At 73.4% G+C, this 51354-nt stretch carries 50 protein-coding genes (1 of these 50 running past the window's edge); 26 read left to right on the top strand and 24 right to left on the bottom strand.

What is annotated here, in order from left to right:
* Positions 1 to 57 precede the first annotated feature (57 nt).
* Both mmpB and ABD335_RS20350 read left to right on the top strand, forming a co-directional pair.
* Positions 58 to 177, top strand: coding sequence for a morphogenic membrane protein MmpB (gene mmpB, locus ABD335_RS30870; protein WP_425583691.1), 120 nt, complete (start codon positions 58 to 60; stop codon positions 175 to 177).
* A gap of 45 nt (positions 178 to 222) precedes the next feature.
* Positions 223 to 909: a Maf family protein gene (locus tag ABD335_RS20350; protein WP_344325423.1), complete on the top strand. Its 687-nt coding sequence runs from the start codon at positions 223 to 225 to the stop codon at positions 907 to 909.
* Here the strand turns inward: ABD335_RS20350 and ABD335_RS20345 are convergent.
* Positions 890 to 1336, bottom strand: a complete 447-nt coding sequence (locus ABD335_RS20345) for a hypothetical protein (protein WP_344325420.1) — start codon at positions 1334 to 1336, stop codon at positions 890 to 892. The genes ABD335_RS20350 and ABD335_RS20345 overlap by 20 nt on opposite strands.
* A gap of 366 nt (positions 1337 to 1702) precedes the next feature.
* Here ABD335_RS20345 and ABD335_RS20340 point away from each other — a divergent pair, with 366 nt between their 5' ends.
* Positions 1703 to 3481 carry an acetyl/propionyl/methylcrotonyl-CoA carboxylase subunit alpha gene (locus ABD335_RS20340; protein WP_344325417.1) on the top strand — a complete coding sequence of 593 codons (1779 nt, stop codon included), beginning with the start codon at positions 1703 to 1705 and terminating at the stop codon, positions 3479 to 3481.
* A gap of 138 nt (positions 3482 to 3619) precedes the next feature.
* Here the strand turns inward: ABD335_RS20340 and ABD335_RS20335 are convergent, their stop codons facing one another.
* Together ABD335_RS20335 and ABD335_RS20330 are read right to left on the bottom strand one after the other, a co-directional pair.
* Complete coding sequence (locus ABD335_RS20335; RefSeq protein ID WP_425583684.1) at positions 3620 to 4630, bottom strand: DeoR/GlpR family DNA-binding transcription regulator; 1011 nt, start codon at positions 4628 to 4630, stop codon at positions 3620 to 3622.
* A 122-nt stretch (positions 4631 to 4752) separates the two neighbouring features.
* Positions 4753 to 6201 (bottom strand): NAD(P)H-quinone dehydrogenase, encoded by a 1449-nt coding sequence (locus tag ABD335_RS20330; RefSeq protein WP_344325706.1) that lies wholly within the window; start codon positions 6199 to 6201, stop codon positions 4753 to 4755.
* Positions 6202 to 6297: 96 nt separating this feature from the next.
* Between ABD335_RS20330 and ABD335_RS20325 the strand changes: the two genes are divergently transcribed.
* The 3 genes from ABD335_RS20325 to ABD335_RS20315 all read left to right on the top strand — a co-directional run bounded on the left by ABD335_RS20325 (position 6298) and on the right by ABD335_RS20315 (position 9560).
* Entirely contained in the window at positions 6298 to 6735 is a 438-nt protein-coding gene (locus ABD335_RS20325; protein WP_344325411.1) for a gamma-glutamylcyclotransferase family protein, read from the top strand.
* Between the two features lie 136 nt (positions 6736 to 6871).
* Positions 6872 to 7693, top strand: a complete 822-nt coding sequence (locus ABD335_RS20320; protein WP_344325408.1) for a purine-nucleoside phosphorylase — start codon at positions 6872 to 6874, stop codon at positions 7691 to 7693.
* 184 nt (positions 7694 to 7877) lie between these two features.
* Positions 7878 to 9560 (top strand): phospho-sugar mutase, encoded by a 1683-nt coding sequence (locus tag ABD335_RS20315; RefSeq protein ID WP_344325405.1) that lies wholly within the window; start codon positions 7878 to 7880, stop codon positions 9558 to 9560.
* Between the two features lie 22 nt (positions 9561 to 9582).
* Here ABD335_RS20315 and ABD335_RS20310 read toward each other — a convergent pair whose 3' ends face one another.
* Positions 9583 to 10206, bottom strand: a complete 624-nt coding sequence (locus ABD335_RS20310; protein ID WP_344325402.1) for a PH domain-containing protein — start codon at positions 10204 to 10206, stop codon at positions 9583 to 9585.
* Between the two features lie 131 nt (positions 10207 to 10337).
* On the opposite strand from ABD335_RS20310, the gene deoC reads away from it, so the two are divergent.
* From deoC to ABD335_RS20295, 3 genes are read left to right on the top strand one after another with little or no spacing between them, the layout of a single operon-like run.
* Positions 10338 to 11345, top strand: a complete 1008-nt coding sequence (deoC, locus tag ABD335_RS20305) for a deoxyribose-phosphate aldolase (RefSeq protein WP_344325399.1) — start codon at positions 10338 to 10340, stop codon at positions 11343 to 11345.
* 5 nt (positions 11346 to 11350) lie between these two features.
* The gene (locus ABD335_RS20300; RefSeq protein ID WP_344325396.1) at positions 11351 to 12787 is read left to right on the top strand and encodes an aldehyde dehydrogenase family protein; all 1437 of its coding nucleotides are present in this window, start codon (positions 11351 to 11353) and stop codon (positions 12785 to 12787) included.
* On the top strand, positions 12780 to 13661 hold the full coding sequence (locus ABD335_RS20295) for an aldehyde dehydrogenase family protein (protein WP_344325394.1): 882 nt from the start codon (positions 12780 to 12782) through the stop codon (positions 13659 to 13661). The genes ABD335_RS20300 and ABD335_RS20295 overlap by 8 nt, the downstream gene beginning before the upstream one ends.
* Before the next feature lie 92 nt (positions 13662 to 13753).
* On the opposite strand, the gene ABD335_RS20290 is transcribed toward ABD335_RS20295, so the two are convergent.
* Positions 13754 to 14227 (bottom strand): hypothetical protein, encoded by a 474-nt coding sequence (locus ABD335_RS20290; RefSeq protein ID WP_344325391.1) that lies wholly within the window; start codon positions 14225 to 14227, stop codon positions 13754 to 13756.
* Positions 14228 to 14377: 150 nt separating this feature from the next.
* Here ABD335_RS20290 and ABD335_RS20285 point away from each other — a divergent pair, with 150 nt between their 5' ends.
* Positions 14378 to 15049 (top strand): ATP-binding protein, encoded by a 672-nt coding sequence (locus ABD335_RS20285; protein WP_344325703.1) that lies wholly within the window; start codon positions 14378 to 14380, stop codon positions 15047 to 15049.
* A 129-nt stretch (positions 15050 to 15178) separates the two neighbouring features.
* Here the strand turns inward: ABD335_RS20285 and ABD335_RS20280 are convergent, their stop codons facing one another.
* Entirely contained in the window at positions 15179 to 15988 is an 810-nt protein-coding gene (locus ABD335_RS20280; protein WP_344325388.1) for a SigE family RNA polymerase sigma factor, read from the bottom strand.
* Positions 15989 to 16181: 193 nt separating this feature from the next.
* On the opposite strand from ABD335_RS20280, the gene afsQ1 reads away from it, so the two are divergent.
* From afsQ1 to ABD335_RS20255, 5 genes are all read left to right on the top strand, one after another.
* Positions 16182 to 16859 carry a two-component system response regulator AfsQ1 gene (afsQ1, locus tag ABD335_RS20275; protein ID WP_344325385.1) on the top strand — a complete coding sequence of 226 codons (678 nt, stop codon included), beginning with the start codon at positions 16182 to 16184 and terminating at the stop codon, positions 16857 to 16859.
* A gap of 175 nt (positions 16860 to 17034) precedes the next feature.
* Complete coding sequence (locus ABD335_RS20270) at positions 17035 to 18552, top strand: ATP-binding protein (RefSeq protein WP_344325700.1); 1518 nt, start codon at positions 17035 to 17037, stop codon at positions 18550 to 18552.
* Positions 18549 to 19181 carry a hypothetical protein gene (locus ABD335_RS20265; protein WP_344325382.1) on the top strand — a complete coding sequence of 211 codons (633 nt, stop codon included), beginning with the start codon at positions 18549 to 18551 and terminating at the stop codon, positions 19179 to 19181. The genes ABD335_RS20270 and ABD335_RS20265 overlap by 4 nt, the downstream gene beginning before the upstream one ends.
* 67 nt (positions 19182 to 19248) lie before the next feature.
* A complete protein-coding gene (locus tag ABD335_RS20260; protein ID WP_344325379.1) occupies positions 19249 to 19800 on the top strand; it encodes a VanZ family protein in 552 nt (183 codons plus the stop codon).
* Between the two features lie 86 nt (positions 19801 to 19886).
* Complete coding sequence (locus ABD335_RS20255) at positions 19887 to 20093, top strand: PspC domain-containing protein (RefSeq protein ID WP_344325376.1); 207 nt, start codon at positions 19887 to 19889, stop codon at positions 20091 to 20093.
* Between the two features lie 141 nt (positions 20094 to 20234).
* Here ABD335_RS20255 and ABD335_RS20250 read toward each other — a convergent pair whose 3' ends face one another.
* On the bottom strand, positions 20235 to 20606 hold the full coding sequence (locus ABD335_RS20250; protein ID WP_344325373.1) for an ATP-binding protein: 372 nt from the start codon (positions 20604 to 20606) through the stop codon (positions 20235 to 20237).
* 167 nt (positions 20607 to 20773) lie between these two features.
* Positions 20774 to 21913, bottom strand: a complete 1140-nt coding sequence (locus ABD335_RS20245) for an adenosine deaminase (RefSeq protein ID WP_344325370.1) — start codon at positions 21911 to 21913, stop codon at positions 20774 to 20776.
* Positions 21914 to 22065: 152 nt separating this feature from the next.
* Here ABD335_RS20245 and ABD335_RS20240 point away from each other — a divergent pair, with 152 nt between their 5' ends.
* A complete protein-coding gene (locus tag ABD335_RS20240; RefSeq protein WP_344325367.1) occupies positions 22066 to 22821 on the top strand; it encodes an alpha/beta hydrolase in 756 nt (251 codons plus the stop codon).
* 19 nt (positions 22822 to 22840) lie between these two features.
* Here ABD335_RS20240 and ABD335_RS20235 read toward each other — a convergent pair whose 3' ends face one another.
* Positions 22841 to 23836: a LysR family transcriptional regulator gene (locus ABD335_RS20235; protein WP_344325364.1), complete on the bottom strand. Its 996-nt coding sequence runs from the start codon at positions 23834 to 23836 to the stop codon at positions 22841 to 22843.
* 93 nt (positions 23837 to 23929) lie between these two features.
* On the opposite strand from ABD335_RS20235, the gene ABD335_RS20230 reads away from it, so the two are divergent.
* Positions 23930 to 25177, top strand: coding sequence for an MFS transporter (locus tag ABD335_RS20230; protein WP_344325361.1), 1248 nt, complete (start codon positions 23930 to 23932; stop codon positions 25175 to 25177).
* 280 nt (positions 25178 to 25457) lie between these two features.
* On the opposite strand, the gene ABD335_RS20225 is transcribed toward ABD335_RS20230, so the two are convergent.
* The gene (locus ABD335_RS20225) at positions 25458 to 25802 is read right to left on the bottom strand and encodes a hypothetical protein (protein WP_344325358.1); all 345 of its coding nucleotides are present in this window, start codon (positions 25800 to 25802) and stop codon (positions 25458 to 25460) included.
* 199 nt (positions 25803 to 26001) lie between these two features.
* Between ABD335_RS20225 and ABD335_RS20220 the strand changes: the two genes are divergently transcribed.
* On the top strand, positions 26002 to 26862 hold the full coding sequence (locus tag ABD335_RS20220) for a helix-turn-helix domain-containing protein (RefSeq protein WP_344325355.1): 861 nt from the start codon (positions 26002 to 26004) through the stop codon (positions 26860 to 26862).
* Between the two features lie 142 nt (positions 26863 to 27004).
* Here ABD335_RS20220 and ABD335_RS20215 read toward each other — a convergent pair whose 3' ends face one another.
* On the bottom strand, positions 27005 to 27931 hold the full coding sequence (locus ABD335_RS20215; RefSeq protein WP_344325352.1) for a hypothetical protein: 927 nt from the start codon (positions 27929 to 27931) through the stop codon (positions 27005 to 27007).
* A 658-nt stretch (positions 27932 to 28589) separates the two neighbouring features.
* Between ABD335_RS20215 and ABD335_RS20210 the strand changes: the two genes are divergently transcribed.
* Positions 28590 to 28958 (top strand): hypothetical protein, encoded by a 369-nt coding sequence (locus ABD335_RS20210; RefSeq protein ID WP_344325349.1) that lies wholly within the window; start codon positions 28590 to 28592, stop codon positions 28956 to 28958.
* Between the two features lie 78 nt (positions 28959 to 29036).
* On the opposite strand, the gene ABD335_RS20205 is transcribed toward ABD335_RS20210, so the two are convergent.
* Positions 29037 to 31598, bottom strand: a complete 2562-nt coding sequence (locus ABD335_RS20205) for an alpha-L-arabinofuranosidase C-terminal domain-containing protein (RefSeq protein ID WP_344325346.1) — start codon at positions 31596 to 31598, stop codon at positions 29037 to 29039.
* A 222-nt stretch (positions 31599 to 31820) separates the two neighbouring features.
* Here ABD335_RS20205 and ABD335_RS20200 point away from each other — a divergent pair, with 222 nt between their 5' ends.
* Entirely contained in the window at positions 31821 to 32654 is an 834-nt protein-coding gene (locus ABD335_RS20200; protein WP_344325343.1) for a S1 RNA-binding domain-containing protein, read from the top strand.
* Positions 32655 to 32865: 211 nt separating this feature from the next.
* Here the strand turns inward: ABD335_RS20200 and ABD335_RS20195 are convergent, their stop codons facing one another.
* From ABD335_RS20195 to ABD335_RS20170, 6 genes are all read right to left on the bottom strand, one after another.
* Entirely contained in the window at positions 32866 to 34143 is a 1278-nt protein-coding gene (locus ABD335_RS20195; protein ID WP_344325340.1) for a thymidine phosphorylase, read from the bottom strand.
* Positions 34144 to 34175: 32 nt separating this feature from the next.
* The gene (locus ABD335_RS20190) at positions 34176 to 34589 is read right to left on the bottom strand and encodes a cytidine deaminase (protein WP_344325337.1); all 414 of its coding nucleotides are present in this window, start codon (positions 34587 to 34589) and stop codon (positions 34176 to 34178) included.
* The gene (locus tag ABD335_RS20185) at positions 34586 to 35848 is read right to left on the bottom strand and encodes an ABC transporter permease (protein ID WP_344325334.1); all 1263 of its coding nucleotides are present in this window, start codon (positions 35846 to 35848) and stop codon (positions 34586 to 34588) included. The genes ABD335_RS20190 and ABD335_RS20185 overlap by 4 nt, the downstream gene beginning before the upstream one ends.
* Positions 35845 to 36972: an ABC transporter permease gene (locus ABD335_RS20180; protein WP_344325331.1), complete on the bottom strand. Its 1128-nt coding sequence runs from the start codon at positions 36970 to 36972 to the stop codon at positions 35845 to 35847. Before ABD335_RS20180 ends, ABD335_RS20185 begins: the two co-directional genes overlap by 4 nt.
* Positions 36969 to 38534 carry an ABC transporter ATP-binding protein gene (locus tag ABD335_RS20175; RefSeq protein ID WP_344325697.1) on the bottom strand — a complete coding sequence of 522 codons (1566 nt, stop codon included), beginning with the start codon at positions 38532 to 38534 and terminating at the stop codon, positions 36969 to 36971. Before ABD335_RS20175 ends, ABD335_RS20180 begins: the two co-directional genes overlap by 4 nt.
* 339 nt (positions 38535 to 38873) lie before the next feature.
* The gene (locus tag ABD335_RS20170; RefSeq protein ID WP_344325328.1) at positions 38874 to 39935 is read right to left on the bottom strand and encodes a BMP family lipoprotein; all 1062 of its coding nucleotides are present in this window, start codon (positions 39933 to 39935) and stop codon (positions 38874 to 38876) included.
* Positions 39936 to 40259: 324 nt separating this feature from the next.
* Here ABD335_RS20170 and rpmG point away from each other — a divergent pair, with 324 nt between their 5' ends.
* The 3 genes from rpmG (at position 40260) to rpsR (ending at position 41165) form a co-directional block, all read left to right on the top strand.
* The gene (gene rpmG, locus ABD335_RS20165; RefSeq protein WP_344325325.1) at positions 40260 to 40424 is read left to right on the top strand and encodes a 50S ribosomal protein L33; all 165 of its coding nucleotides are present in this window, start codon (positions 40260 to 40262) and stop codon (positions 40422 to 40424) included.
* Positions 40425 to 40492: 68 nt separating this feature from the next.
* A complete protein-coding gene (locus ABD335_RS20160) occupies positions 40493 to 40747 on the top strand; it encodes a type B 50S ribosomal protein L31 (protein WP_344325322.1) in 255 nt (84 codons plus the stop codon).
* A gap of 181 nt (positions 40748 to 40928) precedes the next feature.
* Positions 40929 to 41165: a 30S ribosomal protein S18 gene (gene rpsR / locus ABD335_RS20155; protein ID WP_344325319.1), complete on the top strand. Its 237-nt coding sequence runs from the start codon at positions 40929 to 40931 to the stop codon at positions 41163 to 41165.
* 101 nt (positions 41166 to 41266) lie between these two features.
* On the opposite strand, the gene ABD335_RS20150 is transcribed toward rpsR, so the two are convergent.
* The 5 genes from ABD335_RS20150 to ABD335_RS20130 form a co-directional block, all read right to left on the bottom strand.
* Positions 41267 to 42514 (bottom strand): M20 family metallopeptidase, encoded by a 1248-nt coding sequence (locus ABD335_RS20150; RefSeq protein ID WP_344325316.1) that lies wholly within the window; start codon positions 42512 to 42514, stop codon positions 41267 to 41269.
* Between the two features lie 158 nt (positions 42515 to 42672).
* Positions 42673 to 43755: a hypothetical protein gene (locus ABD335_RS20145; RefSeq protein WP_344325313.1), complete on the bottom strand. Its 1083-nt coding sequence runs from the start codon at positions 43753 to 43755 to the stop codon at positions 42673 to 42675.
* Positions 43756 to 43891: 136 nt separating this feature from the next.
* Entirely contained in the window at positions 43892 to 44824 is a 933-nt protein-coding gene (locus tag ABD335_RS20140; RefSeq protein ID WP_344325310.1) for an N-acetylneuraminate synthase family protein, read from the bottom strand.
* A 2-nt stretch (positions 44825 to 44826) separates the two neighbouring features.
* Positions 44827 to 46020, bottom strand: coding sequence for a cytidylyltransferase domain-containing protein (locus ABD335_RS20135; RefSeq protein WP_344325307.1), 1194 nt, complete (start codon positions 46018 to 46020; stop codon positions 44827 to 44829).
* Positions 46021 to 46076: 56 nt separating this feature from the next.
* Entirely contained in the window at positions 46077 to 47360 is a 1284-nt protein-coding gene (locus ABD335_RS20130) for a DUF6716 putative glycosyltransferase (RefSeq protein WP_344325304.1), read from the bottom strand.
* Positions 47361 to 47598: 238 nt separating this feature from the next.
* On the opposite strand from ABD335_RS20130, the gene ABD335_RS20125 reads away from it, so the two are divergent.
* The 3 genes from ABD335_RS20125 to ABD335_RS20115 all read left to right on the top strand — a co-directional run bounded on the left by ABD335_RS20125 (position 47599) and on the right by ABD335_RS20115 (position 50459).
* Complete coding sequence (locus tag ABD335_RS20125) at positions 47599 to 48654, top strand: glycosyltransferase family 2 protein (RefSeq protein WP_344325299.1); 1056 nt, start codon at positions 47599 to 47601, stop codon at positions 48652 to 48654.
* Positions 48651 to 50030, top strand: a complete 1380-nt coding sequence (locus ABD335_RS20120) for a hypothetical protein (protein ID WP_344325296.1) — start codon at positions 48651 to 48653, stop codon at positions 50028 to 50030. The genes ABD335_RS20125 and ABD335_RS20120 overlap by 4 nt, the downstream gene beginning before the upstream one ends.
* Before the next feature lie 276 nt (positions 50031 to 50306).
* Positions 50307 to 50459 (top strand): SCO1431 family membrane protein, encoded by a 153-nt coding sequence (locus ABD335_RS20115; RefSeq protein ID WP_344325293.1) that lies wholly within the window; start codon positions 50307 to 50309, stop codon positions 50457 to 50459.
* A gap of 133 nt (positions 50460 to 50592) precedes the next feature.
* Here ABD335_RS20115 and ABD335_RS20110 read toward each other — a convergent pair whose 3' ends face one another.
* Positions 50593 to 51354: the 3' portion of an acyl-CoA mutase large subunit family protein gene (locus tag ABD335_RS20110; RefSeq protein WP_344325290.1), read on the bottom strand. 846 nt of this gene lie beyond the right edge of the window; the window shows 762 of its 1608 coding nt (coding positions 847-1608); its start codon lies off the right edge, out of view — the gene reads right to left on this strand; it ends in the stop codon at positions 50593 to 50595.

Genomic DNA, 51354 nt, shown 5'->3' with positions numbered 1-51354 from the left:
GCGGATGAGTACGGCTACTCAGGCGCCCGGGCCGTCCGCTGCCGCAGGATCGGTTCCATGCTCTGGTCCGACCCAGCCGACGAACCCCCCGAGGAGCTGCGCTCCGCCCAGGCCGGGCTCCGCCGCGCCGGTTGGCTGCTCGCCGTCGCGATGATCGCGGTCTTCCTGCTGCTGTGACCGCCGCCGTGAAACGCCGTCGGCGTTCTTCCTAGGATGGGCCGCATGGCCCACGACACCGCTCCCGGTATCCCCTCCGACCGCCCCGTCCCCGGGCGCCGGCTGGTCCTCGCGTCCCAGTCCCCCGCCCGGCTCGGGCTGCTGCGCCAGGCCGGACTCGCCCCCGAGGTGATCGTCAGCGGGGTGGACGAGGACGCGATCAGCGCCCCGACCCCATCGGAGCTGGCCCTGCGGCTGGCCGAGGCGAAGGCCGCGGCCGTGGCGGAACGCGTACGGGCCTCCCGGCGGGAGTCGGGAGAAGCCGGAGAGACCGGGGAGGCCGACGCGGGCGCGCTCGTCGTCGGCTGCGACTCGGTGCTGGAGCTGGACGGCCGGCCGCTGGGCAAGCCCGCGGACGCCGAGGAGGCCATCGCCCGCTGGAAGGCCATGCGCGGACGGGCGGGCGTCCTGGTCACCGGGCACTGCGTGATCGACACGGCCACGGGCCGCCGCGTCTCCGCGACCGCCGCCACGACCGTCCGCTTCGGCGAGCCGAGCGACGAGGAGATCGCCGCCTATGTCGCCAGCGGGGAGCCGCTGCACGTCGCGGGCGCCTTCACCCTCGACGGCCGGTCGGCGCCCTTCGTCGACGGCATCGACGGCGACCCCGGCAACGTCATCGGGCTCTCGCTGCCGCTGCTGCGCCGACTGCTGGCCGAACTGGGCGTGGGAATCACGGAGTTGTGGGCTTGAGCGGCGGTTCGGCACCGGCGGGGGCGTGCGGACGGTCCGGGGCGTAGGAGACCAGGGCCAGCACGATGAGCCCCAACACGACCATCAGAGTGGCGAACGCCGCCCAACTCACCAGGGCGGCGGCGACCGCGCCGAGCACGCCGTGCACGACGGCCGCGCTGATCAGCAGGATGCGGGCGAGGCGGCGCGGCGGCCGGTCGGTCAGGGCCGCGCGGAGCAGCAGGAACCCGCACAGCAGCAGGTAGGCGCCGAAGACCGCGCCGCCGATCCACGTCGAGACGGCCATGAGGTGCGGGTCGAGCCCGTCCAGGGACATCTTCTGACGGTCCACCATGACGCCGAGGACCCAGTGCAACACTCCGACGCCGACGGCCTCCAGACCGAGCACCACGGCCGTCGTCAGGGCCACCGGTCGTCTGCGCACCATGGCGTCCCGCCCCCTCGTCATCCGTGGACGGCGTGCTCGTAACGGCACGTCGCTTGCGACAGCGCGCACGCTACTAACGGGTAATGCAGGGGGACACCCCCGCGCCCGAGCAAAGAATCACCCCATCGTTCGTAGGGACTCCACAAAGGAATCACGCCCCTCGCCGAAGCCTCGGACAGTAACCTTGGCCACATCGGAGATCCCCCGACGGACGGGGAAACCCGGCGTAACGTGTACTCGCAAGGAACCGAGCCCCGGTCGAGCGCCGGGGATCACGTTCCGTGTGGGCAAGCTCACCCCCCAGGGCGACTCGGCGTGCGATGTCGCCGATACCTAAACTCACCTTGTTTCAAGGAGGGAGTCATCGTGCGCAAGGTGCTCATCGCCAATCGCGGTGAAATCGCTGTCCGCGTCGCCCGTGCCTGTCGGGACGCCGGGATCGCGAGTGTCGCCGTCTATGCCGATCCGGACCGAGACGCGCTGCACGTGAGGGTGGCGGACGAGGCTTTCGCCCTGGGCGGTGACACTCCCGCCACCAGCTACCTGGACATCGCCAAGGTCCTCAAGGCCGCCGCCGACTCCGGCGCGGACGCCGTCCACCCGGGTTACGGCTTCCTGTCGGAGAACGCCGAATTCGCCCAGGCCGTCATCGACGCCGGGCTGATCTGGATCGGCCCGCCGCCGCAGGCGATCCGCGACCTGGGCGACAAGGTGGCCGCCCGGCACATCGCCCAGCGCGCCGGCGCCCCGCTGGTGGCCGGCACCCCGGACCCGGTCTCCGGGGCCGACGAGGTCGTGGCCTTCGCGAAGGAGCACGGCCTGCCCATCGCCATCAAGGCCGCCTTCGGCGGTGGCGGACGCGGCCTGAAGGTCGCCCGCACCCTGGAGGAGATCCCCGAACTGTACGAGTCGGCCGTCCGCGAGGCGGTGGCCGCCTTCGGCCGCGGCGAGTGCTTCGTCGAGCGGTACCTGGACCGGCCCCGGCACGTGGAGACCCAGTGCCTGGCCGACAAGCACGGCAACGTCGTGGTGGTCTCCACCCGCGACTGCTCCCTCCAGCGGCGTCACCAGAAGCTGGTGGAGGAGGCCCCCGCGCCGTTCCTGACGGAGGAGCAGAACGCCGAGTTGTACCGCGCGTCCAAGGCCATCCTGAAGGAGGCCGGCTACGTGGGCGCCGGCACCTGCGAGTTCCTGGTCGGCCAGGACGGCACGATCTCCTTCCTGGAGGTCAACACCCGCCTCCAGGTGGAGCACCCGGTGACCGAGGAGGTCTCCGGCATCGACCTGGTGCGCGAGATGTTCCGCATCGCCGACGGCGAGGAGCTGGGCTACGACGACCCGCCGCTGCGCGGTCACTCCTTCGAGTTCCGCATCAACGGCGAGGACCCGGGCCGCAACTTCCTCCCGGCTCCGGGCACGGTGACGACGTTCGCCCCGCCGGCGGGTCCGGGCGTGCGCCTGGACGCGGGCGTGGAGTCCGGCTCCGTGATCGGCCCCGCCTGGGACTCGCTGCTGGCCAAGCTGATCGTCACCGGCGCCACCCGGCAGCAGGCCCTCCAGCGCGCCGCCCGCGCCCTGGACGAGTTCACCGTCGAGGGCATGGCCACCGCCCTGCCCTTCCACCGCAAGGTGGTCCGCGACCCGGCCTTCGCCCCGGAGGTCAACGGCCGGCCCGAGGAGCCGTTCAACGTCCACACCCGGTGGATCGAGACCGAGTTCGTCAACGACATCACGCCGTTCGCGGGTCCCGCCGGCACGGAGACCGAGGAGGACGAGCCCGGCCGGGAGACCGTGGTGGTCGAGGTCGGCGGCAAGCGGCTGGAGGTCTCCCTGCCCGCCTCGCTGGGCATGACCCTGGCCCGCACCGCCGCGGCCGGCGGCGCCCGCCCCAAGCGGCGCGCGGCCAAGAAGTCCGGTCCGGCCGTCACCGGCGACACCCTGGCCTCCCCGATGCAGGGCACCATCGTCAAGGTGGCCGTCGAGGAGGGGCAGGAGGTCAAGGAGGGCGATCTGATCGTCGTCCTGGAGGCGATGAAGATGGAGCAGCCCATCAACGCCCACCGCTCCGGCACCGTCAAGGGCCTGACCGCCGAGATCGGCGCGTCCATCAGCTCCGGCGCCCCGATCTGCGAGATCAAGGACTGACACCCCGGCGGGAGAACGCCTCGGGGCGGGACGGCCGAGTGCCGTCCCGCCCCTTCTCCGTCTTCTCCCCCCGCTCCCTCGTCCGCCGCCTCCCCGCCCCTCCGCCTCTCCGCGGCCGTCCGCGCCCGCGCGGCGCGGTCAGTGGCGTCTGGGGGCCAGGTCCGCGATCCGGCCCGGCGGCTGGCCCTCGCCCGGCGCGCTCAGGGGGGCCGCGCGCAACTGCGCGCCGCTCCCGCCGCCCTGCGGGTGCCGTCCGCGCTGTCCCGGCAGCGGCACCTCCCGACGGGGCTGCCGCACCGGAGCGCCCGGACCCGCCGACGGGGCGCTCTCGCTCTCCGGGCCGCCCGGACCGGGTGGCGTGCCGTGCCCCGTGCCCGCCACCGTGACCTGGACGCCCTGGTCCGCCAGGGCCTGGAGTTCGGCCGCCGCCCGCTCCTCCTGTGCCGGCGGCTCGTCGGTCACCAGACGGGTGATGAGGTCCGGGGGCACCGTCTGGAACATCGTGTCGACGCCCAGCTTGGTGTGGTCCGCGAGGACGACGACCTCCGCCGCCGCCTGGACCAGCGCACGGTCCACGCTCGCCGAGAGCATGTTGGAGGTGGACAGCCCCCGCTCGGCCGTCAGCCCGCTGCCGGACAGGAAGGCGCGCGAGACCCGCAGCCCCTGGAGGGACTGCTCGGCGCCGCTGCCCACCAACGCGTAGTTGGAGCCGCGCAGCGTGCCGCCGGTCATCACCACCTCGACGCGGTTGGCGTGCGCCAGCGCCTGCGCCACCAGCAGGGAGTTGGTGACCACCGTCAGGCCGGGGACGCGCGCGAGGCGCCGCGCCAGCTCCTGGGTGGTCGTCCCGGCGCCGACGACGATGGCCTCGCCCTCCTCGACGAGACCGGCGGCCACGTCGGCGATGGCCGTCTTCTCCGCGGTCGCCAGGTGGGCCTTCTGGGGGAAGCCGGACTCCCGCGTGAAGCCACCGGGCAGCACCGCACCTCCGTGACGGCGGTCGAGCAGTCCTTCGGCCTCCAGCGCCCGGACATCGCGCCGTACGGTCACTTCGGAGGTCTGGACGACGCGTGCCAGTTCCCGGAGCGAGACGGCTCCGTTGGCGCGCACCATTTCGAGGATCAGTTGGCGACGTTCTGCAGCGAACACGAAACCGACAGTAACGCGGACGACCATCTGCTTTCAGCTGTTTCCGCTGAATAACGGAAGTTGTTCGTACGCACGTCCCCGTCGTGGTATATGCGACCGCTCCGGCGGAACCGGACCGCCGGTCAGCTCCCCTCGGCGCTCTTCCGCGTCTGGAGCTGCCGCGCCACCTCGGCGATCGAACCCGACAGGGACGGATAGACGGTGAAGGTGTTCGCGATCTGTTCGACCGTCAGGTTGTTGTCGACCGCTATCGCGATCGGGTGAATCAGCTCGCTGGCGCGCGGCGCCACGACCACGCCGCCGACCACGATGCCCGTGCCGGGGCGGCAGAACAGCTTCACGAAACCGTCCCGGATGCCCTGCATCTTGGCGCGCGCGTTGCGCAGCAGCGGCAGCTTGACGGCCCGGGCGTCGATCCGGCCGCCGTCCACGTCGGCCTGCGAGTAGCCGACGGTGGCGATCTCCGGGTCGGTGAAGACGTTCGCCGAGACCGTCTTGAGGTTCAGCGGCGCCACCGTCTCGCCCAGGAAGTGGTACATCGCGATCCGGCCCTGCATGGCCGCGACCGAGGCGAGCGCGAAGACTCCCGTGCAGTCTCCGGCCGCGTAGATGCCCGGAGCGGTCGTACGGGAGACCCGGTCGGTCCAGATGTGACCGGACTCCTTCAGTTTGACGCCGGCCTCCTCCAGGCCGATGCCCGCGGTGTTGGGCACCGCCCCGACGGCCATCAGGCAGTGGCTGCCGGTGATGACCCGGCCGTCCGAGAGGGTGACCTCCACCCGGTCCCCCACGCGCTTGGCCGAGGCGGCCCGGGAGCGGGACATCACGTTCATGCCGCGGCGGCGGAAGACGTCCTCCAGCACGGCCGCCGCGTCCGGGTCCTCGCCCGGCAGCACGCGGTCGCGGGAGGAGACGAGCGTCACACGGGAGCCGAGCGCCTGGTAGGCGCCCGCGAACTCGGCGCCGGTGACGCCGGAGCCGACCACGATCAGCTCCTCGGGCTGCTCCTCCAGGTCGTACACCTGGGTCCAGTTCAGGATGCGCTCGCCGTCCGGCCTGGCGTCGGGGAGTTCGCGCGGGTGGCCGCCGGTGGCGATGAGCACGGCGTCGGCGGTCAGCCTTTCCTCGCCGCCGTCCGCCTTCTCCACCACGACGTGGCGCGAGCCGTCCGGCTCCTGCTGCGGCTCCAGCCGGCCGCGACCGCGCAGCACGCGGGCGCCGGCGCGGGTGACGGCGGCGGTGATGTCGTGCGACTGGGCGAGCGCCAGGCGCTTGACGCGCCGGTTGACCTTGCCCAGGTCCACGCCGACGACCCGGGCGGGCCGATCCGGATCGGGGGTGCCGTCCTCGACGATGATGCCGAGCTCCTCGTAGGAGGAGTCGAAGTTCGTCATCACCTCGGCCGTGGCGATGAGCGTCTTGGAGGGCACGCAGTCGGTCAGCACCGAGGCCCCGCCCAGACCGTCCCGGTCGACGACGGTCACGTCCGCACCGAGCTGAGCGGCCACCAGCGCCGCCTCGTATCCGCCCGGTCCACCACCGATGATCACGATCCGAGTCACGTCCTCCAGTCTCGCACGGGCCGTCCGTCCATCGGACACCACCCGCCGGACCGGTTCGGCCGCCTTCCCCGGGAGCCGGCCGCGGCCGGCGCTACCCTTCGTCCCATGTCGCTCTACGCCGCCTACGCCGGAAACCTCGACGCCCGGCTGATGTCCCGCCGCGCCCCGCACTCCCCGCTGCGCGGCACCGGATGGCTCAGCGGGTGGCGGCTCACCTTCGGCGGCGAGCAGATGGGCTGGGACGGGGCGCTGGCGACCCTGGTGGAGGACCCGGTCTCGACGGTCTTCGTCGCGCTGTACGACATCGCGCCCATGGACGAGGACTCCCTGGACCGCTGGGAGGGCGTCGGCATGGGCGTCTACCGCCGCGTCCGGGTGCGGGTGCACACCCTGGACGGCGACGAGGCGGCGTGGTGCTACGTGCTGAACGGGTACGAGGGCGGGCTGCCCTCGGCCCGCTACCTGGGGGAGATCGCCGACGCGGCGGAGTCCGCGGGCGCCCCCCACGACTACGTGATGGAGCTGCGCAAGCGCCCCTGCTGACCGGGGACCGGCCGGACCGCCGGCCGGCCGCGCCCGCCGGTTCCGCCATCCGGAAAACAGTTCCGGCCGTCCGGAAAGAAGCGCTCCCACGCCACCCGTCTACGCGCGTAGGCAATTACCGGTTACCCTCATCCGCGTGAACGCATCTGCCACCACGGACTACTCAGGCGACCCGTACGCCGCCGCCGACGCCGCAGCGGCCCGCCTGCGCGAACTGACCGGCGCGCAGAGCCACGACGTCGCCCTGGTCATGGGGTCGGGCTGGGTGCCGGCCGCCGACGCGCTCGGCGAGCCGGAGCACGAGTTCCCGGTCACCGACCTGCCCGGCTTCCCGCCCCCGGCCGTCGAGGGGCACGCGGGGAGGATCCGCTCGCACCGCCTGGGCGACAAGCGGGCGCTGGTCTTCCTCGGCCGTACGCACCTGTACGAGGGCCGTGGTGTCGCCCCCGTCGTCCACGGGGTCCGCTCCGCCGTCGCCGCGGGCTGCAAGACCATCGTGCTCACCAACGGCTGCGGCGGCCTGCGCCCGGGGATGCGCCCCGGCCAGCCGGTGCTCATCCGCGACCACATCAACCTGACCGGCGTCTCGCCGATCGTCGGCGCCAACTTCGTCGACCTGACCGACCTGTACTCGCCGCGGCTGCGCGCGCTGTGCCAGGAGGTGGACGCCACCCTGGAGGAGGGCGTCTACGTCCAGTTCCCCGGCCCCCACTACGAGACGCCCGCCGAGATCGGCATGGTCCGGGCGATCGGCGGGGACCTGGTCGGCATGTCCACGGTCCTGGAGGCCATCGCCGCCCGCGAGGCGGGCGCGGAGGTGCTGGGCATCTCCCTGGTCACCAACCTGGCCGCGGGCATGACGGGCGAACCGCTGAACCACGAGGAGGTCCTCCGGGCGGGCCGCGACTCGGCCGTCCGGATGGGCGCGCTCCTGGCGAAGGTCCTCGGGCGCATCTGACCCGGCGCGCGCCCCGGAGGCCCGGCCCCGCCACGGACGACGGACCGCCGGGCGGCATTCGGAGGCGTCCCCGGGTACTCGTGGGTGACAGATCCCCGCGCCCGCCCGGCGCGGGGAGCGGCAGCGAAGCACGGGCAGGCGTCCGCCGCCGCCCGTGAGGCGACACGTAGGAGCGGAGAGAACCGTGGCAACCGTGCACGAGGAACTGACCGCCCGGGCGCGGTCCTGGCTGGCCGAGGACCCGGACCCGGAGACCCGGGAGGAACTGGCCGGGCTGGTCGACTCCGGCGACCTGGACGAACTGGCCGCCCGCTTCGCCGGCACCCTCCGGTTCGGCACCGCCGGGCTCCGCGGGGAACTGGGCGCGGGGCCGATGCGGATGAACCGCGTCGTCGTCATCCGGGCCGCCGCCGGGCTCGCGGCCCACCTCCGCAAGCACGGACACGGCGGCGGCCTGGTCGTCATCGGGTACGACGCCCGCCACAAGAGCGCCGACTTCGCGCGCGACACCGCCGCGGTGATGGTCGGCGCCGGGCTCCGGGCGGCCCTGCTGCCCCGGCCCCTGCCCACCCCCGTGCTGGCCTTCGCCATCCGTCGGCTGGGCGCCGTCGCGGGCGTCACCGTCACCGCGAGCCACAACCCGCCCCGCGACAACGGCTACAAGGTCTACCTGGGCGGGGGCTCCCAGATCGTGCCGCCCGCCGACGCCGAGATCGCCGACGAGATCGCCTCCGTCGGCTCGCTCGCCGACGTCCCGCGCGCCGAGTCGGGCTGGGACGTCCTGGGCGAGGAGATCGTCGAGGACTACCTGGACCGGGCGGTCACGGTGCTCACCCCGCGCTCCCCCCGGAACGTGCGGATCGTCCACACCGCCCTGCACGGGGTCGGCGGCGCCACGCTGGCCGCCGCCTTCGAACGCGCGGGCTTCCCCGCCCCCGTGCCCGTGGCCGAGCAGGCCGAGCCCGACCCCGACTTCCCGACCGTGGCCTTCCCCAACCCCGAGGAGCCCGGGGCGATGGACCTGGCCTTCGCCACCGCCCGCGCCCACCAGGCGGAGGGCGTCGACCTGATCATCGCCAACGACCCCGACGCCGACCGCTGCGCGGTGGCGGTGCCCGACCCCGGCACCGACACGGGCTGGCGGATGCTGCGCGGCGACGAGGTGGGGGCGCTGCTCGCCACCCATCTGGTGCACAAGCGGGCGCGGGGCGCCTTCGCCACCACGATCGTCTCCTCCTCGCTGCTGTCGAAGATCGCGGCCGAGGCGGGCCTGCCGTACGCCGAGACGCTGACCGGCTTCAAGTGGCTGGCCGGCGTGGACGGCCTGCGCTACGCCTACGAGGAGGCGCTGGGCTACTGCGTCGACCCCGAGGGCGTCCGGGACAAGGACGGCATCACGGCCGCGCTGCTCGTCGCCGAGCTGGCCGCGGAGCTGAAGGAGTCCGGCCGCACCCTGACCGAGCTGCTGGACGACATCGCGGCCCGCTACGGGCTGCACGCCACCGACCAGCTCTCGGTGCGGGTGGCGGACCTGTCGCTGATCGAGGCGGCGATGCGCCGGCTGCGCGCGACGCCGCCGGTCGTGCTGGCCGGTCTGACCGTGACCTCCGCCGAGGACCTGAGCCGGGGCAGCGGCGCCCTCCCGCCGACCGACGCGCTCCGCTACCACCTGGCCGGCGACCCCCGGCGGGGGATCTCCGGGGCCCGGGTCGTCGTCCGCCCCAGCGGCACGGAGCCGAAGCTGAAGTGCTACCTGGAGGTGGTCGTCCCCGTCGCGGACGCCTCGGACCTCTCCACGGCCCGCACCACGGCGGACTGGCTCCTGGGCGCGCTCAGGGCGGACCTCGCCGCCGCGGCGGGCATCTGACCGCCGCGGCCGGGCCCGGACCTCAGGCCAGGAACAGCAGGTAGAGCAGGGCGATCCCGCCGACCGCCAGGGGCGCCAGGACCTCGTAGGCCCAGCGGACGGTCGGGGCGCCCTGCGCCGCCTCCTCGGCGGCGTGGCGTTCGGCCAGGGTGCGGATCTCCTCGACCGCCTGGTCGGCCTGGGCCTGGTGGGCCCCGCCCGCGGCGCCCGCGGTGAACGCGGCGCCGGGCGCGGCCAGGTTCGGCGAGGCCACCGGGCCGCCGCCCTTCCGCAGGGCCTTCTTGCGCTGGCGCAGCGAGACCGGGATCGCCCACATCTGGTACTTCCTGCCGCCGGCGAAGACCTCGCTGGAGTACGCGGCCCGCACCTCCTCCACCGACGCCCACGGCAGCGTGATCGTGCGGAACGGGTTGCGCACCCGCAGCCGCTCGCGCCCCGCGAAGACCGCGGGCCGCAGGGAGAAGGCGAAGACCAGCGGCACGAGGAACACCAGCCAGGCCAGCGAGAGCCACCGGATGCGGCCCTCGCCGTTGAGGATTCCCTCGCCGGTCAGCCCCAGGATCAGCAACAGCAGCAGGGAGCCTCCCAGCATCCCCGAGCCGGAGCGGTAGGTGTGGTCGGCGTACCTGGGCTGCTCGCGCGTCATGCCCCCGATTCTGCCCGATGCCCTCAGAAACGCGTTCGACCGGCCGCGGCCCGCAGGGGGCCGGGGCCCCGGCCGGGGCGAGGAGGGGGGTGACATGTCGCTACGCGCGTAGATATGCTCCTCTGGTGACCATGCCTGCCACGTCTCCCACCACGACCGACGCATCGCCCCCCGCGTCGCTCTCCGCGCTCGCGGACGCCACCGCGTCCGACACCGCGCTGCGCCGCTTCCTCCACGGCCTGCCCGGGGTCGACGCGGTCGGCCTCGAAGCCCGCGCCGCCGCGCTCGGCACCCGTTCGATCAAGACCACGGCGAAGGCGTTCGCCATCGACCTCGCCATCTCCATGGTCGACCTGACGACCCTGGAGGGCGCCGACACCCCGGGCAAGGTGCGGGCCCTGTGCGCCAAGGGCGTCGTCCCCGACCCCACCGACCGCACCGCCCCGAGGGTCGCGGCGATCTGCGTCTACCCGGACATGGTGGCCACCGCCAAGGAGACGCTGTCCGCCCTCGGCGGCCGGGACGTCCACGTCGCCTCCGTCGCCACCGCCTTCCCCGCCGGCCGCGCCGCCCTGTCGGTCAAGCTCGCCGACACCCGCGAGGCGGTGGCCGCCGGAGCCGACGAGATCGACATGGTGATCGACCGCGGCGCCTTCCTCTCCGGCCGCTACATGCAGGTCTTCGAGGAGATCAGGGCCGTGAAGGAGGCGTGCGCCCGCCCGGGCGGCGACGCCGCGCACCTGAAGGTGATCTTCGAGAACGGCGAGCTGGCCACGTACGACAACGTCCGCCGCGCCTCCTGGCTGGCGATGCTCGCCGGGGCGGACTTCATCAAGACCTCCACCGGCAAGGTGGCGGTCAACGCCACGCCGGCGAACACGCTGGTGATGCTGGAGGCCGTGCGCGACTTCCGCGCCGCCGGCGGCCCCCGGGTCGGCGTCAAGCCCGCGGGCGGCATCCGCACCACCAAGGACGCGATCAAGTACCTGGTGATGGTGAACGAGACCCTCGGCGACGACTGGCTGCACCCCGACCTGTTCCGCTTCGGTGCCTCCAGCCTCCTCAACGACCTGCTGATGCAGCGCCAGAAGCTGACCACCGGGCGCTACTCCGGCCCCGACTACGTGACGGTGGACTGAATCCGATGAGCCCCATCTTCGAGTACGCACCCGCGCCCGAGTCCCGCGCCGTGGTGGACATCGCGCCCTCCTACGGCCTGTTCGTCGACGGCGAGTTCCGCGAGGCCGCCGACGGCCGGGTCTTCAAGACGGTCTCGCCGTCCACCGAGGAGGTCCTGTCGGAGGTCGCCCACGCGGGCGCCGAGGACGTGGACGCGGCCGTGGCCGCCGCCCGTCGCGCCTTCGGTCCCTGGTCGGCGCTGCCCGGCGCCGAGCGCGCCAAGTACCTGTTCCGGATCGCCCGGATCATCCAGGAGCGCTCGCGCGAGCTGGCCGTGCTGGAGACCCTGGACAACGGCAAGCCGATCCGCGAGACCCGGGACGTCGACCTGCCGCTGGTCGCCGCGCACTTCTTCTACTACGCGGGCTGGGCCGACAAGCTCTCCCACGCCGGCTTCGGCCCCGACCCGCGTCCGCTGGGCGTGGCGGGCCAGGTCATCCCGTGGAACTTCCCGCTGCTGATGCTGGCCTGGAAGGTCGCCCCGGCGCTGGCCTGCGGCAACACCGTCGTCCTCAAGCCCGCCGAGACCACCCCGCTGTCCGCCCTGTTCTTCGCGGACGTCTGCCGCCAGGCCGGGCTGCCCAAGGGCGTGGTCAACATCCTCACCGGCGACGGCTCCACCGGCGCCGCGCTGGTGGCGCACGAGGGCGTCGACAAGGTCGCCTTCACCGGCTCCACCGCCGTCGGCCGGCAGATCGCCCGCACGGTCGCGGGCACCCGCAAGAAGCTCACCCTGGAGCTGGGCGGCAAGGGCGCCAACATCGTCTTCGACGACGCGCCGATCGACCAGGCCGTCGAGGGCATCGTCAACGGCATCTACTTCAACCAGGGGCAGGTCTGCTGCGCGGGCTCCCGGCTGCTGGTCCAGGAGTCGATCCACGACGAGCTGCTGGAGGCGCTCAAGCGCCGGCTGGCGACCCTGCGGGTCGGCGACCCGCTGGACAAGAACACCGACATCGGCGCGATCAACTCCGCCGAGCAGCTCGCCCGCATCACCGAACTCGCCGACAGCGGCGAGTCCGAGGGCGCCGTCCGCTGGTCGCCGGCGTGCGAACTGCCCGAGCGCGGCTGGTGGTTCGCGCCGACGGTCTTCACGAACGTCACCCAGGCCCACCGGATCGCCCGCGAGGAGATCTTCGGCCCCGTGCTGTCGGTGCTGACCTTCCGCACCCCGGACGAGGCCGTGGCCAAGGCCAACAACTCGCAGTACGGCCTGTCCGCGGGCGTGTGGACGGAGAAGGGCTCGCGCATCCTGGCGATGGCCGACAGGCTCCGGGCCGGCGTCGTGTGGGCCAACACGTTCAACAAGTTCGACCCGACCTCGCCCTTCGGCGGCTACAAGGAGTCGGGCTTCGGTCGCGAGGGCGGCCGTCACGGTCTGGAGGCGTACCTCGATGTCTGACAGCACCGCCGGAACGCGGCTGAGCGTTCTCAAGACCTACAAGCTGTTCGTCGGGGGGAAGTTCCCCCGGTCCGAGAGCGGACGGGTGTACGAGGTGACCGACACGCGCGGCAACCGGTTGGCGAACGCCCCGCTGGCCTCCCGCAAGGACGCCCGGGACGCGGTGGTCGCGGCCCGCAAGGCGTTCGGCGGCTGGTCCGGGGCGACGGCCTACAACCGCGGCCAGATCCTCTACCGGATCGCCGAGATGCTGGAGGGCCGACGCGACCAGTTCACCGCCGAGGTCGCCGCCGCCGAGGGGCTGTCGAAGGCGAAGGCCGCCGCCCAGGTGGACGCCGCCGTGGACCGCTGGGTGTGGTACGCGGGCTGGTCGGACAAGGTGGCGCAGGTGGTGGGCGGCGCCAATCCGGTCGCGGGCCCGTACTTCAACCTCTCCACCCCCGAACCCACCGGTGTGGTCGCCGTCCTGGCCCCGCGGGAGTCGTCCCTCCTGGGCCTGGTCTCGGTGCTCGCCCCGGTGATCGTCACCGGCAACACCGCCGTGGTGGTGGCGAGCGAGCGGGCGCCCCTCCCCGCGCTCTCCCTGGCCGAGGTGCTGGCCACCTCCGACCTGCCGGGCGGTGTGGTCAACATCCTCTCCGGGCGGACGGCCGAGATCGCCGCGCCGCTCGCCGCCCACCAGGACGTCAACGCGATCGACCTGACGGGCGCGGACGCGGAGACCGCCAAGGAGCTGGAGATCGCCGCCGCGGAGAACCTCAAGCGGGTGCTGCGTCCGGCGGCCGACGGCGCCGACTGGTCCGCCGACCCCGGCACGAAGCGGATGCTGGCGTTCCTGGAGACCAAGACCGTCTGGCACCCCATCGGCGTCTGACGGTCCACGAGGAGCCCCGAGGAGACCGTCGCGCCGCGCCGCGGCGCCCCGCCGGCCCGACGGCCGAGGGGCGCCGCGGCGCGACCCGTCCGTCAGCCGGGCAGCAGGGCCGCCACCGTGCCCACCGCGGGCAGGGTGCGCAGCGTGCCGCCGTCGGCGAACGGCTCCGTGATCGGCTCGGTGGACACGCCCTTGAAGTCGGCGACCTGGGCGACCACCGTGTTGCTCAGCGGGTCCACCGGGGTGCCGGCCAGCGGGTGGATGCGCTGGTCCTTGGCCGGACGCAGCGCGCCGGCCGTCGCGATCCCCGCCGCGCCCGTCGCGTGCGCCGCTCCCTCCAGCGCCTTGCCGGGCTCCAACGCCCCGCCCGTCACCGAGAGGTCGGAGGTGGGAGCGGACGACGGGGCGGACGGTGCCGGGGCCGCGACCGCCCCCGCCGCCCCGGAGATCATCGCGGCCCCCGCCGCGGAGACGGCCAGCCCGGCCCGCAACAGGGCGCGGGGGATGCCGTTCCCGGCCGTACGCGCCTGCCTCGTCCGTGCGTGACGGCGGTGCTGAGCGGTCATGGGACACCTACCAGAAGAGTCGATGTGCGTGATCGTACGGTGACGCAGCGTATATGAAGCCGCCGTCACATGCACATGCGCACGACTCCCTCCGGGGATCGCCGACAATGGTGTCCCGTGACCTCCGCCGACACCGCCCGCGTGATCCTGCTGACCGGTCCCTCCGGTTCCGGCAAGTCCTCGCTCGCAGCCCGCACGGGGCTGCCCGTCCTGCGCCTGGACGACTTCTACAAGGAGGCCGGCGACCCGTCGCTGCCCCTCTTCCCCGGCGGCGACCTGGTGGACTGGGACGACCCGGCCTCCTGGAACGCCGAGGCCGCGGTGGCGGCGATCGTCGCCCTGTGCGAGCACGGCCGTACGACCGTGCCGGTGTACGACATCTCCACCAGCGCGCGCGTCGGCGAGGAGGCGCTCGACCTGCGCGGCGCGCGCCTGTTCATCGCCGAGGGGGTCTTCGCCGCCGAAATCGCCCGGCGCTGCCGCGAGTTGGGACTGCTGGCCGACGCGCTGTGCCTGCGCGGGCGCCCCACCACCACCTTCCGGCGGCGGCTGCTCCGCGACGTGCGCGAGGGACGCAAGTCGCTGCCCGTCCTGGTGCGCCGCGGCTGGACCCTGATGCGCCGGGAGGGCGCGATCGTCGCGCACCACGTCTCCCTGGGCGCCCACGCCTGCGGCCGTGACGAGGCCCTGGCCCGGATCGCGGCGCTCGGCGCGGCCCCGTCGGCACGCGTGCCGGCCCCGCGCGGGGGCTCGGCGGCGCGTGGGGGCTCGGCCCCGCGCGAGAACTCGGCGGCGCGCGGGAAGTCGGCCGCGCGCGCGTGAAGGAGCGGGCCCGGCCGGACCCCCCGGCCGACCGGACCCGCTCCCGTCTCCCCCGTGTCCCCCCGTTCTCTCCCCCGTGTCTCCCCCCGTTCCCCCGTTCTCTCCCCCGCCCTCGGGCCCGGTCGCCCGTCAGGCGACCAGTTCCCCGAAGCTCTCCTCCAGGTCGCGGCCGAGGCTGAGCGCCTCGTCCTCGCGCAGCCGGCGCAGGGAGCGCCAGATGCTGCTCTTGACCGTGCCGACGCTGATGTCGAGGATGTCGGCGATCTCCGGGTCGGTACGGCCCTCGTAGTAGCGCAAGACCAGCATGGTGCGCTGGAGTTCGGGCAGCCGGGCCAGCGCCTGCCACAGGACCGCACGCAGTTCGGTGCCGCGCATCGCGTCGCTCTCGCCCGCCGACTCGGGCAGCTCCTCGGTCGGGTACTCGTTGAGCTTGCGGCGGCGCCAGGCGCTGATGTGCAGGTTGGTCATGGTGCGGCGGAGGTATCCGCCGACGGCCGCCTTGTCGCTGATCCTGTCCCAGGCGCGGTAGGTGGAGAACAGCGCGCTCTGGAGCAGGTCCTCGGCCTCGTGACGGTCGCCCGTCAGGTGGTAGGCGGTGGCGTACAGGGAGGCGCGGCGCTCACGCACGTAGGCGGTGAACTCCGCCTCCGACACCCCCCGGCGCCGCTCCCCCGGCGCCTCCCCGTACCCGTTCTCCCCCCGCCGGTCTCCCCCCTCGGCCGGCTCCTCCACGGCGGCGATGTGCGCCGGCCGCTGACGTCCGGTGCCCCGGTGGCATCCCCCTCGCTTCTCTCCCGAACCCCGTCCGGAAGGGGCCACCAGGGGTGTCCCCGGCACCCCCGCGGCACCGGACTTCTCCACACCCCGGTCGGGAACCACGGGGGTGTGCAGGCGCGTGTGGATAACTGCGCTGGTGATGTTGCGGTGCAGTGTGTTCATCTCGCGCCCCCCTCGTGGAGCCAACCCGTGCGTTTGCTCGTGCCGAATACATTGCCGCGGCAGTTTCATGACGGGGTCCGCCGTCTGTCACAGGGGTGTCACAGGGGTCCGGGTGACCGTGACCCGACCCGTAAACGACTTTCGTGTACATGCCCGTCGAAGTCCGGTCAGGTGATACGCCAGAATGGCGCACGTGCCTTTCCTGTTGCTGATCGAGGACGACGAAGCCGTCCGTACGGCCCTGGAGATGGGTCTGACCCGGCAGGGTCACCGCGTGGTGACCGCGGCCTCGGGTGAGGACGGCCTCAAGCTGCTGCGCGAACAACGGCCGGACCTGATCGTGCTGGACGTCATGCTGCCCGGCATCGACGGCTTCGAGGTGTGCCGTCGCATCCGGCGCACGGACCAGCTCCCGATCATCCTGCTGACCGCGCGCAGCGACGACATCGACGTCGTGGTCGGCCTGGAGTCGGGCGCGGACGACTACGTCGTCAAGCCCGTGCAGGTGCGGGTGCTGGACGCCCGCATCCGCGCGGTGATGCGGCGCGGCGAGCGCGAGGCGAACGACTCGGCGACCTTCGGGTCGCTGGTCATCGACCGCTCGGCGATGACCGTGACCAAGAACGGCAAGGACCTCCAGCTCACCCCCACCGAGCTGCGGCTGCTGCTGGAGCTCAGCCGCCGCCCCGGACAGGCCCTGTCGCGGCAGCAGTTGCTGCGGCTGGTGTGGGAGCACGACTACCTCGGCGACTCCCGCCTGGTCGACGCGTGCGTCCAGCGGCTGCGCGCGAAGGTCGAGGACGTCCCCTCCTCCCCGACGCTGATCCGCACGGTGCGGGGGGTCGGCTACCGGCTGGACCCACCGGCGTGAGGGACACCCGCGAGGCCGCCGCGCACCCGGCACGGGCGTCCGCGGCGCCGGCGACATCCGTGACATCGGCGATATCCGCGCCCACGCCGGGCAAACGGCGAGGCTCACCAGGAGAGGCACCGTGAGCGCGTTCCCCGGACGGGTCGTGGAGGCCCTGCGGCTGACGAGCCTGCGGATGCGGCTCGTGGTGGTCTTCGCGCTGGTCGCGCTGATCGCCGCGGCGGCCGCATCGGGCATCGCCTACTGGATCAACCGCGACGCCGTCCTCACCCGGGCGCAGAACGCCGCGCTCAACGACTTCCGCGAGTCGCTGGGCGACCACGCCGGCTCCCTGCCCCACCGGCCGACGTGCGACGCGCTGCGGGACGCGGCCGGCACCATGGCCAACAGCACCCAGCGCTACGAGGTGGTCCTGACCGACCGGCAGGGCGACGGCAGGGCGTGCGAGGCGGCGTCCGACCCGGACTTCACCCTGGCGGACGTGCCCGCGGAGCTGCGCACGGCGGTGCACGAGAAGCGTCCGGTCGACGCCTCCAACCCGGCCCCGTACCACCTGTACTGGCAGCGGATCACGCTGTTCGGCGAGCCGTACCTGGTGGGCGGCGCGACCGTGATCGGCGACGGGCCGACGGGCTACATGTTCAAGTCGCTGGCGCCCGAGCGCGACGACCTCAACTCCCTGGCCTGGTCGCTGGGGATCGCCACCGCGCTGGCCCTGGTCGGCTCCGCCCTGCTGGCGCAGGCCGCCGCCACGACGGTGCTGCGGCCCGTCCAGCGGCTGGGGGACGCGGCGCGGCGGCTGGGCGAGGGGAGGCTGGACACCCGGTTGCAGGTGTCGGGGACCGACGAACTGGCCGAACTCTCCCGGACGTTCAACGGCGCCGCCGAGGCGCTGGAGAAGCGGGTGGCGGAGCTGAGCGCCCGCGAGGAGTCCAGCCGCCGTTTCGTGGCGGACATGTCGCACGAGCTGCGGACGCCGCTGACCGCGATCACCGCGGTGACGGAGGTGCTGGAGGACGAGGTCGACTCGCTCGATCCCATGATCGCGCCCGCGGTCAGGCTGGTGGTCAGCGAGACCCGGCGACTGAACGACCTGGTGGAGAACCTGATGGAGGTGACCCGCTTCGACGCGGGCACGGCCAAGCTGGTGCTCGACGACGTCGACGTCGCCGACCAGGTGACGGCCTGCATCGACGCCCGCGCGTGGCTGGACGCGGTCGAACTCGACGCGGACCGCGGCATCATGGCCCGGCTCGACCCGCGGCGCCTGGACGTGATCCTGGCCAACCTGATCGGCAACGCGCTCAAGCACGGCGGCTCCCCGGTGCGGGTGTCGGTGCGCACCCGGAAGTCGACGACGGGCGCCGCGGGCGAGGACGAGCTGGTGATCCGGGTCGCCGACCACGGCCCGGGCATCCCCGAGGAGGTGCTGCCGCACGTCTTCGACCGCTTCTACAAGGCGAGCGCGTCCCGGCCCCGCTCGGAGGGCAGCGGGCTCGGACTGTCGATCGCCCTGGAGAACGCGCACATCCACGGGGGCGGGATCACCGCCGAGAACGCGCCCGAGGGCGGCGCGGTCTTCACCCTGCGGCTGCCGCGGGACGCCAGCCGGGTCGCGCCGGACCGGGACGGGGACGGCGGCGGGGCCGGCGTCGACGCGGACACCGGGACCGACGAGGAGAACGAACGATGATCACCGCGCGCCGTACCGCCCGTACGGTCGCCACCGCCCTCGCCGCCCTCGCCGCGCTCGCGCTCGGCGGGTGCGGCATCCGGTCGACGCCCGTGCCGGTGGACGCCGGTCCGGCGCCGTCCCGGGTGTCGTGCACACCGCCCGGCCCGGGCGAGGAGGGCTCCGCGGACGGGACCGCCCCGACGGCCGTCTTCCTCGTGTGCAGCGGCGAGGTGGTCGCGGTGGAGCGCGCCGTGCCCCCGGAGGAGGGCGCGTCGGGGCGGGACGCGCGGCTGGAAACGGCCCGCGCGCTGCTGGAGGAGTTGCGGAGGGAACCGTCCCGGGCCGAGGACGAGGCCGGCTTCGACAGTTCCGTCCCCGACGACCTGGAGGTCGAGGGGCCCGCCGAGGGCGACCCCGAGGAGGCGCTGCGGCTGAGCCGGGAGCCGGGCGGGCTGCCGCCCTTCGCGCTGGCCCAGATCGTGTGCACGTTCGCGGGCACGGCCGCCGGCGCCCGGGACGACTCGGTGGTGCTCGGCGGTCCGACGGAGGACGGGCACGGCGAGGGGCTGATGGCCTACTCGTGCACCCGCGCGCTGCGCGGCAGCCCCGAGGCGGCGAAGACGGCGGGCACCCCGCTCCCGGAGTGACCCGGCCCGTCCGGGAGCAGCGCGGAGGCACGGAACCGCGGTCCGCGCCCCGTGCGTCTCCGTCCGCGTGCAGCGTCGACACCGCGGCGGCTCGGCCGTCCACCGCATCCGTACAGCGGGCCTCGTACTCCTGTGCTGCCATCTGCTGTTCGTCGGCTGGCTGACGCTGCGACCGCTGTCCGTGCCGTGGGTCGCTCCCGCGAACCTGCGCCCCTTCGCCTCGATCCACGCCGATCTGGTGAGCGGCCCCCGCGCCGCCCTGGAGGGCATAGGGGGCGATCTGGCGCTGCTCGCCCCGCTGGGGGTGCTGCTGCCGATGGCGGCGGGCCGTCCGGCGTCGTGCCTGGGGTCGTGGGCCCGTACGGTCTTCGCCGCGGCGATGGTCTCGCTCGGCATCGAACTGGTGCAGCCCGCCGTCCCGGGGCAGGTCGCGAACGTGGACACGCTGCTGCTCAACACCCTCGGAGTGGCCCTGGTGCACCTGCTGTGCTACCCGGCGCTGCGCGCCCGGCTGCGCGCCGCGGAGGACGACGGCGGCTCCGGCGCCCCGGTCCGCCGCCCGGACGACGAGGATCGGGGTGCGACCCCGAGGACTCCCAGGGTCGGAATCGCCCCGTAGACCGACGCTTTCGCCCGGATGGCTCACCTACGGTGGATTCGTCACCATCGAACGGTGGTGTTCCGGGCAGCACGAAGGAGTCTTCCATGGCCGCACCAGTCCGCCCCGGCGACGACCGGGTGATCGCCGGCGTCTGCGCCGGGCTGGCCCGTCGTTTCGGGGTCTCCGCGAACACGATGCGGGCGATCTTCCTGGTCTCCTGCCTGCTGCCGGGGCCGCAGTTCCTGCTCTACCTGGCGCTGTGGATCCTGCTGCCGGACGAGCGGAAGCGGACCCGGCACGCCGGGCTCTGACACCCGCGCCCGACCCGACCTCCGACACCGACCTCCGACAGACGTACGGCGGGCCGCCCACCGGATGTGTTCTGGTGGGCGGCCCGCCGCGTCTCCCGACGGAGGGGAGGGGAGACGAGAGGAAGGAAGGGGGGAGGGGGCTCAGTCCAGGAGGTCGCCGGTCTGCAGGGAGCCCGAGAGCCTGCCGGTCGGCAGGTTGATCGCCTTCTTCGGGTCGAGCGGCAGGCCGCCGAGCAGGCTCCGCAGCGGGCCCTTGCGCTCGGCTTTCCCGGTGCCGGAGTCGGCGGGGGCGGGCAGCGTCCGGGGCTTCTCCTCCCCGGCGGGAGCGGGCAGCGTCCGGGGCTTCTCCTCTTCGTCGGGCGCGGGCAGCGTCCGGGCGACCTCCTCCACGGGCAGGGGCTTCAGCAGGCCGCCTGCGGTCTTGTCGACGCCCAGAGGGGCCGCCGCGGCGGTACCGGCGCCCGCGGCGGCAATGGCGACGCCGAGCACGGCGGCACCGAGTGTCCTCGTCATTCGCTGGATCATCAGCTGCTACGTCCTCGTGTGGATGGCTTGAGCGGCTTCGCGAACGTAGCCAGGGCGTCACGCCGTTCGCAAACACCGCGAAACGGTCGAGTGTCGCGGACCGGACCGCCCACTCCTCCCCCCGCCCCGACCCCGCCGGGTGACGAAGACGCCGGTCACAGCCCCTTTCCGGATGCCTCCTGGAACAGCCACTCGGACTTCAACTCGGCGTATCCGGGCTTGATCACGTCATTGATCATGGCCAGACGTTCATCGAAAGGGATGAAGGCGGACTTCATCGCGTTGACGGTGAACCACTGCATGTCGTCGAGGGTGTAGCCGAACGTCTCCACCAGGTGCTCGAACTCGCGGCTCATGCTGGTGCCGCTCATCAGCCGGTTGTCGGTGTTGACCGTGGTGCGGAAGCGCAGCTTCCGCAGCAGTCCGATGGGGTGCTCGGCGTACGAGGGGGCCGCGCCGGTCTGGAGGTTGGAGGTGGGGCACATCTCCAGGGGGATGCGCTTGTCCCGCACGTACGCCGCGAGCCGGCCGAGTTCGACGGTGCCGTCCTCGGCGACGCGGATGTCGTCGATGATGCGCACCCCGTGGCCGAGCCGGTCGGCGCCGCACCACTGGAGGGCCTGCCAGATGGACGGCAGCCCGAACGCCTCGCCGGCGTGGATGGTGAAGTGGTTGTTCTCGCGCTTGAGGTACTCGAAGGCGTCCAGGTGGCGGGTGGGCGGATGCCCCGCCTCGGCGCCCGCGATGTCGAAGCCGACGACGCCCGCGTCGCGGTAGCGGTTGGCGAGTTCGGCGATCTCCAGGGAGCGGGCGGCGTGCCGCATGGCGGTGAGCAGCGCGCCGACGCGGATGCGGTGCCCGGCCTCGCGGGCCCGGCGCTCGCCCAGGCGGAAGCCCTCGTTGACGGCCTCGACGACCTCTTCGAGACTCAGCCCCCGCTCCAGGTGCTGCTCGGGGGCGTACCGCACCTCCGCGTAGACCACGCCGTCGGCCGCCAGGTCCTCGGCGCACTCGGCGGCGACCCGCACCAGGGCGTCGCGGGTCTGCATGACGGCGCAGGTGTGGGAGAACGTCTCCAGGTAGCGCTCCAGGGAGCCGGAGTCGGCGGCCTCGCGGAACCAGACGCCCAGCGCCTCGGGGTCCGTCTCGGGCAGACCGTCGTAGCCGATCTCACGGGCGAGCTCGACGACGGTGGCCGGGCGGAGACCGCCGTCGAGGTGGTCGTGCAGCAGCGCCTTGGGGGCGCGGCGGATCTGGTCCGCGGTGGGGACGGTGGTGACAGTCTCGCTCGTCATTGCCGCACTCTAGCGCCTACGCGCGTAGATATCACCCCGGAGCCCGACGCGCACCCGGAAGCGCCGGACGCCCCCCGCGATCACCGGCTTCGATATCCAATGGTGACCGCACGACACCCTCGGTACACCCGGGCTTCTGCCATGGTTTTGCCGTGACTCGACAGGCGTTGCCGCGGCGGGATGCGCGGTTGGGGCGGACGTTCGGTGCGGACCGGTCGGTCCAGGGGGTCGTACTGCTGCTTCCGGGAGGAGCGGCGGCGAGCACGCGCCGCCGCTCCTCCCGGGCCGTGGCGGCCGTGCTGCCGCTGGCCCGGCGGCTGGCGCGGGCGGGGGCCGGTTCGGAGCTGGCCGCGCACGTCGTCCACTACCGCTACCGCGGCTGGAACGGCGAGGACGCCCACCCCGTGGCGGACGCGGAGTGGGCGCTGCGGCGGGTCGTGGACCTCTACGGCGACGTACCGGTGTGCCTGGCCGGCTGGGACATGGGCGCCCGGGTCGCCCTGCGGGCCGCGGGCCACCCGGCCGTGGTCTCCGTCCTGGCGCTGGCCCCCTGGCTGCCGGACCCCCGCGAGGACGGCGAGACGGAGCCGGTGCGGCAGTTGATCGGACGGAAGGTGCTGATGGCGCACGGCACGGACGACGAGCACACCGACCCCGAGCTGTCGTACCGGCTGGCCGTCCGGGCCAAGAAGATCAACCCGGACGTCTGCCGGTTCGAGGTCCACACCGACGGCCACGCGCTGCGGCAGCACCGCGACGAAGTCCTCGCCCTGGCCCAGGACTTCGTCCTCGGCACGCTGTGCGACCACGACTTCGCCCGTCCGGTGGCCGACGCGCTGGCGGCGCCGCCGCCGCTGGGCCTGCGGATGCCCCTGGCCGCGGGCTTCGGCCGCTCCCTGCGGCACTGAGGGCGCCGCCGGGCGGGGCCTACGCCAGGAGCCGGCCGCGGCGGCCGAGCAGGAACTTCCTGAAGGCCGTCACCGGCGGGGTCTCCGGGCGGCCCTCCACCCAGGCCACCCCGATCTCCCGCACCGCGCGCGGCTCCGTCACCGTCAGCTCCCGCACCCCCGGCCGGGGCACGGCCGGGGGCGGCAGCAGGGCCACGCCCAGCCCCGCCGCCACCAGGCCGCGCAGCGTCTCGGCCTCCTCGCCCTCGAAGGCGATCCTCGGCCGGAAGCCCGCCTCGGCGCAGAGCGCGTCGAAGATGCGGCGCATCCCGTACCCCGGCTCCAGGGTGATGAACGGCTCCTCGGCCGCCTCCACCAGCCGCACGCGCCGGCGCCGCGCGAGCGGGTGGTCCTCGGGGACCACCAGCCGCAGCCGCTGCTCGTCCAGGCGGCGCGCGGCCAGGTCCGGGGCGTCGGGGACCGGGGACGTCAGGCACAGGTCGAGGTCGCCGGCGCGCAGCCGCTCGATCATCGCCTCGCCGTACGTCTGGACCAGGGAGAAGCGCACGCGCGGATGGTCGGCGCGGAAGGAGCGGATGAGGCCGGGGACGGTCTCGGAGCCGAGGGTGTGGAGGAAGCCGAAGGCGACCTTCCCCGCGGCCGGGTCGGCGTCCGCGCGCACGGCCTCGGCCGCCTGCTCCACGGAGGTCAGGGCGCGCTCGACGGAGGTGAGGAACGTCAGGCCCGCCGGGGTGAGGGAGACCGTCCGCCCCCGCCGCGTGAACAGGGCCACCCCGAGGTCGTCCTCCAGCCGGGCGATCGCGCGACTGAGCGTGGACTGCGGCACGCCCAACTCCCGCGCGGCGCGCGTGACGTGCTCGTGGCGGGCGACGGCCACGAACTGGGCCAGCCGCGGGGTGAGCGTGACCGCCCAGGACTCCGGGGCGATGTCGGGCCCGGCCTCGGCGCCCCGGCCGGCGCGGCGGACCGTGTCCGATGTAACCGAGATGTCTTTTCTGTTGCCGACCGGTGACATAACACCCTCCCACCTCGGCTTATGCGTCCACGCATCATCTTCCGCACTCTTGTGCATTGGACGCATCAGAATCGCCGATCGTACCTTCGAGACATGCCTTCCGTCGATACCGGGGCACCTGCCCGCACAGGTGCCTTCTCCGACCGTTCCGTCCCACCGAACCGCCGCATCAGCCTGGCCCTCTTCGCCGTGGGCCTGGCGACCTTCAGCCTGCTCTACGCCACCCAGCCCCTGCTGCCCGCCCTCACCGCCGACCTCGGCGTGACGCCGGGGCAGGCGAGCTGGACCGTCTCCGCCGCCACCATCGGACTCGCGGTGGCCGTGCTGCCGCTCTCCGCGCTCTCCGAGCGCTTCGGCCGGCGCACGATGATGACGTGCTCGCTGACGGTCGCGGTCGCCGTCGCGCTGGTGCTGCCCTTCGCCCCGAACGTCGAGGTCCTGATCGCGCTGCGCGCCCTCCAGGGCGCGGCGATCGCCGGCATCCCGGCGTCGGCGATGGCGTACCTGGCGGACGAGCTGCCGCCCCGGGCGCTGGTGGGGGCCGTCGGCCTGTTCGTGGCGGGCAACAGCGTCGGCGGCATGTCCGGCCGCGTCCTGACCGGTTGGGCGGCCGAGGGCTGGGGCTGGCGCGCCGGCCTGGCGTCGGTGGCCGCAGTGTCGCTGCTCTGCGCGGTCGTCTACCGGCTGCTGATCCCGAAGGCCCGCAACTTCACCCCGGCCTCGATCCGTCCCGCCACGGTGCTGCGGGTCGTCCGCGGCCACCTCTCCGACGGACTGCTGCTGCGGCTGTACTCGCTCGGCCTGCTCTTCATGGTCGTCTTCGGCGCGGTCTACACGGTGATCGGCTACCGGCTGGTGGCGGAGCCCTTCGGGCTCTCCCAGGGCCTGGTCGGCTCCATCTTCGTGATCTACCTGGTCGGCACGGTCTCCTCGGCCGCCGCCGGACGCCTGGTGGAGCGGCTGGGCCGGCGCGGCGCGCTCTACCTGGCGATCGGCACCACCTCCACGGGCCTGCTGACCAGCCTGGGCGAGAGCCTGCCGGCCGTCCTGACCGGCCTGGTGCTGATCACCGCGGGCTTCTTCGCCGGACACGCGGTGGCGTCCAGCTCGGTGAGCCGCACCGCGCAGGAGGGCAAGGCCCAGGCCTCCGCGCTGTACCAGATGGCGTACTACCTGGGCAGCTCCGTGGGCGCCTCGCTGGGCGCGATCGCCTACCACGCGGCGGGCTGGAGCGCGACGGTCGCCTTCGCGCTGGGCGCGCTGGTCCTGGCGGCCGGCGTCACGCTCTACGCCACGCGCCGCGCGCTGGTCCGGCGGCGGCTGGAGGCGGCGCGGAGCTGAGACGGCGAGCGCGTCCTCCCCGGCGGCTTTCCCCGCGTCTTCCCCTGCGCCTTCCCCGGCGGCTCAGTCGACGGGAAGGACGCCGGTGTCGACGGCGAGGCGATCTCCACGACGGGCTCCGCACCGCGGCCCCGGGGGCGCCCCGGCCCCGGATCGACGGTGGGCGCGCTCGGTGCGCGCCCACGGCGGTCCTCTCCTGCCGGCGCGTCACCGGTCGCGGCGTCGAACGGCACCGACACGGGTCCACCGACCTCGTTCACGCGCACGGGGAGCCGCCCCGTCACGCGGCGACCACCCGGTCCGGCCCGGAGAGCCAGACGATCCGGGCCGTGACGCCCTCCTGCACCCCGAACCACCGCACGGCCCCCTCGGGCGAGCCGAGGGCGAACCGCAGGCTGCCGTCGGGGCTCGTCACCTGGGCGTGACCGTCCTCGTACACCACGCCCCACGCCACGACGCACCCGTCCCGCTGCCCGTCCCCCGCCTCCCACGTCTGGACCACCGCGAACTGGCGGGGCGCGAGGTCGAGGACCATCGCGCGCAACGCCTCCTCGAAGTCCCCCGTTGGGGTGCCGGGGCCGTCGTGCGGCTCGGGGCCGCTGTTCGGTGTGGATACGGTGTCCACGGAACCTCCCGGGGAAGATGCGGAGTCGGGCCGGAGAGCGCAGGGCAGCGCGCTTCCGACGGCCGGCGCGCCGGTCGAAGTGGTCGGGCAACACCTTAGAAGGAATTTGGTAGGTCTATCGCCAATTGAGGGATAGCCTTATCAAGTTCACCTGTGTGGGTGAAGCCGCCGTACCGTGCGCGAGAGAGTCGGGAGAGCCATGCCTCCGAGCACCGTCCCCACGCTGAGACAGCAGCGCCTGGGTGCCGAGCTGCGGAAACTCCGCCTGAGCGCGGGACTGTCGTCCACCGAGGCGGCCGCCCGACTCGGCATCCAGCAGGCCCGCATGAGCATGATCGAGGCGGGCCGGTACGCGGTCGGCGCGGACCGCGTCCGCGCCTTGGCCCGCGCCTACTCCTGCACGGACCGGGCGCTCGTCGAGGCCCTGGCCGGCATGACCGGCGGCCGGACGCGCGGCTGGTGGGAGGAGTACCGGGGCGTCCTCCCGACCGCGGCGCTCGACCTCGCCGAAGCGGAGCACCACGCGACGTCGATGCACATCGCCACGGTGGTCCACCTGCCCGGCCTGCTCCAGACGCCGGACCACGCACGCGCGCTCATCGGCGCCGCCGTCCCGCCCCTCCCTCCGCACGAGGTGGAGCACCGGGTCTCGTTCCGGATCAGGCGGCAGGCGGTCCTCTACGGCGACGACCCGACCCCGCTGACGGCCGCCGTCCACGAAGCGGCTCTCCGCATGGGCTTCGGGGGGCCGACCGTGGCCCGCGCCCAGCTCGCGCACCTCGTCGAGATGAGCGAACGCGAGAACGTCACCGTCCTGGTGATCCCCTTCGGCTCGGGCACCTTCCCCAGCTCGGGGCAGTCCGTCGTCTACCTCCACGGGCCCGTGCCCCAACTCGACACCGTCCAGCTCGACACGGACCACGGCTCGGAGTTCGTCGACGCGCACGCACACCTGGCCGTGTACCGGGCCGTCGTGGAGCGCATGGCGGAACGCGCCCTCGACCCGACCGCCTCCCGCGACCTGATGCACCGCATCGCCCGGGAGTTCCGGGACCCGTGAGCAGGGGCGGTCCCGGCCCCGCCCGCGCCCGATCCGCCCTCGGCCGTTCGTCCTCGGCCGTCCGCCCGCGTGGTCCACGCCGGCTCCCCGCCCGGTCGTCCACGCCCGCCCGCCCCGGACGGTCGGCCCGTCGGACCGTCCGTCAGCCCGTCGCCCGGTCCGACAGGTGGTGGTAGGCGCGGAGGGCGAGGAGCGCGGCGAGGGTCACCGCGGGGCGGGCCTCCGCCTCGGTGGTGGGCGACCACTTCGCCCAGCGGATCGGCCAGCCGCCGTCCTCCCGCTGTTCGGCGGCCAGGTGCCGCAGGCCGCGTTCCATCTCGGTGTCGGTGAACCAGGCGCGGGCGAGGCTGTCCGGGCGCGGGGCGTAGTCGTGCGGCAGGTGGTACTCGCCCGGCGCGTAGCCGGGGGCGAGGACCGCGGCCTCGGGGTGCTCGGGGTCGAGGAGCACGAGGCGCTGCTCCCGGACCAGCTCGCCCAGCCGCACGGCCTGCCGCGTCGCCCAGGTCCGGTCCGGGGCCGTGTCGAGGAAGGCGACGACGGCCTCGACCTCGTAGGGGTGGGTCTGCCGCAGGCCCTCGACGGCGTGGCGGCAGAAGTCCACCGCCCTGTCCAGCCAGGGGTGTTCCACCCCGGCCCGGAGCAGGGAGGCGGCGATCGGGGCGGTGGGGAGCAGCGCTCCCGCCGGCTCGTCCGGGATCGGCACCCAGGGCGGACGCGGGTAGGGGCGCAGGGTGGGCAGGACGGCGGGCACGCCGCCGTCCGCGGCGGTGTGCCCGACCAGCCAGTCGCAGATCACGTCGGCCCGGCCGGGCAGCGCGCCCGTCTCCTCCAGGACCTCCAGGGCGGCGATCAGCGAGATCGGCTGGCTCGCGGGGCCGCGCACGTCGGGTTCGAGACCGTAGGCGTACCCCCCGTCGGGGGCGCGGTAGGCGTCCAGGGCGGTGAGGACGCCCGCCGGCGCGGTCGCGTCGCCGAAGAGGAACTCGAAGCGGCGCTGCTCCAGTACGCGTCCGGACGTCCACAGGAAGCGCCCGGCCTTCTCGATCACGCTGTCGTCGACCCACACCATGCCCCCGACCGTAGGCGGCTTCCCGACGGCGGTCTTGGACGAATCGGACGTATCCGGGCACCTGTACCCCGGATGGAGGTACGGGCGCCGTGCGGGTCCGGCGCTCCGGCCGGTCCGGGGGCGGGCGGCGACCGCGCCCCCGACCGCCCGGCCTCCCGGGGCGTACGGTCGCGGCCGAAACCGACCCGCCGCCCCCTCCGGCTCGTCGGGACGGGAAAATCGACGATTTCCCGAGATGACCACGGCGGGAACGACTCGTTTCCCTTCCCTTAACGAAGGACAACGGAATATCCCGTACCACGAGAATTCCCCGACGGGAATTTCTCACTGCCGGAAAAACCTGCCGAGAAGAACGTTCCGCCGTTACGCTGTGGCCGCCCCGATGGAGCGATTCCGCCCTTCCCGCCTGCGGAGGGAGGCCGCCTCGCCGAGGCAGCGCACAGCCGTGGGCGCGCCGACGAGGCACCGCCCGCGGTTTTCAGGGGGCACGGGGGAAAGGCAGGGGGGACGGCGCCGACATGCGCGATTCACCGACGGTCGGCGTACGGGCACAAGCGCCACGGTCCGCACCGCGAACGTCCCGAGCAGGCGGCTTCGATTTCCCTCCCGCCGCCCCCGGATTCCATTCGACGGAAGGCGAGGACGACCCGTGCGACGCATGACTTCCCTGTTTCTGACCCTGGGTGCCCTGGTGACGGCCTCCACGCTGGCGGCTCCGGCGGCCGGTGCCGCCCCGCGGGCCGACCGTCCGGCCGCCGTGCCGGCCGGCTGGGAGAGGATCGACGGCGCCGAGCCGGCGGCGATGACCGACGCGGCGGACGGCAAGCGGTCCCTGGCCACCGCGGACACCACCACGGGGGACGCCGCGGACGAGACGCCCGTCCTGGCGGTGCAGTCCGTCCGCAACGGCAACTTCGTCGCCACCGAGAAGAACCACCCCTCCCCCCACACCGGTGCGCTGCGGGCCCGCTCCGCCGACGTCGGCGGCTCCTGGGAGGAGTTCGTCCTCTACGACCTCGGCGTCTGACGTCCCGGCCGCGCCGCGCGGTCGGCGGTGCCCGTACCCCCGGCGGGGTACGGGCACCGCGGTGTGCGCCCTACCGCGTCACGGCGTGCGCTCCTTGACGCGCAGGAACGTGATCGAGTGGGCCGGGAAGGTGTGCGTGAAGACGGTGTCCACGCCCCGGAGGGTCGAGCGCTCCGGCCTGATGGGCCGGTCGTCGGCGGTGTTGACCGCGTTCGGATCGCCCTGGAGGACGGTCAGGCGCGCGGTCGATCCCACCTCCACGCCGTCGCCGAGGTCGAGGCGCGTACGGGCGGGGGCCTGTTGGGCGTTGACGACCTTGACGATCAACTCGCCCCTGGCCTTGTCGCGGGTGACGACCTGACGGAAGGGCTCGGCGACCTTGTCGTCGGTGAAGCTCCCCCACTTCTCGCCGTCGAGGTGGAGGGTCACCTGCCGGCCGCGGACCTCGATGCGGATGTCGTACTCGCGGCCGGTCTCGATCACCGTGCCGTCCTCGATCATCGTCTGCTTGCCGCCGTCCGTGGCCTTCTCCACGGCCGAGCGGGTGTTGCCCCAGCCGCCCAGGTTCCACCAGTAGTGGTTGCCGGTGTCCTTCACGCCGAAGGCGACGAGGAAGCCCTCGCGGCCCGCCCGCTTGGTGGCCTTCACGTGGAGGTCGTAGTCGCGCCAGGCGGGGTCGCCGGCGGTGACCAGGGTGTTCTCGGCGGCGGTGTCGGTCTGGACGTACGCGCCGTCCTCGACCGTCCAGGTGCCGCGTCCGGCGGCCTCGGTCCACTTCCCGGCGCCCGCGGAGAAGTCGTCGGCGAACAGCTCCTCGCCGTCCGAGGAGACGACCCGCACGTCGTCGTAGGCGGCGCTGGTGGCCCAGGTGGACAGGCCGACGGCGCCGGTGATCGGGCCGGCGGCGACGGGGGTGGCGGAGGACTCGCTCGGGACGACCTCGTCGCCGACGTTGTTCATGAACAGCTTCTGCGTCTCGTAGCTGGTCGACCCCCAGGAGCGGGCGTTGTCGAACCAGATCATGTCCGGGCTCCACTGGACGTATCCGGTGTTGGCCAGCAGCGGGGCGTAGGACGCCATCTTCACGACGTCGGCGTTGCGTTCCAGGCCGGTCATGAACGCGGCCTCGGCGAGGGAGTTGCGGAAGCGGTTGTCCTGGGAGGCGTACTCGCCCAGGAACACCTCGGGGCCGGAGCGGTCGTAGGAGTCGTAGCGCTCGTTGTTCTCCAGGAACCAGCTCGGGCTGTTGTAGTAGTGCTCGTCGACCATCTCCACGCCGGAGGCGCGGGCCAGTTCCCAGGCGCGGTCGAAGCCGGCGCCGGAGTCGTCGGGGCCGGAGTTGGCGATCACCGTGATCTCGGGGTGTTCGGCCTCGACGGCCTCGCGGAAGGCGGCGAAGCGCTCGTAGAACGCGTCGGGCAGGTTCTCCTCGTTGCCGACCGCGATGTGGGTGAGGCCGAACGGCTTCGGGTGGCCCATCTCGGCGCGCTTGGCCCCCCAGGTGGAGGTGACGGGGCCGTTGGCGTACTCGATCAGGTCCAGGGTGTCCCGGACGTGGCGCTCCAACAGCTCGGGGTCGTCGGTGGCCTTGTTCTGGCCGCAGCCGGTGACGAGGGCGGGGACGACGGGCAGCGGCATCGCGCCGATGTCCTCGGCGAACTGGAAGTACTCGTGGTAGCCGAGGCCGTAGGACTGGTTGTAGCCCCAGAAGTTGGCGTTGGTCGCCCGCTCCTCGACGGGTCCGATGGTGTCCTTCCACTGGTAGGAGCGGCGCCGTTCCCAGTTCGGCGCCTCGTACGCCTCGTGGCTGCCGGTGTTGACCAGGCAGCCGCCGGGGAAGCGCAGGAAGCCGGGGTTCAGGGCGGCGATCTTCTCCGCGAGGTCCTTGCGCATCCCGTTGGGGCGGCCCTTGAAGGTGTCGCGGGGGAAGAGGGAGACCATGTCGAGGCGGAGCGTGCCGGCGCCGCCCGCGGCCACGGTCAGGCGTCCTTCCGTGCTGTCGGCGCGGGCGGTGAGGGTGCCGGTGTACTTCGTCCAGCGGTCGCCGCGCACGGTCGGCCGCAGCGGGGCGGCGAGCGCCTCGCCGGAGGCGTCGTGGAGGGTGACGGTCAGCGGGGTGCCCCGCTCCCGGTCGGTGCGGGCCCACACCGAGAAGTCGTACTTCTCGCCCTTCTCGACGGCGATCCCGGAGTTGTAGCCGGCGTTGACGACGCCGTAGCGGGCGCCGTCGCCGCCGGTTCCGTCGAGGTCCAGGCGCAGGTGGTTGCGGTTGCGCTCGTTGAGGCGCCCGTCGTCGTCCACGACCCGCGCGGTGCCGGTCGCGCCGCCGGTGGCGGTCTCGGACCAGGCCGTCAGGCCGGTGTAGGAGGGGTGGTCGACGGGGGCGTACTCGAAGGAGCGGTTCTGGACCAGCTCGGCGTACAGCCCGCCGTCGGCGGCGCGGTTGATGTCCTCGTAGAAGACGCCGTACATCCGGTCGTCGATCGTCGGGCCGGTGCGGGTGGGGTCGACGGTGAGGGTGTAGTCGGCCGGCTCCGCCGCCGAGGCCCCGGAGGCGGGGACGGCGGCGAGCGCGCCCGCGAGGAGGGCGCCGGTGAGGAGGCCGATGGCGGGGGCTGATCTGGGTCGTGTGCGCGGCATGAGGCTCCCGGACTCGAAGTGTTCGAAATCTCGTACGCTGACCAGAAGTTCGAACGGGAAGATAGGCAGGCGGGGAGGAGCCGTCAATGCCTCGCGCGACACCGCGCGGCGACGGCTTTCCGCCGGCGGCCGCCGAACGGGCCGCGTCGACGTCCGCCTCCGCGCCACGGACCTCGTGCCGGGCGGTGCCGCGACCGGGGCGCCCGGCATAGGGTCACGGGCGTGACCGACCCCGCCCCCGACCCCCGACTCGCCCCTCGATTCGACGCACACCGCGCCGCGTTGGCGCGGGGCGGCGAGACCCGCACCGCCACGGTGACCGACGTCGGGGAGACGGAGGTCATCGTGGAGCTCGACGCGCCGGTGGGTCCGGGGCTCACGTCGGGGTCCATCGCGCGGCACGAACTGTCCCGGAGGCCGTTCGACCACCCCTCGGAGGTCGTCCGGGTGGGCCAGGGGATCGAGGTCGAGGTGATCGGCGTCTTCGAGGGCCGCGACCGCGTCCCGCTGTCGGCCAGGGCGTGCGAGGACCGGCCGCTGCGCGCCTTCCTGCTCGGCGTCCGGCCGGGCGAGGTCCGGACCGGAACGGTGGCGGCCGTCCGGAACTTCGGCGTCTTCGTGCACCTGGACGGCGAACCGCCCGGCCGGTGCACCGGGTTCGTCAACGTCCCCGAACCGACCTGGAGGCACGTCGCCCACCCGTCGGAGGTCGTCGGGGCGGGGCAGCGCGTCACCGCCGAGGTGCTCGCCTCGGACACCCGCCGGGGACAGGTGGCACTGTCGTTGAAGGCCCTGGAGGAGGACCCGATGGTCCGGTTCGCCGAGCGGGTGGGCGAGACCGTCACCGGCCCCGTCACCAAGCTCGTCCCGTTCGGGGTCTTCGTCCGCGTCGCCGACGGCATCGAGGGCCTGGTGCACGCGTCCGACCTGCCCGACGGGCCCGGTGCGGTGCGCGAGGGCGACCGGCTCACCGTGCGGATCGAGGAGGTCGACCGCGTCCGCCGCCGCGTGGGGCTCTCCCCCGCCGACCGGGACGGCCCCGGGCCGCGCCCGTGACCGCGCCGATCCCCGGCCGGTGTCGGCGGCCCGTGCGGGACCGCGCCGAACCGGACGGCGGCCCAGAGGAGATGTCGAGCGGTTCCGGGAAGGCCGGTGACCTCGGCCTCCGACGGACCGGGAGCGGTGGCCCGTGCGCGGAGGCCGTCCGGGTGGGGACGCCGTCGGCGCGCGCCCCGGGGTGGGGCGCGCGCCGGGGTGCGGCGGGACGTCAGGCGATGCGGTCCAGGATCAGGGGGGTCGGCTCGTACGAGGCGTCCTCGGTGATCTCGATCGCGTCGCCGGTGAGCGCTTCGAGGGCGTAGTCGAAGCGCTCGGGGGTGTCGGTGTGGAGGGTCAGCAGCGGGGCGCCGGCGGTGACGCGGTCGCCGGGCTTGGCGTGCAGCTCCACCCCGGCGCCGGCCTGCACCGGGTCCTCCTTGCGGGCGCGGCCCGCGCCCAGCCGCCAGGCGGCCAGGCCCACCGCGTACGCGTCCAGCCTGGTGAGGACGCCGGAGGTCTCGGCGTACACGGTGTGCCGCTCGCGGGCGACGGGCAGCGGCGCGTCCGGGTCGCCGCCCTGGGCGGCGATCATGCGGCGCCAGTGGTCCATCGCCGAGCCGTCGGCGAGGGCCTTGGCCGGGTCGGCGTCCGGCAGTCCGGCCGCGTCGAGCATCTCGCGGGCCAGCGCCAGGGTGAGTTCCACGACGTCGGCCGGGCCGCCGCCGGCCAGGACCTCCAGCGACTCGCGGACCTCCAGGGCGTTGCCCGCGGTCAGCCCCAGCGGGGTGGACATGTCGGTGAGGAGGGCGACGGTCCGCACCCCGTGGTCGGTGCCGAGTCCGACCATGGTGCGGGCCAGTTCGCGGGCGTCGTCGAGGTTCTTCATGAACGCGCCGGAGCCGACCTTGACGTCCAGGACGAGCGAGTCCGTCCCCTCGGCGATCTTCTTCGACATGATCGAGGAGGCGATCAGCGGGATGGCCTCGACGGTGCCGGTGACGTCGCGCAGGGCGTAGAGCTTCCTGTCGGCCGGCGCCAGGCCCTCGCCCGCCGCGCAGATCACGCAGCCGGCCTCGCCGAGCACGTCGAGCATCTCCTCGTTCGACAGGTGGGCCCGCCAGCCGGGGATGGACTCCAGCTTGTCGAGCGTGCCGCCGGTGTGGCCCAGGCCCCGGCCCGAGAGCTGGGGGACGGCCGCGCCGCAGGCGGCGACCAGCGGGGCCAGGGGCAGGGTGATCTTGTCGCCGACGCCGCCCGTGGAGTGCTTGTCGGCGGTCGGGCGGGTCAGGGAGGAGAAGTCCATCCGCTCCCCGCTGGCGATCATCGCCGCGGTCCAGCGGGCGATCTCCTCGCGCTCCATGCCGTTGAGCAGGATCGCCATGGCCAGGGCCGACATCTGCTCGTCGGCGACCTCGCCGCGGGTGTAGGCGTCGACGATCCAGTCGATCTGGGCGTCGCTCAGACGGCCCCGGTCACGTTTGGTGCGGATGACGGAGATGGCGTCCATCGGGTGCGGCTCCTTGGAGTGGGGGGGACGGGTCAGCGGTCCGCGAGGTCGTCGGGGCCGAAGGCGTCCGGGAGGATGTCGGACAGGGGGCGGATGCCGGAGGCCGTGTCGACGGCCATGTCCGGGCCGCCGTGCTCCCACAGCAACTGGCGGCAGCGGCCGCACGGCATCAGCACCCGGCCCTTGCCGTCGCAGCAGGTGAAGGCCCGCAGCCGGCCGCCGCCGGTGGCGATCAGGTCCGAGACCAGGCCGCACTCGGCGCACAGCACGACGCCGTAGGCGGCGTTCTCCACGTTGCATCCGGCGACCACACGACCATCGTCCACCAGCGCGGCGGCGCCGACGGGGTAGCCGGAGTAGGGGGCGTAGGCCCGGGACATCATCTCCCGGGCCCTCGCCCGCAGCGCCGTCCAGTCGACGGCGTCCGCCGTACGGGGCTCGCTCACGCGCCCTCGCCCTTCCGATAGGACTTGCCGACGGCCTTCGGCGCCCGCAGTCGCTGCGCGGACATCGCCAGCACCAGCAGCGTGGCGACGTAGGGGGCCGCGGTGACGAACTGGCTGGGCACCTCGTCCACCGACAGGTACCACACGAACAGCACCAGGCCGCTGACCGCCGCGACCGCCGCGGTGAGGAACTTCCTCCGGTAGGTCGCCCAGGCGGTGGCCAGGACGAGGAGGATCGCCAGCAGCAGGAGCAGGGCGTGGACGTTCTGGCCGCCGCCGCGCAGGTTGAGGCTGTCGGTGTAGCCGAAGAGTCCGGCGCCCAGGGCCAGGCCGCCGGGCATCCAGTTGCCGAAGATCATCGCGGCGAGGCCGATGTAGCCGCGACCGCCGGTCTGGCCCTCCTGGTAGATGTTCGAGGCGACCTCGGCGAGGAAGACGCCGCCCAGGCCGGCGAAGCCGCCCGAGATCATCACCGCGATGTACTTGTACTTGTAGACGTTGACGCCCAGGGTCTCCGCGGCCAGCGGGTTCTCGCCGCAGGAGCGCAGCCGCAGGCCGAAGCCGGTGTTCCACAGCACCCACCGGCTGAGCGGGACCATGACGACGGCCAGGATCGTCAGCAGGGAGAGGTTGGTGACCAGGCCGCCGACGAGCCCGGCGACGTCCGAGACGAGGAACCAGTGCTTGTCGTTGAGGTCCCTCATCGCGTCGGAGAGTCCGGGGACGGTGATCTGGGTGATCGACTCGATCGGCGGGGACTGCTTGCTGGTGCCGCCCTCCATCTCCTCGAAGGTGAAGCTGGACAGGTAGCGGGTGGCGCCGACGGCGAGGATGTTGATGGCCACGCCGGAGACGATGTGGTTGACGCCGAAGGTGACGGTGGCGATGGCGTGCAGCAGACCGCCCAGCGCACCGCCGAGGATGCCCACGACCACGCCCGTCCACGGGCCCCACTGGACACCGGCCCAGGCGCCGAACCAGGTGCCCAGGATCAACATGCCCTCCAGGCCGATGTTGATCACGCCGGCCCGCTCGGCCCACAGGCCGCCCAGGGCCGCGAGTCCGATCGGGACGGCCAGCCGCAGGGCGGTGGAGGTCTGCCCGACGGAGGTGATGCCGTGGGCGCCGGTGATCAGGCGCACGGCGGAGACCAGCAGCAGGATGCCCGCGACGACCAGCATCCACTCGGCGAGGGTGAGGCGACGGCGTGCGGTCGGCTTGGGTTGCTGCGCGGCCGGCTTGGTGAGGACGGTGCTCACGCCGACACCTCCTTGCGGGTCTTCTGGTCGGTGCCGTCCGCCGCCGCGGCCTCGGCGGCGAGTTCCTCGCCGACCTTCTGCTGCTGGCGGCGCAGGCCGTAGCGGCGTACGGCCTCGTAGCTGATGACGACCGCCATCACGATCAGGCCCTGCATGATCGTGGCGATCTCCTTCTCGTAGCCGTTGTAGTCGAGCGTCGCCGACGCCTTGTCCAGGAAGGCGATGAGCAGGGCTCCGAGGGCGATGCCGACCGGGTGGTTGCGGCCGAGCAGGGCGATGGTGATGCCCGTGAAGCCGAGTCCGGCGGGGAAGTCGAGGCTGTAGGTGTGGGAGTCGCCGAGCAGGATCGGCATGCCGGTCAGGCCCGCGACGGCGCCGGAGATCAGCATGCTGGTGAGGATCATCCGCTTGGCGTCGACGCCGCTGGCGATCGCGGCGCTCTCGCTCGCGCCGGTGGCGCGCAGGTCGAAGCCGAACCGGGTCCGGTTCAGGACCAGCCAGTACAGGACGCCGCAGAGCGCGGCGACCACGACGAAGCCGTAGACCTCGCCGGCGGGGCCGAGGTCGATGCCGGGGAACCAGCCCGACTCCGGGATCTCGCCGGTGGTGAGGTTGTTGCCGCGCTGCTCGCCGAACTGGGCGGGCAGGATCAGGTAGGCGACCACGCTGGTGGCGATGGAGTTCAGCATGATCGTCGAGACGACCTCGCTCACCCCGCGGGTGGTCTTCAGGATGCCTGCGATGCCCGCCCAGAAGGCGCCCACCAGCATCGCGACGACGAGGATGAGCAGGACGTGCAGCGGCCCGGGGAGGGCGACCGAGGCGCCGACCAGCGCGGCGACCATCGCGGCGAGCCGGTACTGGCCGTCGACCCCGATGTTGAACAGGTTCATCCGGAAGCCGATGGCCACCGCCAGCGCGGCCAGGTAGTACGTGGCCGCCTGGTTGACGATGAGCACCTGGATGTCCGAGTGCATCGCGTACTCGAACATCAGGGCGTAGGGCTGGACGGGGCTGCGGCCGGAGGCGACCAGCACCACCGAGGTCAGCGCCACGGCGACGACGATGGCGAGCACCGGCCCGCCGAGCGCCAGGATCAGCCGGTCCTTGTCGAACTTCTTCATCGATCCTCTCCCCCGTCCTGTCCCTCGTCCTCGAGGTGGCCGGAGGCCGCGCCGGTCATGGCGGAGCCCAGGGCTTCCGGGGTGATAGTGGCGGGGTCCGCGTCGGCGACGAGCCGGCCGCGGTACATCACGCGCAGGGTGTCGGACAGGCCGATCAGCTCGTCCAGGTCGGCGGAGATCAGCAGGACGGCCAGGCCCTCCCGGCGCGCGGCGCGGATCTGGTCCCAGATCTGGGCCTGCGCGCCGACGTCCACGCCGCGCGTGGGGTGGGCGGCGATCAGGAACCTGGGGTTGTGGCTCATCTCGCGGCCGACGATCAGCTTCTGCTGGTTGCCGCCGGACAGGGAGCCGACGGTGACGTCGATGCCGGGGGTGCGGACGTCGTACGCGTCGACGATCCGCTCGGTGTCGCTCCGCGCGGCCTTGATGTCGAGCCAGACCCCCTTGCTGTTGGGGGCCTCGGTGACGTGGCCGAGGATGCGGTTCTCCCACAGGGGGGCCTCCAGCAGCAGCCCGTGCCGGTGGCGGTCCTCGGGGATGTAGCCGACGCCGCCCTCGCGGCGCTTGCGGGTGGGCCAGGAGGTGATGTCCTCGCCGCCCAGGGCGATGGTGCCGCCGTCGGGGCGGCGGGTGCCGATCAGGGCGTCGATCAGCTCGGTCTGCCCGTTGCCCTCGACGCCGGCCAGGCCCAGCACCTCGCCCTCGTGGATGGTGAAGGTGATGTCGTCCAGGACGGTGCGGGCGCCGTCCACCACGTCGTTCTCGGTGAGGGTGAGCCCCTTCACCTCCAGCACCGGGGTGTCGGTGACGGTGGACTCGCGGGTCTCCGGGGAGGGCAGCTCCGCGCCGACCATCAGCTCGGCGAGCTGCTTGGCGGTGACCTCGGACGGCTTCACGGAGGCGACGGTGGTGCCGCGGCGTATGACGGTGATGTCGTCGGCGACCGAGAGGACCTCTCCCAGCTTGTGGGAGATGAAGATGACGGTCAGGCCCTCGGCCTTCAGCTCGCGGAGGTTGTCGAAGAGCGCGTCCACCTCCTGCGGCACGAGCACGGCGGTCGGCTCGTCGAGGATGAGGGTGCGGGCGCCGCGGTAGAGGACCTTGAGGATCTCCACGCGCTGGCGGTCGGCGACGCCGAGGTCCTCCACGTAGGCGTCGGGGCGGATGCCGAGGCCGTAGGTGTCGGATATCTCCTTGATCCTGGCGCGGGCCCGCGCGCCGATCCCGTACAGCTTCTCGCTGCCGAGGACGGTGTTCTCCAGGACGGTGAGGTTGTCCGCCAGCATGAAGTGCTGGTGGACCATGCCGATGCCCCGGTCGATGGCGTCGCCGGGGTCGGAGAAGCTCACTTCCCGCCCGTCGACGGCGATGGTGCCCTCGTCCGGCTTCTGCATGCCGTAGAGGATCTTCATCAGGGTCGACTTGCCCGCACCGTTCTCGCCGACGATGGCGTGGACGGTGCCCTTGCGGACGGACAGGTGGATGTCGTGGTTGGCCACGACGCCGGGGAAGCGTTTGGTGATCCCGGCCAGTTCGACGGCGGGAGGGCTGGACGCGTTGATGGTGCACTCTCCTCGGGGCTAAGGAGTGGCTCGTAGGAGGGCTCCGGCGGGGCGGGAGGTCCGGCCGGGGTGGGCCGGTCGTGCCGCCGGGCCGTGGTGGGCGAAGGCGACGCTATCGCGTTGCGCGGAGGGTCAACGGACGACTACGCGCGTAGAGCCCGCTCTGCAAGTCGGGCCCGGGCGGCGGAACCCTCGTGAGGTCCTCGCCGCCGGGCCCTGGGACCGGGCCGGGCGGCCGGTCCCGGTCGGGCGTCCGGGGAAGGGGACGCCCGACCGGGACCGGCGCCGCTCCGGCCGCGCCGCGCCGGATCGGATCCGGATGGGATCCGAGGGCCGGGGTCAGGGGGTGGTGTCGACCTTGATGTCGCCGTTCACGATGCCCTCCCGGGCCTTCTTCACGGCGTCCTGGATCTCGGTCATCTTGGCGAAGGCCGGGTTGGAGTCGGACAGGCCCACTCCGTCGGACTTCAGGTCGAAGCGGACCACGCCCGTCTTCGGCTCGCCCTCGTGGACCGACTTGACCAGGTTGTAGACCGCGCCGGAGACGTCCTTGGTCATGGAGGTCAGGATGCTGTCCTTGTACTTGTCCAGCGTCTTCTGCTTGTACTGGTCGGAGTCGACGCCGATGACCCACTTGTCCTTGGCGGCGACCGCCTCGATGACGCCCTGACCGGCGAGGCCGGCGGCGTGGTAGAGCACGTCGGCGTCGGCGTCGAGCTGGCCGCGCGCGGCCTCCTTGCCCAGGTCGGGCTTGGAGAAGCCGCCCATGTCCGGCGGCTGGGTCAGGTACTGGGTCTTGACCTCGACGGAGGGGTCGGTGTCCTTGACGCCCTGGACGAAGCCCGCCTCGAACTTCTTGATCAGCGGCACCTCGACGCCGCCGACGAAGCCGACGACCTTGCTCTTGGTGGCCTTGGCCGCCGCCACGCCCGCCAGGTAGGAGCCCTGCTCCTCGCTGAAGACGAGGTTGGCGATGTTGTCGCCCTTGACCGTCTCGTCGTCGATCAGGCCGAAGGTGGTCTTGGGGAACTTCTCCGCGGCCTCCTTGATTGCCGGCGCGTAGGCGAAGCCCACCCCGATCACCGGGTTGTAGCCCTGCCTGGCCAGGTCGGTGAGGCGCTGGACCTTGTCGGCGTCCGACTCGCCGTCGGACGGCTCGACGTCCTCGCCGCCGATGCCGAAGTCCTTCCTGGCCTTCTCGAAACCGGCGTAGGCGGCGTCGTTGAACGACTGGTCACCACGACCGCCGACGTCGTAGGCGAGGGCTATGCCCTTGCCCTTCCCCGAGGACTCCGAGGAGGAAGAGGAGGATTCCGTGGACGTGCTGCCACACGCGGTGGCGCTGAGGGCGAGGGCCGCGGCGGTCCCGACCGCGGCGACGAGCTTGCTTACCCGGCGCAAGAGGACTTCCCTTCGCTCGAAGCGCCTCCGTTGGCGCTGGCTTCCGCCGCATCGTAACGCGCGTAGATGTCAGGAAAAGACATCGCGAAAAGCCGTTATCAGTTCGGTGTCAACACGGTGTGTCCGCGTCCTTGTACACCGCGAAACGAAGGCGTCGTCGGACCCTTTCTCCCCGTGCGCCGACGCGGGCCGCGGCGGCCCCGATCCCCTGCGCGTCCGGCGGGGGCGAACGGACAAGCGAACGGACAAGGGGACTCCGCCCCTCCTCGGGCGGACCTCCGCACACCTTTTTGAAAACGGTAATCATCGTCATACACTGGCCGCATGGCACGCAACGAACTGCGCCCGGTGATCAAACTCCGCTCCACCGCGGGGACCGGCCACACCTACGTCACCCGCAAGAACCGCCGCAACGACCCCGACCGCATGGTCCTGCGCAAGTACGACCCGGTCGTCCGGCGGCACGTCGACTTCCGCGAGGAGCGCTGACCCCCCTCCCGAAAGGAGGGACGAAGAGGAAGTATCGGAAGTACAGGGACAATACGGAAGGAGCGCTCGTGAAAGACGGAATCCACCCGGCGTACGGCCCCGTCGTCTTCCGTGACCGGGGGGCCGGCTTCGCCTTCCTCACCCGGTCCACGATGACCAGCGACAAGACCATCGAGTGGGAGGACGGCAACACCTACCCCGTCGTCGACGTCGAGATCTCCTCGCAGAGCCACCCCTTCTACACGGGGAAGTCCCGTGTGGTGGACACCGCCGGCCGCGTCGAGCGGTTCGAGCGGCGCTACGGCTCGCGCGGAAAGCGCTGACGGAGACGGCCGAAGGGAGACCGGACCCGCCCGCCGCGCGCCGTGCCGGGCGGCGTCGCGCTCCGCCACGGCCTCGCCGCGGCGGCCGGGGACGGCACGGCCGGACCGGCCGTCGTCGCGTTCCGGGACTCCCTCGACCCGCTCCGCGCCCCCACGACCGACACCCCGAGGAGCGACCGCCATGCCCCGTCGTCCCGACCCCCGCAAGAGCGCCAGGCCCCGCCCCAACCCCCTGGACGCCGCCGGGATCACCTACATCGACTACAAGGACACCGACCTGCTGCGGAAGTTCGTCTCCGACCGGGGCAAGATCCGCAGCCGCCGCGTCACCCGCGTCACGGCCCAGCAGCAGCGGCAGATCGCCCGGGCCGTGAAGAACGCCCGGGAGATGGCGCTGCTGCCGTACACCTCCCGGTGACGGGCGGGCGGCACCTCGCCGGCACGGCGCCGTGCGCCCCTTCGACACCGCCCACGCTCACGGGCCGGTCCGTACGGACCGGCCCGTGAGCGTGGGCGGTGCTACTCGCGTTCCGCGTCCAGCAGGGCGGCGGCGGTGAACAGCTCGACGCCCGCGGTGATCGCGCTCTCGTCGACGTCGAAGTCGCCCTGGTGCAGGTCGCGCGGGGTGCGGTCGCCCGGCGGGCGCACCCCGAGGCGGGCCATCGCGCCGGGGACGTGCTCCAGGTACCAGGAGAAGTCCTCGCCGCCCAGGCTCTGTTCGGTGTCCTCCACCGACCCCGCGCCGCGCCGCGCGACCATGGCGTCGCGCAGCAGCTCGGCGGTGGTCTGCTCGTTGACGACCGGGGGGACGCCGCGGATGTAGTTGATCTCGAACTTGGCGCGGTGCAACGAGGCGATCTCGTCGATCGCGGCGTGCACCAGGTCGGGCGCGACCCGCCACGCCTGGAGGCCCAGGCAGCGGACGGTGCCGGACAGCTCGGCGTGCTGCGGGATGACGTTGGGGGCGTGCCCCACCTCCAGCCGTCCCCAGGTCAGGGCGAGTCCGGCGCGGGTGTCGACGCGGCGGGAGAGGAGCGCGGGGACCTCGGTGACGAGCTTGGCCGCCGCGGTGACCAGATCGGTGGTGAGGTGGGGGCGCGCGGTGTGGCCGCCGGGGCCGTCGAGGGAGACCTCCAGGCGGTCGCAGGCGGAGGTGATGGGTCCGGCGCGCAGGCCGATCCGGCCGGCCTCGACCTTGGGGTCGCAGTGCACGGCGATGATCCGTCCCACCCCGTCCAGCACCCCGGCCTCGATGGCGTCGGTGGCGCCGCCCGGCAGCACCTCCTCGGCCGGCTGGAACAGCAGCCGCACCGAGTGGGGCAGCAGGTTCCGGCGGGCCAGGTCGGCCAGGACGAGGCCGGCGCCGAGCACGGTGGTGGTGTGCACGTCGTGGCCGCAGGCGTGGGCCCGGTCCGGGACGGTGGAGCGGTAGGGCACCGTCTTGGTGTCCGGGATGGGGAGCGCGTCGATGTCGGCGCGCAGGGCCAGCATCGGGCGGACGCCGTCTCCCGACTCCGCGCCGCCGGGGTGGATGTCGCAGATCAGCCCCGTACCGCCCGGGAGTACGCGCGGGCGCAGCCCGGCCTTCTCCAGCCGCGCCTTGAGGGCGGCGGTGGTCCGGAACTCCTGGTGCCCCAGCTCGGGGTGCATGTGGAGGTCCCGGCGGAAGGCGATGAGCTCGGTACGGAGGACCTCCGGCAGGGCGCCGGGAAGAGGCGTCTCACCGGTGGTCCGGATGCTGGACTCTGGCGACAACAACTGGCTCACCCTGTCGAGGGTAAGCCCAGGTGACGGCCCTCCGCAGAGGGAACGGCCAAAGTTCAGCCTCCGAGGGGACGGAAAAACCGGTCGGCGGCTGCATACGGCCTGGTGTGGATGGGTATGACCCCCGTTTTTGCTCGTTTCACGATGTGGTCACGGACGGGTCACGACGTGGACGGTCCGGGCGACATCGGCGGGGACACCGGCGGGGACGCCCCCAGCCGTCGGACGTCCCGCGCGGTGCCGGTGACCCCGGAGAGGAAGCCCTGGGCGCGCGGCGAGGCGTTCTCGGTCAGCCAGGCCGGGTCCACGTCGCAGACCGCCACCGTCACCCCGGCGTCCGCGAGGGCCAGGGGCAGGGTGTGCACGACGGTGGAGGGGAAGCTCAGGATCGTACGCCCGATGGGGCCGCGGCGGGCCACCAGTTCCAGGGGGAGGTCGGGCCGCACGATCTCCAGCCCCGTCCGCTCCGCGACCCGGTGCAGCTTCTCGGCGCTCTCCCGGCGGTGGGCGAAGTAGCGGACGGCGCCGTGGGCGCGGGCCAGGGAGGCGACGGCCTCCAGGTAGCGGTCCGGGTCCACCACGCCGGTCTCGACCAGCGAGGTGCCGACCAGATCGGTGCCGGCTGTGAGCGTGGGCGGGCCGAACCGGGCCCGGGTCCAGGCGAAGTCGTTGCGGGTGACGGTCACGTGCTCGGGCGGTTCGACCGGCATCGAGCTGAACACCTCGACCCGCTGGTCGGCGGACGGGGTCATCCGTCGGCGCGCCGATGCGGAGACGGGCGCGAAGAGTGCGGCGCGCGCTCCCCCGGCGCCCTTGCGGTGCCACCGCACCAGGCGCTCGCCCCGGGCGAGCTGGGAGACGAACTCCATGGTGGCCGTGCCGTCGTCGACGACCACGATCCCCCTGCCGTCCCCCTCGCCGGCGCCGCCCCGCTCGGTCCGGGCGAGGGAGAGCAGCAGCTGCACGTACCGCGAGAAGGGGTCCCCCACCACGATCCGCGACGCCCGGCGCAGCGGTCCCAGGAGCGAGGCCACCGTCCTCAGCGGAGCGCCGGCCCCGCCGCGGGCCTCCTCCCAGCGGACCGTGATCCCCTCCTCGCGCGCGAGCCGGGCCATCCGCCGCAACTGGCCGCGCGTCATGGGGTCCCGCGGCGGCAGGACGGCCACGGTGAGGTCGCCGGACCGTTCCCCCGCGCCGCCCTCGCGGCCGACGTGGGCCCACTCCAGGACGTTGAGGAGCTGCACCGGGCTCTCGACGAAGGCGAGAGTGCCCGTGCCCCGGGGGGCGCGGACCCGACGCGCCCCCCGCCGCGCCGTGTCCGCACCCGATGCCCGGTTCGGCTGGGCGGGAACGCCCCCTGCGCTCACCGTGGCCGGCCCGTCAGACCGTCGCGGGCTCGCGGTCGGCGGCCTCCTCGGCCTCGGCCACGACGCCCTTGACCCGGCGCAGCTTCTTCATGGGGGCCAGCTCGCTCTCGTAGACCCGCTTCACGCCGTCGCCGAGCGACTCCTCGATGATGCGGATGTCGCGCACCAGGCGCTGCAGGCCCTGCGGCTCGACGGAGGCGGCCTGGTCCGAGCCCCACATGGCGCGGTCCAGCGTGATGTGGCGCTCGACGAAGCAGGCGCCCAGGGCGACGGCCGCGAGGGTGGTCTGCAGACCGGTCTCGTGGCCGGAGTAGCCGATCGGCACGTTCGGGTACTCGGCCTGGAGGGTGTGGATCATCCGCAGGTTGAGCTCCTCGGCCTTGGCCGGGTAGGTGCTGGTGGCGTGGCAGAGGAGGATGTTCTCGCTGCCCAGCACCTCCACCGCGTGCCGGATCTGCTTCGGGGTGGACATGCCCGTGGAGAGGATGATCGTCCGGCCGGTGGCGCGCAGGGCGCGCAGCAGCTCGTCGTCGGTCAGGGAGGCGGAGGCCACCTTGTGGGCGGGCACGTCGAACTTCTCCAGGAACTCGACGGACTCCACGTCCCACGGGGAGGCGAACCAGTCGATGCCCTTCTTCTTGCAGTAGGCGTCGATCGCCCGGTAGCCCTCCTCGTCGAACTCGACGCGGTGGCGGTACTCGATGTACGTCATCCGGCCCCAGGGGGTGTCGCGCTCGACGTCCCACTGGTCGCGCGGGGTGCAGATCTCGGGAGTGCGCTTCTGGAACTTCACGGCGTCGCAGCCGGCTTCGGCGGCGGCGTCGATCAGCGCGAACGCGTTCTCCAGGTCACCGTTGTGGTTGATGCCGATCTCGCCGGTGACGTAGACCGGGCGGCCCGGTCCCACGATCTTGTCGCCGAGGGTACGGAGGCGGGGGCTGGTCATGCTCAAGACAGTTCCTTTCCGAGGATCCACGAGGCGATCTCGCGGATCGCACCGGCCCCTCCGGGGACGGAGGTGACCGCGCGGGCTGCGCCGCGTACGACGTCGTGGGCGCCGGCCACCGCGACGGGCCAGCCGACCAGGCCGAAGCACGGCAGGTCGTTGACGTCGTTTCCGACGTAGAGCACGCGCTCCGGCGCGATGCCCTGCTCCTCGCACCACTGCTTGAGGGCGAGGTCCTTCCGGTCGACGCCGTGCAGCACGGGGACCCGCAGTTTGCGGGCGCGTGCGGCGACCACCGGGTTCTCCTCCGTGGACAGGATCAGCAGCGGCAGTCCCGCGCGGCGCAGGGCGGCGATGCCGAGCCCGTCGCCGCGGTGGACCGCGACCGTCTCCCGTCCGTCGGAGTCGACGTACACCCGGTCGTCGGTCTGGGTGCCGTCGAAGTCGAGTACGACCGCGTCGACGTCGTCGCGGGTCGGCAGCGCGCCGGGCCGCGCGCCGTCGAGCAGCGGCGCGAGCGCGCGGGCGCGGGCGAGGTCGTGCGGATCGTCGACCTCCAGCACGCGCGCCGGGTCGGTGCGCACCAGTTCGGTGCGGCCGAAGAAGCGGTGCCCGGCCTTCCGGAAGCCGTCGGCGCGCATCGCGTACGCGGCGCCGGTCTCCAGCAGGTCCTGCGGCCGGTCCTGGCGGCGCGGGCGGTACGCCTTGTCGTGGTTGACGCCGTACCCGCCGCCCTCGGCCCCCTCGAAGTCGCCGTCGCGCCAGACGAAGCCGTGGAAGGGGGCGACGGTCAGCGCGCTGTCGGCGCCGCCGGAGGTCACCGCGGCGGCGACGCCCTCGACGTCCTCGCGGGTGAGGAAGGGGCTGGTGCACTGCACCAGCAGCACCACGTCGGCCTCCCGGCCGTGCCGCCGGGCGTGGACGTCCATGGCGTGGAGGACGGCGGCCTCGCTGGTGGCGGTGTCGCCGGCGATGTCGCCGGGCCGCTCGACCACCTCGGCGCCCGCGCCGCGGGCGGCCTCGGCGATGGCCGCGTCGTCGGTGGAGACCGCCACGTGCGTCACGCCGCGCGCCGCCAGGCACTCCCGCACCGCGCGGACGACCAGCGGCACGCCGCCGACGGTGGCCAGGTTCTTCGCGGGCACGCCCTTGGAGCCGCCACGGGCGGGGATCACGGCGAGGACGGTGGGGGACACTGCGGCTCCTTGCTGGACTGCGGTGCGGGCTGCGGCGTTGGGGGTGGACACGGCGCTCACAGCTCCCCCATCCGGCGGATGACCGGCGCCACGCGCTGGACACCGTGGCGGTACGCGCCGCGCGCCGCGTCCCGTACGGCCGCGCGGACGGCCCGGCGCAGCCCGGAGGCGGGCCGGTCGGCCACGGCCCCGGGCCGGAGCGCGCCGGAGGGGTCGAGCCCGTGACGGGCGAGGACGCCGGGGAGGTAGCCGGGGGCGGTGGTGAGCGTGTAGTAGGGGGTGATCGGCGGCAGGGTCTCGCGGGCGACGAGGGCCGCGACGCGCTCGCGGGCGGCGTCGAAGGCCGCCTCGTAGGGGCCGTCGGCCACGACGCCCTGCCGGGCCGTCCAGGCCGCGTCGGGCTCGGGCAGCAGCCCCTCGTCGAGCTGGTCCCAGGAGGCGAGGCAGCCCGAGCCCAGGAAGTGGTGGTTGCCCAGCGCCTCGCGGACGCCGAGGTCGGTGAGGATCGCGGTGGGGATGCCGCGGTGGAGGGCCTCCAGGGCGGCGGTGGAGCTGACGGTGACCAGCAGGTCGGTGCGGTCCAGCACCTCGCCCATGTGGCCGTAGACCAGGCGGCAGTTGGGCGGCAGCCCGCCGGGGAGCTTCGCCGCGAGCTTCTGGTACGGCTGCTCCTCGATGTGCGTGGTGTGCTCGCCCGGCTTGCTGCGCAGCTTGATCAGCACCTCGCGGTCGGGGTGCCGGCGGGCGTGCCCGGCGGCGCGGCGCAGCAGGTACTCGCGGTCGGCGCGGTTCGCGGGGACGGACGGCTGGACGGCGAAGACGACGGTGTGGGGCCTCTCCGTCGACGCCTCGTACGGCGCCCCGCCGAGGAAGGGCAGCGCGCACTCCACGACGCTGTCGGGGTCGGCGCCCACGCCCTCGTAGACCGCGCGGAAACGTTCCGCGTCGTGGGCGGAGTTGGCCAGCACGACGTCCGCGCCGTGCCGCAGCAGCAGCCCGTCGGCGAGCTTCTCGTAGACGACGCCGACGTAGCCGGTGACGGTGACCGGACGGCGCTCCCGCCCGTTGAGGTTGTGTGCGAGCCCGTGCAGCATCGCCTGGACCGTGCCGCCGACACAGGCGAGGACCACCACGTCGTACGCGTCGCGGTCGACGGCGGCGAGGAACTCCGCGGCCGTCACCTCGCGCAGCGAGGCGGCGCGCACGCCGACCTCGTCGAGCTGGCGGGCGGTCGGGGTGGCCCGGCCGCGCAGCAGCAGCCCGTCGATCGGCGCGCCGGGGACGAGGCGGTGCGCGGTGAGCGCGCCCCATTTCCAGCGCGTGTCGGAATCGGCGAGCACGGCAATGCGCGTCGGCGCTTCCGGTGAATCCGAAGTGGTGGGTGATGGCACGTCGTCGACGCTAGAAAGACATTCCGATTCTCGGCCCAACGCAAATACAACAGACGGTTAACAGCACACCGACGGAAGGCCAACCGGGCGTCCGGGAAACGGGGTTCACCGTTCCGACACGGTGCGTTCACCTGTACTTACGCCGCTGGTCGGCGCAGATGCCGCTCGGGTCCCTAACCTCACCGGAGTGGTCAAGCTCTCCGTCATCGTGCCGTTCCACAACGTTCGGCCGTACGCTCCCGACGCCCTCCGCAGCCTGCGCGCGAACGCGTTGGATTCCGGAAACACGACGTACTCCGGGGAAAAGGACGTCGAATTCATTCTGGTCGACGACTGTTCGACGGACGGCACCTCGGACCTGCTGGTCCGCGCCGAAAAGGAGATTCCCGGCGCGGTGCTGGTGCGGCACGAGCGGCGCCGGGGCGTGGCCGCCGCGCGCAACACCGGGCTGGACGCCGCGCGCGGGACGTACCTCGCCTTCCTCGACGGCGACGACTGGACGGCCCCCGGCCACTTCCGCGAACTGCTGGCCGCCGCCGAGGCGTTGGACTGCGACTTCCTCCGCACCGACCACGTGCGGTGCACCGGCCGCCGGCGCACCGTGGTGCGCGCCCCCCACGGCCGCCGCGGCACCGTGCTGGATCCGCGCGAGGCGATCCTCCCCGCGCACCGCACCACCTCCGTCGACTACGCCTACGCCTGGGCCGGCGTCTACCACCGGCGGCTGCTGGAGAGCGGCGTCCTCCGCTTCGACGAGGAGCTGCGCACCGCCGAGGACCGGCCGTGGATCTGGCGGCTGCACCGCGAGGCGGCGTCCTTCGCCGTGGTCGGGCTGACGGGCCTCTTCTACCGGCGCGGAGTCCCCACCTCCCTCACCCGGATCGGCGACGAGCGGCAGCTCGACTTCATCCCCGCCTACGACCGGCTGGTGGCGGAGACCGCCCGCGACCGGGACGCGGCGGCGCTGCTGCCCAAGGCCGTCCGCACCTACTGCGCGGTGGTCCACCACCACCTGACCAGCGACCGCTTCGAGCCGCACGTGGCCCGCACGGTCCGCGCGCGCTGCGCCGCCGCCCTGCGGCGACTCCCCGACGACCTGGTGGGACAGGCGCTGGACTCCATGGACCTCGAACGCGCCGCACGGCTGCGCCGGCTGCTCCGCCGCCCCGCCCTCTCCCCCGCTCTCTCCCCCGCCCGCCGCGCGCGGCGGGCCGCCGGCACCACCACGGAGGCCGCCCGATGAGCCCCGCCCGTCGCGTCCAGGTCCTGGTCGCATCCACCGCGCAGGGCGCCGCGCTGCTGGCCGCCGCGCTGGACGCCGGCCTGCCGGGGGCGGCCGAGGAGCGGCTGCTGCTGGTCGCCAACACCGCCGCCGTCCCCGAGACCACCCCCGCCCCGGACGCCCTGCCCGGCTTCGCGCCGCTGCGGCGCCGCTTCGACCGGGTGCTGTCCTGGAACGCCGTGATCCGTCCCCTCCACCCCGGCGCCTGGGTGCCGCGCGCCGACGACGCGCCCCTGTGGGAGCGGCAACTACGGGCGCTGTGGGGCCTGGCGGACGCGGAGGTGGAACTCGCCGTGGAGGGCGTCGACGCCGCCCCGGCGCAGGCCCTCGCCCGGATCTTCCCCGACGCCCCGCTGGACGTGTACGTCACCGGGGCGGCGGCGTACGGCCCCACCCCCGGCAAGCTCGACCCCCTGCTGGGCACCCGTGTGCGGCGACTGCTCCACCCCGGACTGCTGCCCGGGCTGCGTCCGCTGCTGCTGACGGAGTTCGGGGTGGAGGCGCGGGCCGTGCCGGCCGGGGCGCTGCGGGCCGTCCTGGCCGAGGCGGCGCGCGAACTGCCGCGGCCGGACGTGCCCGAGGGGTGCGCGCTGCTGGTCGGGCAGGACCCGGACGCGCCGGGGGCGCTCGCGGCCGACGACGAGGAGCGGCTCCAGACGCGGATGCTGCGCGGTCTGCGGGAGCTGGGCCGGCGCGCGGTGGTCCTCGCCCCCCATCCGGCCACCCCGGAACAGCGGGTCCGGGCGCTTCGGGAGCGGGCCGGCGAGCTGGGCGTGGAGCTGACCGTGCCCGAGGGCGCGCCGCCGCCGGAGGTGCTGTGCGAGCTGCTGCGTCCGGCGCTGGTGACCGGCTTCCCGCCGGGGACGCTGCTGACCGCGGGCGCCGTCCTCGGGCTGCCGGTCGCCCGCTGCGGCACGGACGTCCCGCTCGGCCGCATGGCCCCCTACGAGAACGCCGACCGCGTCCCGACGGTGATCGCCGACGCGCTCCTGCCGGACCTGGAGGATCCGGCGGCGGTCGGCGGCCGGAGCCTGCCGGACCCCGGCGGGCACGGCGGCGCGACGGGCGAGGAGACCCGGACGGACCTCGGGGGGCTGGTGCGCGCGATGGCCTTCTGCATGTGGCCGCAGGTCCACCCCGAGCTGCGGGGCGAGGCCGAGCGCTTCCTGGCCGCCCACCCCGAGGACCGCGTCCGGCGCCACTTCCCGCGCCGCCGGCTGGCGCTCCTGGCCCTGCCCGGCGCCCTCCCGCCCGCTCTCGCGCCCGTCGCCCGCAGCGCGACCGTGCGGCGCGCGGCCCGCCGTGCCCGCGCGCTCGGGCGGAGAGTGCGCGGCTGAGCGGGCCGGGGGGCGCCCGCACGGCCGCGGGGCGCGTGCCGTTGGTCACAGCACGGACGGTCCCGTGATCGCCGCGATGTCCCATCCGCCCTGGTTGGACGGCATGTTGGGGTCGTCCGGCGGAAGGCCGTCCGGGCGGGGAGTGAGCTGCGTCTCTGTGTGGACGGCGCGTCCTCCCCGCATCCTGGACTGGCCGCGGCATCCGTCCGCGACGACCGCAGACCATCGGCACGCCGGTGCACGGGCGTGCCATGAGGCGAGACGAGGAACACCACCATGGGCCACACGATGGCGGCGAGGATCGCAGCACCCTGGGTCCGCACCGGCGGGCCGTCGGACGAGGAGCGGGAGAAGCTGGTCGAGCAGGCGCTCGGCTGGACGCTCACCGTGCTGGTCGCCGTGATCGCCACCGGCCTCGGGCTGCTCTGAGCCGAAGCGCCCCTCCTCCGCGCCGACCGCGCACACCGAAACGTCCCCCCGGCCGTCGCCGGGGGGACGTCCGCGTCCTCGTGCCCGCGCGCCGGACGGGCCGGACGCGGGGCTTCCGCGGAGCTCGGAGAGCTCAGAAGGCGTCGGCGGGGGTGTGGACGCCCCACACCCCGCGGAGGGTGTCGCACACCTCGCCGACGGTGGCCTTGGCGCGCAGGGCCTCCTTCATCGGGTAGAGCACGTTGTCGCTGCCCTCGGCGGCCTTGCGCAGCTCGGCCAGGGCCCCGTCGACGGCCGCCTGGTCGCGTTCGGCGCGCAGCCTCGCCAGACGCTCGGCCTGCTGGACCTCGATGGCCGGGTCGACCTTGAGCGGCTCGTACGGCTCCTCCTCGTCGAGCTGGAACCGGTTGACGCCGACGACCACCCGCTCGCCGGAGTCGGTCTCCTGGGCGATGCGGTACGCCGAGCGCTCGATCTCGCTCTTCTGGTAGCCGCGCTCGATGGCGGCGACCGCGCCGCCCAGCTCCTCGACCTTGGCCATCAGCTCCAAGGCCGCCGCCTCCACCTCGTCGGTCAGCGACTCCACCACGTAGGACCCGGCGAAGGGGTCGACGGTGGCGGTCACGTCCGTCTCGTAGGCGAGGACCTGCTGGGTGCGCAGCGCCAGCCGGGCCGACTTGTCGGTGGGCAGCGCGATGGCCTCGTCGTAGGAGTTGGTGTGCAGCGACTGGGTGCCGCCCAGCACCGCGCCCAGACCCTGTATGGCCACCCGCACCAGGTTGACCTCCGGCTGCTGGGCGGTGAGCTGCACCCCGGCGGTCTGGGTGTGGAAGCGCAGCATCATCGACTTGGGGTTCTCGGCGCCGAACTCCTCCTTCATCACCCGCGCCCAGAT

The organism is Streptomyces macrosporus (assembly GCF_039533145.1).
GTDB classification, from domain to species: Bacteria; Actinomycetota; Actinomycetes; order Streptomycetales; family Streptomycetaceae; genus Streptomyces; species Streptomyces macrosporus.
Note: the sequence above shows the minus strand (reverse complement) of the source record. Positions and strands in the feature narration are given on the sequence as shown.

Excerpts from the sequence above, each read along its gene's own strand:
- mmpB (WP_425583691.1), top strand. The coding sequence starts at position 58 with ATGCTCTGGTCCGACCCAGCCGACGAACCCCCCGAGGAGCTGCGCTCC.
- ABD335_RS20350 (WP_344325423.1), top strand. The coding sequence starts at position 223 with ATGGCCCACGACACCGCTCCCGGTATCCCCTCCGACCGCCCCGTCCCC.
- ABD335_RS20345 (WP_344325420.1), bottom strand. The coding sequence starts at position 1,336 with ATGGTGCGCAGACGACCGGTGGCCCTGACGACGGCCGTGGTGCTCGGT.
- ABD335_RS20325 (WP_344325411.1), top strand. The coding sequence starts at position 6,298 with ATGTCGCTCTACGCCGCCTACGCCGGAAACCTCGACGCCCGGCTGATG.
- ABD335_RS20310 (WP_344325402.1), bottom strand. The coding sequence starts at position 10,206 with ATGACGCGCGAGCAGCCCAGGTACGCCGACCACACCTACCGCTCCGGC.
- deoC (WP_344325399.1), top strand. The coding sequence starts at position 10,338 with ATGCCTGCCACGTCTCCCACCACGACCGACGCATCGCCCCCCGCGTCG.
- ABD335_RS20300 (WP_344325396.1), top strand. The coding sequence starts at position 11,351 with ATGAGCCCCATCTTCGAGTACGCACCCGCGCCCGAGTCCCGCGCCGTG.
- ABD335_RS20295 (WP_344325394.1), top strand. The coding sequence starts at position 12,780 with ATGTCTGACAGCACCGCCGGAACGCGGCTGAGCGTTCTCAAGACCTAC.
- ABD335_RS20290 (WP_344325391.1), bottom strand. The coding sequence starts at position 14,227 with ATGACCGCTCAGCACCGCCGTCACGCACGGACGAGGCAGGCGCGTACG.
- ABD335_RS20280 (WP_344325388.1), bottom strand. The coding sequence starts at position 15,988 with ATGAACACACTGCACCGCAACATCACCAGCGCAGTTATCCACACGCGC.
- ABD335_RS20270 (WP_344325700.1), top strand. The coding sequence starts at position 17,035 with ATGCGGCTCGTGGTGGTCTTCGCGCTGGTCGCGCTGATCGCCGCGGCG.
- ABD335_RS20265 (WP_344325382.1), top strand. The coding sequence starts at position 18,549 with ATGATCACCGCGCGCCGTACCGCCCGTACGGTCGCCACCGCCCTCGCC.
- ABD335_RS20255 (WP_344325376.1), top strand. The coding sequence starts at position 19,887 with ATGGCCGCACCAGTCCGCCCCGGCGACGACCGGGTGATCGCCGGCGTC.
- ABD335_RS20250 (WP_344325373.1), bottom strand. The coding sequence starts at position 20,606 with ATGACGAGGACACTCGGTGCCGCCGTGCTCGGCGTCGCCATTGCCGCC.
- ABD335_RS20245 (WP_344325370.1), bottom strand. The coding sequence starts at position 21,913 with ATGACGAGCGAGACTGTCACCACCGTCCCCACCGCGGACCAGATCCGC.
- ABD335_RS20235 (WP_344325364.1), bottom strand. The coding sequence starts at position 23,836 with ATGTCACCGGTCGGCAACAGAAAAGACATCTCGGTTACATCGGACACG.
- ABD335_RS20230 (WP_344325361.1), top strand. The coding sequence starts at position 23,930 with ATGCCTTCCGTCGATACCGGGGCACCTGCCCGCACAGGTGCCTTCTCC.
- ABD335_RS20220 (WP_344325355.1), top strand. The coding sequence starts at position 26,002 with ATGCCTCCGAGCACCGTCCCCACGCTGAGACAGCAGCGCCTGGGTGCC.
- ABD335_RS20215 (WP_344325352.1), bottom strand. The coding sequence starts at position 27,931 with ATGGTGTGGGTCGACGACAGCGTGATCGAGAAGGCCGGGCGCTTCCTG.
- ABD335_RS20210 (WP_344325349.1), top strand. The coding sequence starts at position 28,590 with ATGACTTCCCTGTTTCTGACCCTGGGTGCCCTGGTGACGGCCTCCACG.
- ABD335_RS20205 (WP_344325346.1), bottom strand. The coding sequence starts at position 31,598 with ATGCCGCGCACACGACCCAGATCAGCCCCCGCCATCGGCCTCCTCACC.
- ABD335_RS20195 (WP_344325340.1), bottom strand. The coding sequence starts at position 34,143 with ATGGACGCCATCTCCGTCATCCGCACCAAACGTGACCGGGGCCGTCTG.
- ABD335_RS20180 (WP_344325331.1), bottom strand. The coding sequence starts at position 36,972 with ATGAAGAAGTTCGACAAGGACCGGCTGATCCTGGCGCTCGGCGGGCCG.
- rpmG (WP_344325325.1), top strand. The coding sequence starts at position 40,260 with ATGGCACGCAACGAACTGCGCCCGGTGATCAAACTCCGCTCCACCGCG.
- rpsR (WP_344325319.1), top strand. The coding sequence starts at position 40,929 with ATGCCCCGTCGTCCCGACCCCCGCAAGAGCGCCAGGCCCCGCCCCAAC.
- ABD335_RS20140 (WP_344325310.1), bottom strand. The coding sequence starts at position 44,824 with ATGACCAGCCCCCGCCTCCGTACCCTCGGCGACAAGATCGTGGGACCG.
- ABD335_RS20120 (WP_344325296.1), top strand. The coding sequence starts at position 48,651 with ATGAGCCCCGCCCGTCGCGTCCAGGTCCTGGTCGCATCCACCGCGCAG.
- ABD335_RS20115 (WP_344325293.1), top strand. The coding sequence starts at position 50,307 with ATGGGCCACACGATGGCGGCGAGGATCGCAGCACCCTGGGTCCGCACC.